43 protein-coding genes and 1 pseudogene (2 of these 44 running past the window's edge) are annotated in these 57,671 nt (G+C 73.8%); 22 read left to right on the top strand and 22 right to left on the bottom strand.

Annotated elements, in window-relative coordinates; translation table 11 throughout:
• Window positions 1-888, bottom strand: the 5' end (the start) of a protein-coding gene (locus tag D9753_RS34560; RefSeq protein WP_240468368.1) for a type 2 lanthipeptide synthetase LanM family protein. 2,262 nt of this gene lie to the left of the window's left edge; the window shows 888 of its 3,150 coding nt (coding positions 1-888); it begins with the start codon at window positions 886-888; its stop codon lies off the left edge, out of view.
• Window positions 889-1,237: 349 nt separating this feature from the next.
• Here D9753_RS34560 and D9753_RS34555 point away from each other — a divergent pair, with 349 nt between their 5' ends.
• The 10 genes from D9753_RS34555 (at window position 1,238) to D9753_RS34510 (ending at window position 15,692) form a co-directional block, all read left to right on the top strand.
• Window positions 1,238-1,861, top strand: coding sequence for a helix-turn-helix transcriptional regulator (locus D9753_RS34555; RefSeq protein WP_121790586.1), 624 nt, complete (start codon window positions 1,238-1,240; stop codon window positions 1,859-1,861).
• Window positions 1,858-2,499 (top strand): helix-turn-helix transcriptional regulator, encoded by a 642-nt coding sequence (locus D9753_RS34550; protein WP_205614336.1) that lies wholly within the window; start codon window positions 1,858-1,860, stop codon window positions 2,497-2,499. The genes D9753_RS34555 and D9753_RS34550 overlap by 4 nt, the downstream gene beginning before the upstream one ends.
• 166 nt (window positions 2,500-2,665) lie before the next feature.
• Window positions 2,666-5,857, top strand: coding sequence for a non-ribosomal peptide synthetase (locus D9753_RS34545; RefSeq protein ID WP_121790585.1), 3,192 nt, complete (start codon window positions 2,666-2,668; stop codon window positions 5,855-5,857).
• 30 nt (window positions 5,858-5,887) lie between these two features.
• Window positions 5,888-7,159 carry a diaminobutyrate--2-oxoglutarate transaminase gene (locus D9753_RS34540; RefSeq protein WP_121790584.1) on the top strand — a complete coding sequence of 424 codons (1,272 nt, stop codon included), beginning with the start codon at window positions 5,888-5,890 and terminating at the stop codon, window positions 7,157-7,159.
• A 28-nt stretch (window positions 7,160-7,187) separates the two neighbouring features.
• Entirely contained in the window at window positions 7,188-8,135 is a 948-nt protein-coding gene (locus D9753_RS34535) for an ornithine carbamoyltransferase (RefSeq protein WP_121790583.1), read from the top strand.
• A 52-nt stretch (window positions 8,136-8,187) separates the two neighbouring features.
• Complete coding sequence (locus tag D9753_RS34530; RefSeq protein WP_121790582.1) at window positions 8,188-10,518, top strand: lantibiotic dehydratase; 2,331 nt, start codon at window positions 8,188-8,190, stop codon at window positions 10,516-10,518.
• Window positions 10,515-12,041 (top strand): amino acid adenylation domain-containing protein, encoded by a 1,527-nt coding sequence (locus D9753_RS34525; protein ID WP_121790581.1) that lies wholly within the window; start codon window positions 10,515-10,517, stop codon window positions 12,039-12,041. The genes D9753_RS34530 and D9753_RS34525 overlap by 4 nt, the downstream gene beginning before the upstream one ends.
• Complete coding sequence (locus D9753_RS34520; RefSeq protein ID WP_121790580.1) at window positions 12,038-12,985, top strand: threonine ammonia-lyase; 948 nt, start codon at window positions 12,038-12,040, stop codon at window positions 12,983-12,985. Before D9753_RS34525 ends, D9753_RS34520 begins: the two co-directional genes overlap by 4 nt.
• A 137-nt stretch (window positions 12,986-13,122) precedes the next feature.
• Window positions 13,123-13,383, top strand: coding sequence for an acyl carrier protein (locus tag D9753_RS34515; protein WP_121790579.1), 261 nt, complete (start codon window positions 13,123-13,125; stop codon window positions 13,381-13,383).
• 11 nt (window positions 13,384-13,394) lie between these two features.
• A complete protein-coding gene (locus tag D9753_RS34510; RefSeq protein ID WP_121790578.1) occupies window positions 13,395-15,692 on the top strand; it encodes a lantibiotic dehydratase in 2,298 nt (765 codons plus the stop codon).
• A gap of 639 nt (window positions 15,693-16,331) precedes the next feature.
• Here the strand turns inward: D9753_RS34510 and D9753_RS38440 are convergent.
• The 5 genes and pseudogenes from D9753_RS38440 to D9753_RS34495 all read right to left on the bottom strand — a co-directional run bounded on the left by D9753_RS38440 (window position 16,332) and on the right by D9753_RS34495 (window position 30,962).
• Window positions 16,332-18,041: a thioesterase domain-containing protein gene (locus D9753_RS38440; protein WP_240468367.1), complete on the bottom strand. Its 1,710-nt coding sequence runs from the start codon at window positions 18,039-18,041 to the stop codon at window positions 16,332-16,334.
• 64 nt (window positions 18,042-18,105) lie between these two features.
• Window positions 18,106-18,342, bottom strand: a pseudogene (locus D9753_RS38820) (AMP-binding protein); the annotation flags it as partial.
• On the bottom strand, window positions 18,243-23,561 hold the full coding sequence (locus D9753_RS34505) for a non-ribosomal peptide synthetase (protein ID WP_240468366.1): 5,319 nt from the start codon (window positions 23,559-23,561) through the stop codon (window positions 18,243-18,245). The pseudogene D9753_RS38820 and the gene D9753_RS34505, both read right to left, overlap by 100 nt.
• A complete protein-coding gene (locus D9753_RS34500) occupies window positions 23,558-30,025 on the bottom strand; it encodes a non-ribosomal peptide synthetase (RefSeq protein WP_121790577.1) in 6,468 nt (2,155 codons plus the stop codon). The genes D9753_RS34505 and D9753_RS34500 overlap by 4 nt, the downstream gene beginning before the upstream one ends.
• A complete protein-coding gene (locus D9753_RS34495) occupies window positions 30,012-30,962 on the bottom strand; it encodes a TauD/TfdA family dioxygenase (protein WP_121790576.1) in 951 nt (316 codons plus the stop codon). The genes D9753_RS34500 and D9753_RS34495 overlap by 14 nt, the downstream gene beginning before the upstream one ends.
• Window positions 30,963-31,236: 274 nt before the next feature.
• Between D9753_RS34495 and D9753_RS34490 the strand changes: the two genes are divergently transcribed.
• The 4 genes from D9753_RS34490 to sbnB all read left to right on the top strand — a co-directional run bounded on the left by D9753_RS34490 (window position 31,237) and on the right by sbnB (window position 34,956).
• Complete coding sequence (locus tag D9753_RS34490) at window positions 31,237-31,455, top strand: MbtH family protein (RefSeq protein ID WP_121790575.1); 219 nt, start codon at window positions 31,237-31,239, stop codon at window positions 31,453-31,455.
• A gap of 33 nt (window positions 31,456-31,488) precedes the next feature.
• Window positions 31,489-32,772: an MFS transporter gene (locus tag D9753_RS34485; protein WP_121790574.1), complete on the top strand. Its 1,284-nt coding sequence runs from the start codon at window positions 31,489-31,491 to the stop codon at window positions 32,770-32,772.
• 157 nt (window positions 32,773-32,929) lie between these two features.
• Window positions 32,930-33,949 (top strand): 2,3-diaminopropionate biosynthesis protein SbnA, encoded by a 1,020-nt coding sequence (sbnA, locus tag D9753_RS34480; protein WP_121790573.1) that lies wholly within the window; start codon window positions 32,930-32,932, stop codon window positions 33,947-33,949.
• Window positions 33,943-34,956 carry a 2,3-diaminopropionate biosynthesis protein SbnB gene (gene sbnB, locus D9753_RS34475; protein ID WP_121790572.1) on the top strand — a complete coding sequence of 338 codons (1,014 nt, stop codon included), beginning with the start codon at window positions 33,943-33,945 and terminating at the stop codon, window positions 34,954-34,956. Before sbnA ends, sbnB begins: the two co-directional genes overlap by 7 nt.
• Before the next feature lie 380 nt (window positions 34,957-35,336).
• On the opposite strand, the gene D9753_RS34470 is transcribed toward sbnB, so the two are convergent.
• On the bottom strand, window positions 35,337-36,347 hold the full coding sequence (locus D9753_RS34470; protein ID WP_121790571.1) for an NADP-dependent oxidoreductase: 1,011 nt from the start codon (window positions 36,345-36,347) through the stop codon (window positions 35,337-35,339).
• Window positions 36,348-36,458: 111 nt separating this feature from the next.
• Here D9753_RS34470 and D9753_RS34465 point away from each other — a divergent pair, with 111 nt between their 5' ends.
• Together D9753_RS34465 and D9753_RS34460 are read left to right on the top strand one after the other, a co-directional pair.
• Window positions 36,459-37,043, top strand: coding sequence for a TetR/AcrR family transcriptional regulator (locus D9753_RS34465; RefSeq protein ID WP_121790570.1), 585 nt, complete (start codon window positions 36,459-36,461; stop codon window positions 37,041-37,043).
• Window positions 37,044-37,254: 211 nt separating this feature from the next.
• Window positions 37,255-38,580 carry a helix-turn-helix domain-containing protein gene (locus tag D9753_RS34460; protein ID WP_121790569.1) on the top strand — a complete coding sequence of 442 codons (1,326 nt, stop codon included), beginning with the start codon at window positions 37,255-37,257 and terminating at the stop codon, window positions 38,578-38,580.
• Between the two features lie 87 nt (window positions 38,581-38,667).
• On the opposite strand, the gene D9753_RS34455 is transcribed toward D9753_RS34460, so the two are convergent.
• The 13 genes from D9753_RS34455 to D9753_RS34395 all read right to left on the bottom strand — a co-directional run bounded on the left by D9753_RS34455 (window position 38,668) and on the right by D9753_RS34395 (window position 49,827).
• The gene (locus D9753_RS34455; protein ID WP_121790568.1) at window positions 38,668-38,847 is read right to left on the bottom strand and encodes a hypothetical protein; all 180 of its coding nucleotides are present in this window, start codon (window positions 38,845-38,847) and stop codon (window positions 38,668-38,670) included.
• Between the two features lie 334 nt (window positions 38,848-39,181).
• Window positions 39,182-40,375: an MFS transporter gene (locus D9753_RS34450; protein ID WP_121790567.1), complete on the bottom strand. Its 1,194-nt coding sequence runs from the start codon at window positions 40,373-40,375 to the stop codon at window positions 39,182-39,184.
• Window positions 40,375-41,361 (bottom strand): LLM class flavin-dependent oxidoreductase, encoded by a 987-nt coding sequence (locus D9753_RS34445; protein ID WP_121790566.1) that lies wholly within the window; start codon window positions 41,359-41,361, stop codon window positions 40,375-40,377. The genes D9753_RS34450 and D9753_RS34445 overlap by 1 nt, the downstream gene beginning before the upstream one ends.
• A gap of 46 nt (window positions 41,362-41,407) precedes the next feature.
• The gene (locus D9753_RS34440) at window positions 41,408-42,601 is read right to left on the bottom strand and encodes a 3-deoxy-7-phosphoheptulonate synthase (RefSeq protein ID WP_121790565.1); all 1,194 of its coding nucleotides are present in this window, start codon (window positions 42,599-42,601) and stop codon (window positions 41,408-41,410) included.
• Window positions 42,598-43,611, bottom strand: a complete 1,014-nt coding sequence (locus D9753_RS34435; RefSeq protein WP_205614335.1) for an FkbO/Hyg5 family chorismatase — start codon at window positions 43,609-43,611, stop codon at window positions 42,598-42,600. Before D9753_RS34435 ends, D9753_RS34440 begins: the two co-directional genes overlap by 4 nt.
• Entirely contained in the window at window positions 43,608-43,853 is a 246-nt protein-coding gene (locus tag D9753_RS34430) for a DUF6253 family protein (protein ID WP_121790564.1), read from the bottom strand. The genes D9753_RS34435 and D9753_RS34430 overlap by 4 nt, the downstream gene beginning before the upstream one ends.
• A complete protein-coding gene (locus D9753_RS34425) occupies window positions 43,850-44,659 on the bottom strand; it encodes a maleate cis-trans isomerase family protein (protein WP_121790563.1) in 810 nt (269 codons plus the stop codon). The genes D9753_RS34430 and D9753_RS34425 overlap by 4 nt, the downstream gene beginning before the upstream one ends.
• Window positions 44,660-44,706: 47 nt before the next feature.
• The gene (locus D9753_RS34420; protein ID WP_121790562.1) at window positions 44,707-45,393 is read right to left on the bottom strand and encodes a transglutaminase-like domain-containing protein; all 687 of its coding nucleotides are present in this window, start codon (window positions 45,391-45,393) and stop codon (window positions 44,707-44,709) included.
• Window positions 45,394-45,418: 25 nt separating this feature from the next.
• A complete protein-coding gene (locus D9753_RS34415) occupies window positions 45,419-46,564 on the bottom strand; it encodes an acyl-CoA dehydrogenase family protein (protein ID WP_121790561.1) in 1,146 nt (381 codons plus the stop codon).
• A gap of 82 nt (window positions 46,565-46,646) precedes the next feature.
• On the bottom strand, window positions 46,647-47,021 hold the full coding sequence (locus D9753_RS34410; protein WP_121790560.1) for an ectoine synthase: 375 nt from the start codon (window positions 47,019-47,021) through the stop codon (window positions 46,647-46,649).
• Between the two features lie 175 nt (window positions 47,022-47,196).
• Window positions 47,197-47,454, bottom strand: a complete 258-nt coding sequence (locus tag D9753_RS34405) for an acyl carrier protein (protein ID WP_121790559.1) — start codon at window positions 47,452-47,454, stop codon at window positions 47,197-47,199.
• Window positions 47,451-48,905, bottom strand: a complete 1,455-nt coding sequence (locus D9753_RS34400) for an AMP-binding protein (protein WP_240468365.1) — start codon at window positions 48,903-48,905, stop codon at window positions 47,451-47,453. The genes D9753_RS34405 and D9753_RS34400 overlap by 4 nt, the downstream gene beginning before the upstream one ends.
• Window positions 48,906-49,380: 475 nt before the next feature.
• The gene (locus tag D9753_RS34395; protein ID WP_121790557.1) at window positions 49,381-49,827 is read right to left on the bottom strand and encodes a MarR family winged helix-turn-helix transcriptional regulator; all 447 of its coding nucleotides are present in this window, start codon (window positions 49,825-49,827) and stop codon (window positions 49,381-49,383) included.
• Between the two features lie 134 nt (window positions 49,828-49,961).
• Between D9753_RS34395 and D9753_RS36815 the strand changes: the two genes are divergently transcribed.
• The 5 genes from D9753_RS36815 (at window position 49,962) to D9753_RS34375 (ending at window position 52,336) form a co-directional block, all read left to right on the top strand.
• Entirely contained in the window at window positions 49,962-50,216 is a 255-nt protein-coding gene (locus D9753_RS36815; protein WP_163010867.1) for a hypothetical protein, read from the top strand.
• 14 nt (window positions 50,217-50,230) lie between these two features.
• Window positions 50,231-50,719: a nucleoside deaminase gene (locus tag D9753_RS34390; RefSeq protein ID WP_121790556.1), complete on the top strand. Its 489-nt coding sequence runs from the start codon at window positions 50,231-50,233 to the stop codon at window positions 50,717-50,719.
• Window positions 50,716-51,378, top strand: a complete 663-nt coding sequence (locus D9753_RS34385) for a DsbA family oxidoreductase (protein ID WP_276209452.1) — start codon at window positions 50,716-50,718, stop codon at window positions 51,376-51,378. The genes D9753_RS34390 and D9753_RS34385 overlap by 4 nt, the downstream gene beginning before the upstream one ends.
• A gap of 162 nt (window positions 51,379-51,540) precedes the next feature.
• Window positions 51,541-51,861, top strand: a complete 321-nt coding sequence (locus D9753_RS34380; RefSeq protein WP_121790555.1) for a DMT family transporter — start codon at window positions 51,541-51,543, stop codon at window positions 51,859-51,861.
• A gap of 49 nt (window positions 51,862-51,910) precedes the next feature.
• A complete protein-coding gene (locus D9753_RS34375; RefSeq protein ID WP_121790554.1) occupies window positions 51,911-52,336 on the top strand; it encodes a DMT family transporter in 426 nt (141 codons plus the stop codon).
• 231 nt (window positions 52,337-52,567) lie between these two features.
• Here D9753_RS34375 and D9753_RS34370 read toward each other — a convergent pair whose 3' ends face one another.
• Together D9753_RS34370 and D9753_RS34365 are read right to left on the bottom strand one after the other, a co-directional pair.
• Window positions 52,568-53,983: a DEAD/DEAH box helicase gene (locus D9753_RS34370; protein ID WP_121790553.1), complete on the bottom strand. Its 1,416-nt coding sequence runs from the start codon at window positions 53,981-53,983 to the stop codon at window positions 52,568-52,570.
• Window positions 53,984-54,292: 309 nt separating this feature from the next.
• The gene (locus tag D9753_RS34365; RefSeq protein WP_240468364.1) at window positions 54,293-56,068 is read right to left on the bottom strand and encodes an immunity 49 family protein; all 1,776 of its coding nucleotides are present in this window, start codon (window positions 56,066-56,068) and stop codon (window positions 54,293-54,295) included.
• 333 nt (window positions 56,069-56,401) lie between these two features.
• Here D9753_RS34365 and tap point away from each other — a divergent pair, with 333 nt between their 5' ends.
• Window positions 56,402-57,671: the 5' portion of a telomere-associated protein Tap gene (gene tap, locus D9753_RS34360; RefSeq protein ID WP_121790552.1), read on the top strand. The gene runs 971 nt beyond the window's last position; the window shows 1,270 of its 2,241 coding nt (coding positions 1-1,270); it begins with the start codon at window positions 56,402-56,404; its stop codon lies beyond the right edge, outside the window.

Raw genomic sequence — 57,671 nt, 5'->3', positions numbered from 1 at the left:
CGGCTTGTAGACCGCGCTGCCGTCGGCGAACCGGAGCACCGCCACCGACCTGCCCTGCTGGTGCAGGTCTCCCAGCCCCAGCCGTACGGCGGTCAGTGGGCCGGGGTCCCGCCCGCCGAACAGTGCGTCGGCCAGCTTCCGCCGGTCGGCGGCGAGCCGTGTCAGCAGCTCGGCGCCGGACCGGGCGGTGTGCCGGCAGGTCCGGGCCAGCAGACGGGCGAGCACCGGGTATCCGGTGAAGAACCGGGCGAGTCCCGCCCTGGTGCCCGCCCGGGCGGCGAAGTCGGCGAACCGGTCCGCCGCGGTGGCGCCGGACAGGTCGCCCGCGTCCCGCGCGGCGGCGAGCTCGACGACCAGTGTCCGGGCGGCCGCCTTGGCCAGCCGCCGTGCCAGCCAGTGCGCGTACTCCCGGGCGAACACCGCCACCTCGCCGGGCTCGGCGCCGCCCGTCCCGGCTTGTTCGACCAGTTCGGCGACGGCCGCCGTCACCAGCGGGCGCAGCACCGGTTCGAACACCGCCGCCCCGTCCGCCGCGTCGGCGGGCACGGTCACCGCGCCCGCGCGGACGCCCTCGGGTGTCTCCGGAGCCGCGGTGACCGCCCCCTCCACGAACACCGCCCACTGCGGCTTGGCGAGCCGGCCGGCCAGCCGGGCCGGCGGTTCGGCGGCGAGCGCCGCCACCAGCCGGGCGTCGGCGCCCAGTCGGGCCGAGCGCACGGACTCGCAGGCCTGCTCGACCGCCGAGCGGGTGCGCGGCCCGGCGGCGGGGCCCGCCGCCGGCGCCGCCGGCGGGTACGGGGCCGACAGCCGTTCGCGCAGTGTCGCGGCCGGCGCCCACCAGGAGGGCGTCACCCCCGTGACGGGGGATGCGGTGTCGGTTGTGGTCACATCCGCCACTCTTCCAGCGGCGTCACCCGCCCGTACAGGGGAGGGGCACCCGTACATTTCGCGGCGGACTACCCAGTCGCCGTCACCGCCGCGCCCCCCTTTGCGCCGCCGGGCGGCGCGGCGGGGCCCCCGAGCGACCACGGCGGCGCCGCTTCCGCGTCACCGGGCTCCCGGCGGCCGGTGCCGCCCGGCGGTGCCCGGCCGTCTGTGGCCGGGCCGCCGGTGTGCGGCCCCGGGGCGGGGCCGGCGGGGTGCGGAAATGCGGGTGATCGCACCCCATGCGGTGCGGCGTACGGGTTGCCGAAACTCCTCGCCGAGAGGTTCGTCGCACGCTGACCGAGGAGTGCACATGGGCAACCCCCTACCGCTTTGCGTCGTGGCTCTGGACCCGCTGCTCGAAGCCGGCGCCGTCAGCGCCCTGTCCGGCAACCCGGACATCACGCTGGTCCAGCCGGAGGAGAAGGCGGACGTGGCCGTCGTGATCTTCGACCGAGTGGGCCGCCGGGAACTCGACCTGGTGAACGCGACCGGCACCGGCCCGCACAGGCCCGCCATCATCGTGATCGCCTCCGACCTGTCCCCGGCCGAGGCCGCGGACGCCATCAACGCCGGGGCCCGCGGCCTCCTGCGCCGGAACGAGGTCAACGCCGACCGGCTGGCGCGGACCGTGCTGACCGTGGCCGGCGGCGACTGCACCGTGCCCCCCGACCTGATCGACGGCCTCCTCGACCAGAGCACCGAGACCGACGCGCAGCCCGGCGCGCGGGGGCACGGACCTGACTGGGGCCTGGACGAGCGCGAACGCGCGGTCCTGCGGATGGTGGCCGACGGCCGGGAGACCGACGAGATCGCCAAGGAACTGTGCTACTCCGCGCGGACCGTGACCACCGTGGTCCGCGACATCACCCAGCGGTTCCGGCTGCGCAACCGCGCCCACGCGGTGGCCTACGCCCTGCGGACGGGTCTGCTGTGACCGCCCTCGTCCTCGAAGCGGCGCCGGAGGCCGGGCGGCGCGACGGCGCGCTGCGCGTGCACCTCGGCCCGGCGGGCGGGGCGGCCCGCGACACGGTGGCCGCCGGCCTGCGCCGGGCCGGCATCGAGCTGGCGGCCGTACACTCCGACGGGGCCGTCCGGGTGGCCGCCGGGCGGACGCCCGGTGCGGCGCTCGACGGCTGGCCGGAGCCCGGCGGCGGGCCCCTCCTGCTGGTCGCCGACATCTTCACCGCCGCGGGAGTGCGGCGGGCCGTCCGGGCCGGGGCGGTGGCCATGCTGCATTCCGCCGAGGCCACCCCGGAGCGTCTGCTCACCGCCGTCCACAGCGCCCGGTACGGGGAGGGCCGGATGCCCTACGGCGTCCTGGTCCGCCTCCTCGGCGAGGCGGGCGGCGACGACGCCGAGCGGCGGCACCCCACCCCCGGCTCGCCGCTGACGGCCCGGCAGACGACGGTGCTCACGCTGGTCGCCGAGGGGCACGGCAACGCGGCCATCGCCCGTGAACTCTCCTGCTCCCAGCACACCGTGAAGAACGTCATGTACGACCTGATGACCCGCCTCCAGGTCCGCAACCGGGCCCACGCGGTGGCGCACGGCGTCCGCACCGGGCTGATCTGACCCGGTCCCGGTGGCAGCCGCGACCAGAGACATTGACGCAGCAAAAGCCGCGACGCCTGCTGCCGTTCCTTCCCTACTGTGCCGCCGCACCAGAACGGCAAGCTCCGGGTGTGCCCCGACCACCCGAGGCGGGCGACGACCTACCCAACTCCTTGGAGGTGAGCCGGTGGACCGCGGTGACGGCCGGACGACATCCTTCTCGCAGCAACGGCTGTGGTTCCTCGACCAACTGCGACCCGGCACGGCGGACCATCTGCTTCCGCTGGCGCTGCGCCTGCGCGGCGACCTCGACGCCGAGGCCCTCGCCGGCGCCCTGGCCGACGTGGTCGACCGGCACGAGGTGCTGCGCACCCGGTACTCGGCCGCCGACGGCGAGCCGCGGGCATACGTGGTCCCGCGGGTGGAGGTTCCGCTGGACACGGTCGAGGCGCCCGCCGCCGGGGAGGCCGGCATCGCCGCGGTCCTCGGGCGCGCGGTGCACGGGCCGGTCGACCTGTCGACCGCGCCGCCGCTGCGGGCCACCCTGGCGCGGCTCGGGCCCGACGACCACCTGCTGGCCGTCGTGGTGCACCACATCGCCTTCGACTTCTCCTCCTGGAACATCTTCACCCGCGATCTGGCCGCGGCCTATCGCGCCAGGACCGCCGGTGTCTCCCAGGGGCTACCGGAGCTTCCCCTGCAGTACGCCGACCTCGCGGCCCGGCAGCGCGAGCGGTCGGCCGGCCCCCGGCTCGCCCGCAGCCTCGACCACTGGCGCACGCGGCTGGCGGGCCTGCCGCCACTGGACCTGCCGACCGACCGGCCCCGCCCCGCCGAGTTCGACGGCACCGCCGCCGTGACCCGGTGCACCCTCCCGGCCGACCTGGTGGCACAGGCCGACCGGCTGGCCCGGTCCCACCGCGCCACCCGGTTCATGGTGCTGCTCGCGGCATTCCAGGCCCAGCTTGGCCGGTACAGCGGACAGAGCGACTTCGCCGTCGGCACCCCGGTCGCGGGCCGCGGCCATGCCGCCGCCCGCGACCTCATCGGCCCCTTCGTCAACACCGTGGTCCTGCGCGCCGACCTGTCCGGCCGGCCGAGCTTCGGCGAGCTGGTGGACCGGGTCCGGGACGCGTCCCTGGCCGACCTCACACACGCCGACACACCGTTCGAACGCGTGGTCGGCGAGCTGGCCCCGCCCCGCGACCTCAGCCGCAACCCCCTCTTCCAGGTCTCCTTCCTGACCCTCGACTCCCAGGCCGAGCCGCCCGACCTGCCCGGCCTGGCGGTCGAACTGGTGCCCACCCCGGTCGCCGGGACACCGTTCGATCTGGCGCTCGACCTGCTCGGACGCCCGGACGGCAGCCTGGGGCTGCGCCTGCAGTACGCCACCGCGCTGTTCGCGCCCGCGACGGCCGCCCGCCTCACGGAGGACTACGTCCGGCTGCTGCGCGGCATGCTCGCCGCCCCGGACGAGCCGCTGGTCGGCGTCACCGCCGAACTCGAACTGCTGCCCGACGGCGAACGCCGCCGCCGGCTCGCGCTCGGCCTCGGCAGCGCCCGCGCCGTACCCCCGCGGACCGTCACCGACCTGTTCGAGCAGCAGGTGCGCCGCACCCCGGACGCCACCGCCGTCCGCTCCGGGGACGGCGAGCTGAGCTACGCCGGGCTCGACGAGCGGGCCGACGGGCTGGCGCACCGGCTGCGCGCCCTCGGCGTCGGCCGCGGCACCCGGGTGGGCGTCCTGCTGGAGCGCGGCACCGGGCTCCTCGTCGCCCTGCTCGCCGTCCTCAAGGCGGACGCCGCCTACGTCCCGCTCGACCCCCTGCATCCCGCGCGGCGGCTCGGCCACCTGATCGAGGACACCAGGGCCGCCGTGGTCGTCACCACCGGCGCGCTGGCCGAACGCGTGGCCGGCACGGAGGCGAGGACCCTGTTGCTCGACGGCGCCCTGCCGCCGGCCGGACCGGCGCACCGGCTCGACCGGACCACCGGCCCGGACGACCTCGCGTACGTCTTCCACACGTCCGGCTCGACCGGCACACCCAAGGGCGTGCAGATCCCGCACCGTGCCCTGACCAACTTCCTGCACGCGATGACGGCCCGGCTGGAGCTGGGGCCGCAGGCCACCGTCCTCGGTGTCACCACCGCCTCCTTCGACCCCTCGATGCTGGAGCTGTGCCTGCCGCTGCTGACCGGCGCCCGGCTGGTGCTGGCCGACAGCGAGCAGGCCCGCGACCCGGAGCGCCTGATCCGTCTGATCGGCGAGGCCCGACCGGACCTGATCCAGGCCACCCCGTCGATGCTGCGGATGCTGGTCGACACCGGCTGGACGCCCGATCCCGGCCTGACCGTGCTGTCCGGCGGCGAGAAGCTCCACACCGACCTGGCCGCGGCGCTCGCCGCCGGTGGCGCTCCGGTCCTGGACCTCTACGGGCCGACCGAGGCCACGATCTGGACCAGCGTCGCCCGGCACGGTGCCGACGGGCAGGTACGGCGGTGGAGCGCGCTGGAGAACACCACCGTCCGGGTGCTCGACGACCGGCTGGAGCCGGTGGCCGAGGGCGGCACCGGGCAGGTCTGCATCGGCGGCGAAGGCCTCGCCTGGGGCTACCGGGGGCGGCCTGCCCAGACCGCCGGCGTCTTCCTCCCCGACCCGCACGCCACCGCGCCCGGCGGCCGGCTCTATGCCACCGGCGACCTCGGCAGGCTCCGCCCGGACGGCTCGCTGGAGATCCTGGGCCGCAGCGACCACCAGGTGAAGATCCGCGGCCACCGGATCGAACCGGGCGAGATCGAGGCCGCGTTGCTCGCCCTCGACGGCATCCGCGCCGCCGTGGTGCACCCGACGCCGGACGCCGGCGGCGGCCAGCAGCTCACCGCGTACCTGGTCGCGGAGGACGCCGGGAACCCTCCCACGCCCGACGCCCTGCGCGCCGAGCTGCTCGACTCCCTGCCCCACCACCTGGTCCCGGCCGCGTTCGTCCTGCTGGACGCCATCCCGACCGCGGTCAGCGGGAAGGTCGACCGCCACGCGCTGCCGGTGCCGGCGCCGCAGGCGGCCGGCCCGGCCACCGCTCCGCGCACCGCCCGGGAACGGTCCGTGGCCGAGGTCTGGGAGGAGGTCCTGGGCGCCACCGGGATCGGCGCCCACGACGACTTCTTCCTGCTCGGCGGGCACTCGCTGCTCGCCACCCGGGTGTCCGTGCGACTGCGCGCCGCCCTCGGGGTGGACGTCCCCGTGCGGGCACTGTTCGACCACCCCACCGTCGCCGCCCTCGCCGCGGCCCTCGACGGCTACCCGCGGTCGGCCGCGGACGGCCCCCTGCCGCGGCTGACCGCCCGCCCGCGCGGCGACCGCACGACCGCCGGCCGCTGACCGAAACCGCCCTCTCGCCCAAGGACCGCCATGACCCTCGCCCCCGTGACCACCGACACCTCCGTCTTCGAGAAGATCGAGTCCGAGGTGCGCATGTACTGCCGCACCTTCCCCGCGGTGTTCGAGCGCGCCAAGGGCGCGCTGCTGCACACCGACGACGGCCGGACCTTCATCGACTTCTTCTGCGGCGCCGGCAGCCTGAACTACGGGCACAACCACGACGCCGTCAAGCGGCGGATCGTCGACTACCTCTCCGACGACGGCCTCATGCACGGCCTCGACCTGCACACCGTCGCCAAGCGCGACTTCCTCACCCGGTTCACCGAGGTCGTGCTGCGGCCCCGCGGCCTCGACTACAAGGTGCAGTTCACCGGCCCGACCGGGACCGACGCGGTGGAGGCCGCCCTCAAGCTGGCCCGCCGGGCGACCGGTCGCACCGGCCTGACGGCCTTCACCGGCGCCTACCACGGTATGTCGCGCGGTTCGCTGGAGATCACCGGCAGCCGCCGCGCCCGCCGCGCGGGCGCGGTCGCCGGCGGGGACACGACCTTCATCCCCTTCGAGGACGGCCCGCTGGGCCCGTTCGACTCGATCGGCCTGATCGAGCGGCTGTGGGCCGACCCGTCCTCCGGCACCGAACTGCCCGCGGCGGTCGTCGTCGAACCGGTGCAGATGGAGGGCGGCGTCCACCCGGCGAGCCGGGAGTGGCTGCGCCGGCTGCGCGAGGTCACCGAACGGTACGGGGTGCTGCTGATCCTGGACGAGATCCAGACCGGCTGCGGTCGTACCGGCACGTTCTTCGGCTTCGAGGAATCCGGGATCGTGCCGGACATCGTCACCGTCTCCAAGTCCCTCAGCGGCTACGGGCTGCCGCTCTCGCTCACCCTGTTCCGCCGTGAGCTGGACCTCTGGCAGCCCGGCGAGCACACCGGCACGTTCCGCGGCAACCAGCTCGCCTTCGTCGCGGCCACCGCGGCGTGCGAACTGTGGCAGCAGGACGACTTCCTGACCGGCCTTCGGCAGGGCGCGCAGCGCCTCACCCGGTTCCGGGCCGACGTGGGTGCGCTGGACCCCGACCTCGGCCTGCGCGGCCGGGGAATGGTGCTCGGCATCGACACCGCCCGGGCCGGCGGTGCCGACCGGGCCGAGCGCGTCCAGCGCCACGCCTTCGAGCACGGCCTGATCGTCGAGCGCTGCGGCCGGTACGACGAGGTCCTCAAGGTGATGCCCCCGCTGACCGTCACACCCGGCCTGCTCGACGAGGGGCTCGGCATCCTGCACGACGCCCTGCGCGCGAACTGACGGCCGGCCACCCGAGGAGGAACGTCCGATGCCTCGACCCGACCGCCACCACCTGATCTCCGTCGACGACCTGACCGACCGGGAGCTGCGCTGGCTCGTGCACCGCGGCGCCCAGTACGCCGCCGGCGAGTGCGACGGCGCCCGACCGCTCGCCGACGCCGTCGTCGGCGTGCTGTTCCGCAAGACGTCCACCCGCACCCGGACCGCGTTCTCGGCCGGCGCGCTCCGGCTGGGCGGCCGGCTGATCACCTACGGTCCCGGCGACCTCCAGGAGAACACCGGGGAGAGTTCCGAGGACACCGGCGAGGTGCTCTCCGGCATGCTCGACGTGCTGGTGGCGCGTACCGCCGGCAGCACCGAGGAGCTGCGCGCCTACGCCGCCCAGCGACGGATGGCCGTGGTGAACGCGATGAGCGCCGCCGAGCACCCCACCCAGGCCCTCACCGACCTCACCACGATGCTCGGCCGCTTCGGGCGGATCGAGGGGCTGCGGGTGCTGTACGCCGGCGAGGGCAACAACACCGCCTCGGCGCTCGCCCTGGCCCTCAGCCGGTTCCCCGGCACCGAGCTGCACCTGCGGACCCCGGCCGGCTACGGACTCGACCTCGATTTCCTCGACCGGGCCCGCGGCCACGCCAAGGAGTCCGGCGCGCTGGTCGAGGAACGGCACGACATGGCCGACCTGCCGGAGGCCGACATCGTCTACACCACGCGCTGGCAGACGACCGGCACGACCAAGTACGACCCGGACTGGCGGCGCGTCTTCGCCCCGTTCCAGGTGGACGCCGCCGTGCTGGCGGCCTGCCCCGGCGCCGTCTTCATGCACGACCTGCCCGCGCACCGCGGCGACGAGGTGACCGGCGAGGTCCTGGACGGCCCCGCGAGCATCGCGTTCGAACAGGCCGAGAACAAGTACCACAGCGCCCGCGCCGTCCTGGAGTGGTGCCTCGGCGGCATCCCGGCAGAGCCGGCCTGACGACCGGCCGGCCGCCGGCCCGGCGCACATTTCCCAGGGAGGTAGCACAGCAATGTCCGACACCATACGCATGCCCGGCGACGGGTGGCGCCTGTGGACGCACTTCGCACTCCGCGGACCCGGCTTCCCCGCCGCGGGGGTACTCCGGCTGGCCCCGGAGGGCCTGGCCTCGGCCGCGGACAAGTTCGCCCCCGGGGAGGTGCCGGCGGGGGCGGACTGGGAGGCGTTCGAGGAGGCCTTCGCCGCCGCCGCGGTGCGGACCGCGCGCGCCCTCCAGGAGATCGCCGCCTCGGCGCCGTTCCGGGCCGCGGTCGCCTGGCAGAACCGCGCGGTGCTCCGCACCGGCATCAAGCCGTTCCTCGACTGGACGCCGTCCGCGGAGAGCCGCACCAGCATGCCCCGCCAGCGCGAGGAGCTGGTCGCCCACTACTGGCAGCGGTTCTGCGTCAAGAACGACACCATCGGGTTCTTCGGCCCGGTCGGCTGGGGCACCTTCGACACCCACCGGCGCGGCGTCGAGGTGGACCCCGGCACCGGCTTGGTCGCCGAGTCCCGGGTCTACTTCTCAAGCTGGTCGATGGACGCCCTAGCGAAGGCCATCGACCGTGACCCGCGGGTGCGCTGGTGGACACCGCCGCGCCAGGTCCCGTTCGTCCGGGTGACCGACGGCACGGTGCGCCTGCCCGGCCGCCCCCCGCAGCCGGTCCCCGAACCCGCCCTCACCGTCCTGCGCCTGTGCGACGGGCGCCGGACCCCCGCCGAGATCACCGACCTGGCCGCCCGGGAGCTGGGCCGGGACCTGCCGGCCGGTGAGGTGACCGAGGCCCTGGAACGGCTGGTCTCCCACCGCCTGATCGGCTGGAAGCTCGACGTGCCCGCCGGGACCTACCCCGAGCGGGAACTGCGCACCCTCCTGGAACGCATCGGCGACCCGGCGGTACGGGAGCCCGCCCTGGCCAAGCTGGCGGTGCTGGAGACCGGCCGCGACCGGGTCGAGCGGGCCGGCACCGACCCCGAGGAGCTGACCGCCGCGCTCGCCGCCCTGGAGGCCGGCTTCGCCGAGATCACCGAGGTCTCGGCGGTCCGCGAGAAGGGGGCCCGGACCGCACCCAACCGCGCCCTCGTGTACTCCGACTGCCGCCGGTCCGCCACGGCGACCGTGGGCACCGCCGTCCTGGAGCAGCTCGCGCCGCTGGAGCTGTGCCTGACCGCCGCCCGCTGGATGACCGACCGGTACGCCGAGGCCGTCGGCGCGCGCATCCGCGAGGCCTACCTCCGGCTGCGGGAGCGGGACGAGCGGGTCGACCTCGGCTCGCTCTGGTTCGCCTGCCTGCCCGCCCCGCACCCGGAGTCCTTCACCGACATCGAGCGCATCCAGGCCGAGCTGCGCGAGCGCTGGGCGCGGATCATCGACGCCCCGGCCGGCGCCAGGCGGGTCTCGCTCTCCAGCGCCGCCATCGCCGACCAGGTTCGCGAGGCGTTCCCCGCGGGCGGGCGCGGCTGGTCGCTCAGCCGGTACGTCAGCCCCGACCTCATGATCATCGCCGAGGACCTGGGCGCCGTCGAACGCGGCGAGTTCCAGCTCGTCATCGGCGAGCTGCACGTCGCGATGAACACCATCGGCCAGTCGCTCTTCGTCCACCAGCACCCCGACCGCGCGCAACTCATCGACGAGACCACCCGCGACTTCCCCGGCCCACGGCTGCTCCCCATGCTGCCCAAGGAGCTTCCGCTGAAGTGGTCCGCCCGCAGCCGGCAGGCGTTGGAACGCCCGGAGGACCACTACGTCGCACTCAGCGACCACAGTGCCGATCCGCACCGCCCACGTACGGTCCGCTCCGGCGACGTGCGGGTGGAGGAGCGCGCGGGCCGGCTGTCGGCCGTGCTGCCCGACGGCTCGGTCTTCGACCTGCTCGACGTGTTCTGCCACGCGCTCACCAACCGTGTGATGGACCGCTTCACCCTGCGCCCGGACGGCGACCACTCGCCCCGGATCACCATCGACTCCACCGTCGTCGCCCGGGAGACCTGGCGGTTCGCCGGTTCCGCGCTGGCCTTCGCCGACGACAAGAGCGAGGCCCGGCGGTTCGTCCGGGCCCGGCAGTGGCGGGACACCCACGAACTGCCCCGCTTCGTCTTCGTCGTCTCCCCCACCGAACCACGCCCGTTCTTCGTCGACTTCGACAGCCCCGTCTACGTCAACATCCTCGCCAAGGCCGCCCGCCGCCTCGCCCGCAAGGACCCCGACGCCCGGCTCACCGTCACCGAGATGCTCCCCACCCCCGAACAGGCCTGGCTCACCGACGACCGGGGACGGCGCTACACCTCCGAACTACGCCTCGTCGCCGTCGACCGGAGCACCGCCCCCGGGGAGCCGGCATGACCGCCCCCGCACGGACGAGCTTCGTCGAGGACATCCGCGCGCATGCCGACCGCGCACCGCACTCCCCCGCCCTGCTGACCGCCGACGGCCCGACGTGCTACGGCGAACTCGCCGCCCGGATCGACCGGCTCGCCGCCCACCTCGCCGCCCACGGCGTGGGACCGGAGCGGGTCTGCGCGGTGGCCCTGCCCCCCGGCGCCGACGCCGTGGTCGCGACCGCCGCGGTCGTCCGGGCCGGCGGGGCGTTCCTCACCCTCGACACCGGCCTGCCCGACCGGCGGCTCGCCGCGCTCGCCGCCGGCGGCGGCGCGGCCCGCCTGCTCACCTCCGCCGCCCTCGCCGGCCGCCTCGGACCACTGCTCGACGCGCCCGCCGTCCTGCTGGACCGGCTCCCGGCCGACGGCCCGCCGCCGACCGCGTTCCCCGCCCCCCATCCGCGTTCGCTCGCCTACGTCAGCCACACCTCGGGCTCCACCGGCGCCCCCAATCCCGTCCTGATCGAGCACGGCGGCCTGGACAGGTACCTCCGCGCCGTCGTCCGCGACAACGCCCTCGGTCCCGGCACCGTCACCCTCCAGCTCGCCCCGCCCGGCTACGACGCGTCGATCCGGGACACCTTCGCGCCGCTCGCCGCCGGCGGGAGCGTCGTCCTGGTCGAACGGGCGCGGCTGCTCGGCGCCGAGGCCTTCGCCGACACCGTCGCCGAGTACGGCGTGGACAGCGTCCTCAGCACCACCCCCTCCTTCCTGAGCTTCCTCGCGCAGTCTCCCCGCGCGGCCGCACGACTGCGCACCCTGCGCCTGGTCTGCTCCAGCGGCGAGTCGCTGCGCCCCTTCCTCGCCGCCGGCGGTCGCGCTCTGATCGGCGGCCGGCTGGTCAACCAGTACGGGCCCAGCGAGTGCACCATGACCTCCACCCGATACGACGTGCCGGCCGTCCCCGACACCTCCGCCGACACCGTCGGCACCGCCGTCGACGGCACCGTCGTACGCCTGCTCGACCCGCGGGGGCGCGAAGTCCCGGACGGGTGGACCGGCGAGGTGCACATCGGCGGCGCGGGCGTCGCCCGCGGCTACGGCGGGCAGCCCGGCCTGACAGCCGACCGGTTCCCGCCCGATCCGTACGGACCGCCCGGCGCGCGGCTGTACCGGACCGGCGACCTGGCCCGGCGCGCCCCCGACGGCACCCTGGAGTACCTCGGCCGGGCCGACCGCCAGGTCAAGATCCGCGGCCATCGGGTGGACCCGGCCGAGATCGAGGGTGCCCTGCTCGCCCACCCCGAGGTCACCGGCGCCGTCGTGACCGCCGAGACCGACGACCGGGGCCGGACCTGGCTCGGCGCCCATGTCACCGGCCGGCTCGACGGCACCACCGACGCCCAGTTGCGCGCGCACCTGGCCCGTACCCTGCCGCCGCACATGATGCCCAGGCGGTTCACCCGGCTGGAGCGCCTGCCCGTCACGCACAGCGGCAAGGCCGACCGTCGGGCACTGCGCGCCCGCGCGCCGGAGCCCGTGTCATGACGGCCGCCGACACCCGGATCGGACCGGCCGCCGTGCCGGCCGCCGCCGACCGGATCGCCCCGCACGTCCGGCACACCCCGCTGCTGCGTCGCGACTGTCTGCCCGGACTGCTGCTCAAGGCCGAACACCTCCAGCACAGCGGGTCGTTCAAGCTCCGCGGCGCGGCCAACGCGATGCTCGCGCTCGGCGCCGACGAGGTCGTCGCCGGCTCCTCCGGCAACCACGGCATCGCGGTGGCCACGCTCGGCCGCACTCTCGGCGTCCGGGTCACCGTGGTGATGGCGGCCGGCGCGGCCGAGGCCAAGGAACGGGCCATCCGGGCGCTCGGCGGCCGGGTCGTCCGGGTGTCCGGCGGGGTGGCCGACCGCGACCGGTACGCCAAGGACCTCGCCGCCCGCACCAGGGCCGTGCTGGTGCCCTCCTCCGACCACGAACTCGTGGTGGCAGGCCAGGGCACCGTCGCTCTGGAGGTGTTCCGGGACGCCCCCGACCTCGACGCGATCTTCGTGCCGGTGGGCGGTGGCGGCCTGCTGGCCGGTGTCTGTCTCGCCGCCGCCCACCTCTCCAGCGCGGTCCGGATCATCGGCGTGGAACCCGACCGGACCCGCCGCTACGCCCGCTCGGTCGCCGCCGGCCGCCCGGTGGAACTGCCGCCCGGCGACTCGGTGGCGGACGGGCTGCGCGGTCAGCGGCCCGGCGAGGTGATCCTACCGATCGTCCGGCACCGGGTCGACGAGCTGATCGGTGTCGGTGACCGGGCCGTGCTCCGCGCGATGACCCTGCTGCACCGCGCCGGCATTCCGGCCGAGCCGAGCGGCGCCGCCGCCCTGGCCGGCGCTCTCCGGCTCGGGCTCCCCGGCCGCAGCGCCGTCGTCGTCTCCGGCGGCAACAGCGCCGTGGCCCTGGCCGCCGCCCGGTCCGCGCACGCCGGCACCGGCCGCTGACCGGCCGGTCGCTGACCGGCCGCCGGCGGACCGACCAGCCCCACGGCCCATCGCCCCATCGACCGGTCGACCCATCGACCGCGCCGCTCCGCCCCGCTCCCTCGTCCACACCCACACCACTCGAAGAAGGACAGGCCATGAACCTCATCGACACCGCCGAACTCACCGGGCTGATCACCGGCTACTACCGCGAGACGCTCGGCGACGACACCCTCGACTCCGCGAGCGACTTCTTCGAGGCGGGCGGCGACTCGCTCGCCGCCTTCCAGATCGTCGACCGTCTCCAGGAACTGCTCGACGCCGAGATCGCCGTCGCCCTGGTCTTCACCTACCCGTCCCCGGCCGAGCTGGCGGAGGTCGTCGTCGCCGACCTCTCCCTCGCTCGCGCGTCGGCCTAGGGGGCGCGGGGATGCACGAGGGATCCGTCTCTCTGAGCGGTCGCTGGCGGCTGTGGGACCAGGTCGCGGTGCGCGGCGCGGGGTTCCCGGCGGACGGGGTGCTCCGGCTCGCGCCGGAGGGCCTGGCCGCCGCCGCGGACAAGTTCGGGCCGAGGGACGCGCTGTCCGGCGCGGCCTGGAAGGCCTTCGAGGAGGAGTTCACACAGGCCGCCGTGCGGGCGGCCGCGAGCGCTCAGGAGATCGCCGCCTCCGGACCGTTCCGGGCAGCGGTCGCCTGGCAGAACCGGGGGGTGCTCGACTCGGCGATCCGGCCGTTCCTCAACTGGTCACCGGCGGCCGGGGGCCGGACGTTCAAGCAGCGTCAGCGCGAGGAACTCGTCGCGCACTACTGGCAGCGGTTCTGCGTCAAGAACGACACCATCGGCTTCTTCGGACCGGTCGGCTGGGGCACCTTGGCCCCCTCCCGGCCCGGCATGACCGTCGAGCCGGGCACGGGACTGACCGCGTCCTCGGAGGTCTTCTGGTCCAGTTGGTCGGTCGACGCCCTGGCCCGGGAGATCGACGCCGACCCGGCGGTGCACGCCTGGACGGCACCCCGCCGGGTGCCGTACGTACGGTTGGAGGAGAACGCCGTACGGACCCCCGCCAGGCCGCCGCACCCGGTGCCGCCGGAGACGCTCCGGGTGCTGCGCCTGTGCGACGGCACCCGTTCCGTCCCGGCCCTCCAGGAGGAGGTCGGCCCGGGAACGGACGTGGCCGCCCTGCTCGACGAACTGGTCCGACGGCGCTGGATCACCTGGCGGCTCGACGTACCCGCCGACATCCGGCCCGACCGCCGGCTGCGCACCTGCCTGGAGCGGATCGGCGAGCCGGCCCTGCGCGCCGCCGCCCTCGCCCGGCTGGACGAACTGCAGGGCGCGGTCGAGGCCGTCCGGGCGGCAGCCGAGGATCCCGAGCGCCTGGTCGCGGCTCTCACCGGCGTCGAGGAGATGTTCCGACAGGTGACCGACGCGGCCGCCAAACGCGAGAAGAGCACCACCACGGCCCCCGGCCGTGCCGTGGTCTACTCGGACAGCCGCCGCGCCGCCCGGGTGACGCTCGGCAGCCACGTGCTGGCCGCGCTCGCCCCGCTCGACCTGCTGATGTCCGCAACCGCCTGGCTCGCCTCCGCCCTGGCCGCCCGCGTGGCGGAGCGCGTCACCGAGGTGTACGAGCGGCTGCGCGCCGGCACCGGGCCCGGACGGCCGGTGGACCTCGCCGCCTTCTGGTTCGCCTGCATGCCGGTCCTCCACGGGGCCGCGGTCTGCGACGCCGCCGAACTCCAGGCGGAGTTCGAGCGCCGCTGGCAGCGGATCCTTCCGGCGTCGCAGGGGTTGCGCCGGGTCACGGTCGTCGGCGCGGACATCGCCGACCGGGTGGCGGAGGTCTTCGGGCCGGCCACCGCGCCGGGCTGGACCGCGGCGCGGTACGTCAGCCCGGATGTGATGATCGCCGCGGAGGACGCCGCCGCCGTGGAGCGCGGCGAGTTCCACCTCACCCTCGGCGAACTCCACCTGGCCGCCAACACGCTGGGGAACGAACTGTTCGTCAACCAGCATCCCGATCCCCGGGAACTCTTCGACCGGACCGACCGGGACCACCCGGCGCCACGGCTGATGCCGCTGCTGCCGAAGGAGCACAAGTCCCGGCTGTCCGCCCGGATCCGGCACGCGCTGGTACGGCCGGAGGACTACCAGGTCGCCCTCCTCGACAACACGGCGGACCCGTACCGCGACCGGACCGTGCCGAGCGCCGACGCCGTGGTGGAACACCGCGACGACCGGCTCTGCGTGGTACTGCCCGACGGCGCGGTGTTCCCGGTGATCGAGGTCTTCGCCCATGTGCTGACCACGCTGGTGACGGACCGGTTCCGGCTCCTGCCGGAGGCCGACCACTCCCCCCGGGTCACCATCGACCGGATGACGGTGGCCCGGGAGACCTGGCGGTTCGCCGGTTCCGCGCTGGCCTTCGCCGACGACAAGAGCGAGGCCCGGCGGTTCGTCCGGGCCCGGCAGTGGCGGGACACCCACGAACTGCCCCGCTTCGTCTTCGTCGTCTCCCCCACCGAACCACGCCCGTTCTTCGTCGACTTCGACAGCCCCGTCTACGTCAACATCCTCGCCAAGGCCGCCCGCCGCCTCGCCCGCAAGGACCCCGACGCCCGGCTCACCGTCACCGAGATGCTCCCCACCCCCGAACAGGCCTGGCTCACCGACGACCGGGGACGGCGCTACACCTCCGAACTACGCCTCGTCGCCGTCACCGACTGAACCTCCCGACCGACCCGCGCTCCCGAGCCAGGGTCCACCGCGCACCGCCGAACCGGGCCGGGCTCCGCATCAGGAGCCCGGCCCGCGCTCGCGTGCGGTGCCGGCCCGGCGGTCCGGTGGACGCGACGAGTCGTGCCGTGCGGGCGCGGACGGCAGGTGACCAGCGCCGCGACCCGGGCGCCGGCCGCGGCGAGGCACCGGGCCCGGCGAAGACAGCGCGGGCGTCGCGGACGAACGCCTCCGGCGGCTCCGGCGGCTCGGGCGCGAGGGGATGGCGTGGCGCTCCGGCTCGGTCCAGCGGGCGGCGCTGTGGTCCCGCTCGGCGAACCGTCGGACGACGACATCGGTGGGCGGGGCAGCGGCCACACCGGTCGGGACGGTACCGCGCTCCCTCAGGACCGGGACGCTCGCATCGTGGCCCGCCTCGCGGTGCGGGCCCTCGCCGTCCGCTCGGGCTCGGCTTCCCACCGGCCGGCCGCACCGGCCCGCCGACCGCGGCGCCCGCTCCGCACCGCCCATCCGCTGAGACGGGGCCACCCGCCAGGCACGGCAACGCCGGGGGCGGCCGGGTCCGCGGATGCCAAGAGGGCGGGGGCGCTCCGTGCGCCCCCGCCCTCCCGGTCGTCCCGCCCGCCGGTGTCAGCCGGTGCCCTGCTCGCTCCCGCCGCCGAGGATGCCGGTGACGGCCTCGGCGAGCCGGCCGAGGTGCGGCGGCTTCATCACACCGAAGTGGTCACCGGTGATCCGGTGCAGCGTGACGTCCCCGGTCAGCTCGCGCCAGCGGGCGAGGTAGTCGGGGAACGACTGCCCGGAGGCCACCTCGTGCTTGCCGTCCGCCAGTTCGTCACTGGCGATCAGGTGCAGCCGGCCCGGGTACGGACGGTGCCGGTAGGTCAGGCACAGCTCCATGACCTCCCGCCACATCTTCGCGGAGGGCAGCCAGACCTCACCGGCGCCGTGCTCCGGCAGCACGATCCCCACCTCGGGGTCGACGTCGTCCACCAGGTGTTCGAGCAGCGCCAGGGCCTCCGTCCGGAGCACCGAGGTGTCCTGCCCGGGCGGCGCGGCGGCCAGCTCCTCCAGTTTCGCCACGCAGCTCTCGATCAGCCGGAACTCCTGCCACAGTTCGTGCCGCTCGTGGTTGTCCAGCCCGGGGTCGAGCAGGATGAAGGTGACCTCCTCGCCCTCGGCGGTGAGCCGGTGCGCCAGCTCGCTGGCGATGCCGCTGCCGCCGCACCAGCCGAACAGCCGGTACGGGCCGTGCGGTGCCTCGGCCCGCAGCTCGGCCAGGTAGCGCTCCGCCATCCGCTCCGTCGAGGGGACGGGGCCGTGCTCGGCCTGCAGGCCGGGCCAGGCGAAGGCCGCGACCGGCTGGTCGGGGTGGAGGTACTTCACCAGTGGGCGGTACCAGTGGGCACTGCCGCCGCCGGGGTGCACGCAGAACAGCGGCGGCCGGGTGCCCTCGCGCCGCAGCCAGACCAGCGACTCGGCCGCCGGTGCGCCGGCCTCGGCGGCCCCGGCGAGCCCGGCGAGCCCGGCCACGGTGGGGTGCTCCAGGAACGAACGGACGGTCAGCTCGATGCCGTGCCGCTCGCGCAGCAGGGCGGTGATCCGCAGCACGGCCAGCGAGTGCCCGCCGAGGACGTGGAAGTCGTCGTCGACACCGACCCGCTCCACACCGAGCACCTCGGCCCAGACCTCGGCCACGGCCCGCTCGGCGGGCGTGCGCGGGGCGGTGAAGGCCGATGTCACGGCCGGCCCGGCGGGCTCGGGCAGCGCGGCGCGGTCGATCTTCCCGTTGGCGGTGAGCGGAAGGGCGGGCAGCTCCACCCAGGCACCGGGCACCAGGTGGTCGGGCACCCGCCGCCGGAGCTGCTCGCGCAGCGCCGCGACGTCCAGCGGACCGTGCCCGGGTTCGAGGACGACATAGCCGGCCAGCCGCTTGTGGCCGTCCGGCCCGGGGTGCACGCCGGCCGCCGCCGCCCGGACGGACGGGAGGCCGCCGAGCGCGGCCTCGACCTCGGCGAGCTCGACCCGGTGGCCGCGGATCTTGACCTGGCCGTCGCGCCGGCCGATGAAGGACAGCGTCCCGTCGGGGGCGCGGCGGATGATGTCCCCGGTGCGGTACAGGCGCGCCCCGGGGACGGTCCCGGAGGGATCCGGCACGAAGCGGTCCGCGGTCAGATCGGGGCGGCCCAGGTAGCCGCGGGCGAGTCCGGGGCCGCCGACCAGGAGTTCGCCGGGCACCCCGAACGGCACCGGGCCGAGGTCCTCGTCGACCACCAGCACCCGGGTGTCGGTGATCGGCGTGCCGATCGGCACGCCGCGGTCGGCGTCGGCCTCGGTCACCCCCGCGCAGCGCGGTGCTGAAGGTGGTGCACTCCGTGGGGCCGTAGCCGTTGGTCAGCGCCACGCCGTGCGCCAGGGCGGTGCGCACGTGCGCGGGCGAGAGCGCGTCGCCGCCGGCGAGCACCTGCCGTACGTCGGCCAGGAGCTCCGGGCGGGTCTCCACCATGTGCTGGAACAGGCCGGCGGTGAGCCAGAGCATCGTCACTCCGTGCCGGTGGACCACCTCGGCCAGTTCGTCGGCCGTGGTCGCCCCGGGCGGGCAGACGGCGAGCCGGGCGCCGTTGGCCAGCGCGCCCCCCACACCTCCAGCGTGGACGCGTCGAAGGCGAGCGGCGCGTGCAGCAGCAGCACCTGGTCCGGGTCGAGGTCGGCGTAGTTCGGGTCGTGCACCAGCCGGACGATCCCTCGGTGCGTGACCTGGACGCCTTTGGGCCGGCCGGTGGAGCCCGAGGTGTAGGTGACGTACGCCAGGTTGTCGGGGTGCGTGCCCGCCTCGACGGGGGTCTCGGGCAGCCCGTCCAGGACGGCCGATCCGGCGTCCAGGGGGATGCCGCGGATGCCGGCGAACCCGGCCAGGCGGGTGGTGTCCTGCGGGCGGCAGAGGACCACCTCGGCCCGGACGTCGTCGAGGACGTAGCCGATGCGCGCGTCCGGGTAGGCGGGGTCGAGGGGCACGTAGTAGCCGCCGGCCTTGAGGACGGCGAGCATGGCCAGCACCGCCTCGATGCCGCGGTCCAGGCAGAGCGCGACCGGCTTCTCCGGGCCGACGCCGAGCCCGCGCAGCAGGTGGGCTAGCTGGTTGGAACGGGCGTCGAGTTCCCGGTAGGTCAGGCGCCGCTGCCCGTCCTCCAGTGCGGTCGCCTCGGGGCGGCCGCGGGCGGCGATCAGCTCGGGCACGCAGACCTCGGGCAGCGGCCGGGTGACGGCGGGGGTTCCGCCCGCCTGCTCCAGGCCGGGCGCGCGGAAGCTGCGCGGGTCCGCGTCGGCGTCGTCGGCCATCGCGGTGAGGACGCCGAGGAAGGCCTCGCCGATCGCCGCGAGCCGCTGCCGGTCGGCCCAGCCGGGCCGGCAGGTCATCCGCAGTTCGCCGGGGAAGGTCCACACGTCGAAGGTGAACTCGTTCGGGCTGTGGTCGTCGACCGTGCCGATGTCCGCGCGCTGCTCGTCGAGCACGTGGAAGTCCAGGTAGGCGAAGACCACCTCGACGAGCGGTTCGCCGTCGCCCCATGCGCGCTGCATCGCGGGCAGCGGGTAGCGCCTGTGCGGCCACAGGGCCAGTTCCTCGGCGAACACCGACCGCACCAGCTCGCGCCAGCTCGGCGCCCGCAGGTCGACGGCGAACGGCACCGTGTTGAGGTACATGCCGCGCACCCGGTCGCCGCCCGGCAGTTCGGGGCGGCCGTTGGTGACGGCGCCGGCGAAGAACCGGTGCTGGCCGCTGATCAGGCCGAGTACCTTCAGGTGGGCGGTGTACAGGACGCTCTTGAGCGAGGTCTGCGTGTCGGCGGCGAGCCGGCGCAGCCGCGGCTCCAGGTCCGCCCAGGGCAGCCGCACCTCGGGGGCCGGCACGTCCGCCCCGGCCGAGGCGCAGTCGGCGGGCAGCCGGAGCCGCTCGTGGCCGGTGATCCGCTCCCGCCAGAACTCCCGGTCCGCCGGTGAGGCCAGGGCTCGCTTCTCCAGGTGGACGAAGTCGGCGTAGCGGACCCGCGGCGGGGCCGCGGACGGGGTCGCGGTGCCCCGGGACAGCTCGCGGTAGGCCGCTCGCAGTTCGCCGATGACCGAGTGGTGGCTCCAGCCGTCCAGGATGGCGTGGCACTCGACGTGCGTCAGCAGCCACTCCCGGTCGCCGGTCAGGTGGGCGTGGTAGCGCAGCAGCGGGGCGCGGCCGACGTCGAACGGGGTGCGCTGGGCCTCGGCGCGGAAGTCCCGCACCCGCGTCTGCTGCTCCTCGGGCGGCAGGCCGCGCAGGTCGGTGACGCCGAGTTCCACCTCCAGGCCGTCCGCGGGGTGCACGAACTGGAGCGGTTCGGAGTACCCGGAGAGGTCGAAGGAGGTGCGCAGGATCTCGTGCCGTTCGATCAGCAGGCGTACCGCGCCGGTGAGGGCCTCGGCGGAGAACGGGCCGTCGTCCACGATCTGGAAGGTGCTGACGTTCTGGTAGGTGTTGCGCTCGGGGTCGGCGAGCATCTCGTAGACCATGCCCACCTGGACCTGGCCCATGGGGTAGGCGTCCACCAGCCCCTCGGGGAGCCGGTCCCGGTCGCCCGGGGCCAGCAGCTCGAACGGGCGGACCAGGGCGGTCTCCTGCGGCTCGGCCGCCGGCCGGGCGGCGGCCACCGGGGCCAGTTCGGCGACGGTCTGCCGGGCCAGGACGTCCTGCACGGAGACGGCCAGCCCCTGGTCGCGCAGTGCCCCGACGGCCCGGATGGCGCGCATGGAGTCGCCGCCGAGCTGGAAGAAGCCGTCGTGCACCCCGACCTTGTCGACGCCGAGGGCCGTGGCGAAGGTGTCCGCGAGGGTCCGCTCGATCGCCGTGCGCGGGGCGACGAACGCGCCGACCAGGTCGGAGCGTGCCCGGTCGGGCGCGGGCAGCGCCTTGCGGTCGGTCTTGCCGCTGGGTGTCAGGGGCAGCGTCTCCAGCCGGGTCCAGTGCACGGGCCGCATGTGCTCGGGCAGCCGCCCGCGCAGGTGCTCGCGGGCCGCCTCGACGTCGGCCGTGGGCGGCACCAGGTACCCCACGAGCTGGTCGTCGTGCACGGCGACGGCCGCGGCCGCGACGCCGGGGGCCTGAGCCAGCACCGCCTCGATCTCGCCGAGTTCGACCCGTTGGCCGCGGAGCTTCACCTGGTGGTCGAGCCGGCCGAGGTACTCGATCGCGCCGTCGGCGCGGTACCGGGCCAGGTCGCCGGTGCGGTACAGCCGCCCGCCGGGCTCGGTGGCGAAGGGGTCGGGCACGAAGCGGTCGGCGGTGAGCAGCGGCTGGTTCAGGTAGCCGCGGGCGAGCTGGACGCCGCCGAGCAGGAGTTCGCCGGGCACGCCGATCGGCACCGGCCGCTGGGAGGCGTCCAGGATGTAGGTGCGGGTGTTGGCGATCGGGCGGCCGATGGTGACGGGCAGGCCCGGCTCGCACCGGGTCGCGGTGACGTCCACCGCGGCCTCGGTCGGCCCGTACAGGTTGTGCAGCTCGCAGCCGATCCGCTCGTGCACGGCGGTGACCAGGTCGGCGGGCAGCGCCTCGCCGCTGCACATCATGCGGCGCAGCGAGGGCAGGGCGGGCAGCGGCTCGGCGAGGAAGGCCCGCAGCATCGACGGCACGAAGTGGACGGTGGTGATCGCCTCGGTGCCGATCAGCCCGGCCAGGTAGGCCGGGTCGCGGTGGCCGCCGGGGCGGGCGAGCACCAGTGTCGCGCCGGTGATCAGCGGCCAGAAGAACTCCCACACCGAGACGTCGAAGCTGTAGGGCGTCTTCTGCAGCACCCGGTCGTCGGCGTCGAGCCCGTAGGCCTCCTGCATCCAGTGCAGCCGGTTGACGATGGCCCGGTGCTCGATCAGCACGCCCTTGGGGCGGCCGGTGGAGCCCGATGTGTAGATCAGGTACGCCGGGTGTTCGGGGGCCGCCGCTACGAGCGGGTCGTCGGGCCGGCCGCGGGGGATCTCGCCGGTGATGTCGACCAGGTGCGGTGTGCGGTCGCGCACCAGGGGGGCGAGCCCGGGGTCGGTGATCACGGCGCGGGCGCCGGAGTCCGCCAGCATGAAGGCGAGCCGGTCGGCCGGGTAGTCCGGGTCGAGCGGCAGGTAGGCGCCGCCGGCCCTGAGCACCGCCAGCAGCGCCACCACGAGGTCGGTGCCCCTGTGCAGGCAGACGCCGACCACGGACTCGGGTCCGACGCCGAGGGTCCGCAGGTGGTGGGCGAGCAGGTCGGCCCGTTCGGCCAGCTCCCGGTAGCTGAGACCGACGCCCTCGTATCGGACCGCTTCGGCGTCGGGGGTGCGGGCTGCTTGGGTCTCGAACAGCTTCGGGAGGGTGCCGGCCGGGTAGCGCCGGCCGGTCGCGTTCCAGCCGATGAGCTGGCGGTCGCGCTCCGCCGCGGGCAGGATCTCCAGCTCGTCCACCGGGGTGTCGGGCGAGGCGGCCGCACTCTCCAGCAGGCGGGCGAACTGGGCGGCGAACCGCTCGGCCGTCGCCCGGTCGAACAACGCCGAGGCGTAGTTGACGCCGCCGGCCAGCGAGCCGTCCGGCTGCTCGGCGAGGCCCACGGTGAGGTCGAACTTCGCGGTGCTCTCACCGACCGGCAGCCGCTCGGCCGTCAGGGCGCCCATCGCCGCCGGCTCCGGCGAGCCGGCCGCGTCCTGCCACAGCAGCATGGAGGAGAACAGCGGTGTGCGGGACGGGTCCCGCTCCGGTGCCAGCGCCTCGACCAACCGCTCGAAGGGCGTCTCCTGGTGGGCGTAGGCGTCGAGCGCGCTCTCGCGGACCTGCCGCAGCAGGTCCGCGAACGACGGCGCCCCGGACAGGTCGACCCGCAGCACCAGCGTGTTGAGGAAGAGGCCGACCATGTCCTGGAGCTGCGCCCGGTCCCGGCCGGCCACCGGGAAGCCCACGGCCACGTCGCGCTGCCCGCTCCAGCGGCCGAGCAGGACGGCTTGCGCGGCCAGCAGGGCCATGAACGGGGTGGCGCCGTGCTGCCGGGCGAGCGCCGTCAGCCGGCGGGCGGTGCCGGTCGGCACGGCGAGCGGCGCCAGCCGGCCCGCCGAGTCACGCACGGCGGGGCGGGGCCGGTCGGTGGGCAGCTCCAGGGGTGGCAGCCCGGCCAGCCGCTCGCACCAGTGGTCGAGTTGGCGGCTCAGCGCCGCACCGGAGAGCCGTTCGCGCTGCCACAGCGCGAAGTCGGCGTACTGCACCGGCGGTTTTGGTGAGCGGGTCGCCCGCCCGGCGACCGCGTCCTCGTAGTGCTCCGCGAGCTCGCGGACCAGGATGTCCTCGGACCGTCCGTCGCAGGCGATGTGGTGGACGGTCAGCAGGACGACGTGTTCCTCCGGTGACAGCCGGGCCAGCACGGCGGAGAACACCGGGCCCTCGGCGAGGTCGACCGGCCGGCGCGCGCCGGTGGCCAGGGCGGCGATCCGGGCATCCGCGGTCGCCCGGTCGAGTGTGCCGAGGTCCTCCTCGTCGAGGGGGACGCTCCCCGGCCCGTCGACGACCTGCACGGGTTCGCCGTCGACGACCGGGTAGCGGGTGCGCAGCACCTCGTGCCGGTGGAGGATTCCGTCCAGCGCGGTGCGCAGCGCGGCCCGGTCGAGGGGGCCGCGCAGCCGCAGCGCCGCGGTCATCAGGTACTCGGTGCCGCCGGGCTGGAGCCGGTCGAGGATCCACAGGCGGCGCTGGGCGAAGGAGAGCGGGAGCGGGCCGCCGCGCGGCGCGCGGGCGATGCCCTGCGCCGGGGCGGGGGCCACCCGCCCGGCGAGGCGCCGGCGAAGCAGCTCCTGCCGCATTTGCGCACGGTCCCTGGTGTCGGTCATCGGAGGCCTTCCTCGGCGAGCAGACCCGCCACTTCGTGGTCGGTGAGCGCGGTGATCTCGGCCTCCACGGCCTCGGACACCGCCTCGGAGAGCCGGGCCACGGTGGTGGCCTCGAACAGCAGGCGCAGCGGCAGCTCGACGGCGAACGTCTCGCGGAGCCGGGCCAGCACCCGGGTGGCCAGCAGCGAGTGCCCGCCCAGGGCGAAGAAGTCGTCCTGGACGCCGATCCGCTCCACGCCCAGAACCTCGGACCAGATCGCGGCGACGGCCTCCTCGGCGGGGTCGCGCGGGGCCACGTGGTCGCGGGCGCCGCCGGCCAGGGCGGTCGAGGCGTCCGGCAGGGCCTTGCGGTCGATCTTCTTGCTGGCCGTCAGCGGGAACGCGTCGAGCGGCACCCACGCCGAGGGGATCATGTACTCGGGCAGGAGGGCGCGAAGGTGTCCGCGCAGTTCGGCCACGTCGGGCATGGGGCTGCCGGGACGCGCCACCAGGTAGGCGGCGAGCCGGCGTTCGCCGGGGGCCGTCTGCGGGGCGGTGACCACCGCCTCCTGGAGGGCGGGGTGCCGGGCGAGGGCCGCCTCGATCTCGCCGAGTTCGATGCGCAGGCCGCGGACCTTGACCTGGTGGTCGATCCGGCCGAGGAACTCGATGGTGCCGTCCGGCCGGTGGCGGGCCAGGTCGCCGGTGCGGTACAGGCGCCGGCCGGGCTCGGCGGCGAAGGGGTCGGGGACGAACCGCTCGGCGGTGAGGTCCGGCCGGCGGTGGTAGCCGCGGGCCAGCCGGACGCCGCCGAGGTACAGCTCGCCGGGCACGCCGACCGGGACGGGCCGCAGGTCCGCGTCCAGGATGTGGGCCCGGGTGCCGGGTACGGGCCGGCCGAGCGGCAGGGCGCCGTCCGCGTCCCCCTCCGCGGGTGCCTGCGGGACGGGGTGCAGCAGGCAGGTGACGGTGGCCTCGGTCGGCCCGTAGTTGCACAGGAAGCGGGCGGGCAGGCCGGTCTCCGCCCAGCGCCGCGCGTCCAGGCCGGTGACCACGTCGCTGCCGACGTTCATCAGCTTCAGCGAGTGCAGCAGGTGCAGGTCGGGCGACTCCAGGACGGCCCGGTAGTAGGAGGGGGTGATCTCCAGGACGGTGACGCCGTGCTCGGCGAGCCGGGCGGGCAGTTCGGCCGGGGTCCAGAACACCGGGTCGGCGACCACGACGGTGGCGCCGGCCACCAGGGTCGCCGCGATCTGGTCCATCGCCACGTCGAAGGTGAGTGCGGACAGCAGTGCCACCCGTTCGCCGGGGACGATCCCGTACGCGTCGGCGATCACCCGGCAGTGGTGGGCGTACGAGCGGTGCTCGATCATGACGCCCTTGGGGCGGCCGGTCGAGCCGGAGGTGTAGATGACGTAGGCGAGGTTCTCCGGCCGGGGCGGGACGGGTTCCGGGCCGCCGGGTGCGGTGCCGGGTTCGTCCCGGGCGTCGGCGTAGGCGTCGGCGTCGGCGTCGGCCAGGACGATCCGGTGGGCGCCGGTCAGCCGGCCGGTGAACGCGCGGGTGGTGACGACGAGTTCCGGGCCGGCGTCGGTGAGCATGAGGTCCAGCCGCTCCGCGGGGTGCTGCGGGTCGAACGGCACGTACACGCCGCCGGCCTTCAGCACGGCGAGCAGCACCACCACCGCCTCCACGCCGCGTTCCAGGCAGGAGCCGACGACTGTCTCGGCGGTGACGCCGAGGGAGCGCAGGCGGGCGGCGAACCGGTCGGCGCGCGCGTCGAGTTCTGCGTAGCTGACCTGCTGGTCGCCGAAGATCACGGCGATGGCGTCCGGGGCCCGCCGGACCTGCCGGGCGAAGAGTTCCGGCACGCACAGCCCGTGTTCCTCGACCGGGTCCAGCAGGGCGGTCCGCCCGGACTGCGGGTCGGCCCAGGCGGTGAGGGCGCGGTGCCGCTCGTCCTCGGTGAGCATGTCCAGTTCGCTGATCCGCGCGCCGGGTGCGGCCGTGACGCTGCCGATCAGGGTCAGGTAGTGGCCCGCCAACCGCTCGACGGTCTCCCGGTCGAAGAGCGCGGTCGCGTACTCGAACCAGCAGTACATGCGCCCGCCGCGCTCCTTGACGGTCACGGTGAGGTCGAACTTGGCGATCTCCAGTCCGGCGCGGACCGGCTCCACGGCGACCGCGCCGAGCCGGTCGGGGACGCCTGCCAGGTGCTGGTGCTCGAACATGATCTGGAACAGCGGGTTGCGGGACAGGTCCCGCTCCGGCCGCAGCGCGTCGACGAGGTGCTCGAACGGCACGTCCTGGTGGGCGAAGGCGTCGAGCACCGTGCCGCGGACCTGTTGCAGCAGCTCCGTGAAGGCCGGGTTGCCGCCGAGGTCGCTGCGGATCACGAGGTTGTTGGTGAAGAACCCGACCATGTCCTCCGTCTCCTGGCGGGTGCGCCCGGCGACCGGGGTCCCCACCGCGAGGTCGTCGCGGCCGGTCCAGCGCCGCAGCAGCACCTGGAACGCGGCGAGCATCACCATGAACGGGGTCGCGCCGTGCCGGCCGGCCAGTTCGGTGACGGCCCGGCCGATCTCCGGCGCCACCTCGACGACGACGTTGCCGCCGCGGGCGTCGCGGACCGCCGAGCGGACCCGGTCGGTGGGCAGCTCGACGGGGGTGAGGCCGTCCAGGCGGTCGCGCCAGTAGGCGAGCTGGTGGTCCAGCCGGCCGGCCCGCTGCTGCTCGCGCTGCCACACCGCGAAGTCCGCGTAGTGGACCGGCTGCGGGGCGTGCGGCGACGGCTCGCCCGCGGCGAAGGCCCGGTAGGAGAGGTCCAGGTCGCGCAGGTAGACGTTGGTCGACCAGGCGTCGAAGGCGATGTGGTGCAGGGTCAGGACGAGGAGGTGGTCCTCGGGGGCGGTGCGGATCAGGGTGGCCCGCAGCGGATGGCCGTCCGCGAGGTCGAACGGCCGGCGGGCCAGCTCCTCGACCAGGCCCCGGGCCCGGGTCTCGGCGTCGGGGGCGCCCGCCAGGTCGGTCAGGGTGAAGGCCACCGGGCCGGCCGGGTCGACGACCTGGACGGGCTCGCCGCCCTCGGAGCGGTACCTGGTCCGCAGTACCTCGTGCCGTTCGGACAGCGCGTCCAGCGCGTGGCGCAGCGCCACGGTGTCGAGCGGTCCGGCCAGCCGCAGCGCCAGCGGTACGACGTACTCGTGGGTACCGGGCTCCAACTGGTCGAGGAACCACATCCGCTGCTGGCCGAAGGAGAGCGGCAGCGGGCGGTCCCGGCCCGCGGGCCGGACGGCGTCCGGATCGGTGTCCGGGGCGGGTTCCGAGCCGGCGCCGGCCTCGGTGACCCGGGCGGCCAGCGCGGCGACGGTCCGCGCGTGGAACAGCTCGCCGACGGTCAGTTCGACACCGAAGGCGCGCCGCAGCCGCAGCACGAGCTTGATCGCGAGCAGGGAGTAGCCGCCGAGCAGGAAGAAGTCGTCCTCCACGCCCACCTGTTCGACGCCGAGGACGTCGGCCATCAGCTCGGCGACGGTCCGCTCGGCGTCGGTGCGCGGGGCCTCCGGAACGGCCGCGGCGGGCCGCTCGGGTCCGGCGGCGTCCGGCAGCCGGCGGCGGTCCACCTTTCCGTTCGGTGTCAGCGGCAGCTCGGCGAGCTGGACGAAGGCGGACGGCAGCATCGCCTCCGGCAGCGTGGCAGCCAGGTGGACGCGCAGCGCCTCCGGATCGATCCGCTCGCCCGCGACGGGCACCGCGTACGCGGTCAGCCGCGCGTCGCCGGCGTCGGACCGGTGCGCGGCCACCACGGCGGCGGCCACCGACGGGTGGGCCGCCAGCAGGACCTCGATCTCGCCGGGCTCGATCCGCACTCCGCCGATCTTGACCTGGTCGTCGACGCGTCCGACGTACTCCAGCGCGCCGTCCGCGCGGCGCCGCACCAGGTCTCCGGTGCGGTAGCGGCGCGCGCCGGGCACGGTCGCGTCCGGGTCGGGGACGAACCGGTCCGCGGTGAGGTCGCCCCGGCCGGCGTACCCGCGGGCGAGCCCGATGCCGCCGACGTACAGCTCACCGGTCACCCCGACGGGCACCTGCCGGTCCTCGGCGTCCACCACGTAGGTGCGTACGTTGGGCAGCGGCAGGCCGATCGGTACCAGGTCGCCGGGCTCGTCCTCGTCGAAGCGCCAGGCGGTGGCGTCCACGGCGCACTCGGTGGGGCCGTAGGTGTTGACCACCTCGGCGTCGAGCGTGCGGCGCAGTCGGGCGGACAGTTCGGCGGGCAGCGGCTCGCCCGCCGAGCAGACGAGGCGCAGCGAGGCGCAGTCGGCCAGGGCCGGCTCGTCCAGCAGCAGGCGCAGCATCGAGGGCACGCCCTGCAGCACGGTGACCCGGTGGTCCGCCACGGCGCGGACCATCACCGCCGGGTCGCGGTGGGCGTCCCGCGGGCCTGTCACCACTGTGGCGCCGCACATCAGCGGGGAGAGGAACTCCCACAGGGCGGCGTCGAAACCGATGGTGGTCTTCTGCAGCACCCGGTCGCCGGGGCCCAGGCCGAAGCGCTCCACCGGCCAGAGCACGCGGTTGCGGATCGCGGCTTCCGGTACGACGACGCCCTTGGGCGAGCCCGTCGAACCGGAGGTGTACATCACGTACGTGGCCTCCGTACCGACCGCGCCCACCGGTTCGAGGGCCGGCGCCCCCTCGTACTCCTCCGGCCGGACGGCGTCGAGGACGAGGGTGTTCGGATGGGCCGGCAGCCGCCCGTGAAGCGCCTCCTCGGTGACCAGCAGGGCCACTTCCGCGTCGGCGACCAGGTGGGCCAGCCGCTCCGTCGGGTGTTCCGGGGCCAGCGGCACGTACACCCCGCCCGCGGTGAGCACCGCGAGGACGGTGGCGACCAGGTCGGTGCCGCGGTGCAGCGCGACGCCCACCGGGCTCTCCGGGCCGACGCCGCGCGAACGCAGCAGCCCGGCGAGACGCCGCACCCGGTCGGCGAGGTCGGCGTAGCCGGTCTCCCGCGCGCCGGACACCACGGCCACCGCGTCCGGGGTGGCCAGGGCCTGGGCGAAGAACAGTTCGGCGAGCGACTGCCGCGGGCGCTGCGTCTCGGTGCGGTTCCAGCGCGCGAAGGCCGCCCGCTCCGCGTCGGGGACGGTCTCCAGCGCGTGCACGGCGGTGTCCGGGTGCTCGGCGATGCTCGTGAGCAGCCGCAGCAGGCTCGCCGCCATCCGCTCGACCCGCGCGCGGTCGAACAGCGCGGTGGGGAAGATCAGTTGGGCCGCCATCGAGCCGTCAGGGAGTTCGGAAAGGTGCAGCGACAGGTCGAAGGCGGAGTGTTCGGTGGCCGACTCGACCTTCGCGACGTCGAGTCCGGGCAGCCGCAGCGGGCGGCGCTCGGCGTTGTGCAGCGCGAAGCCGACCTGGAAGACCGGGTTGCGGGAAGGGTCCCGCTCGGGCGCGAGGTCGGCGACCACCCAGCCGAACGGCACGTCCTGGTGTTCGTAGGCGTCCAGGGTGGTCTCCCGGACGAGCGCCAGGAGGTCGAGGAACGAGCGCCGGCCGGACAGGTCGGTCCGCAGCACCACGGTGTTGAGGAACATGCCGATCAGCGGCTCCAGCTCGACCTCGTTGCGGTCCGAGACCGACACGCCGACCGCCACGTCGGTCCGGCCGGACCAGCGCGCGAGCAGCAACTGGAACGCGGCCAGGTGCACCATGAACGGGGTCGCACCCGCGTCCCGGCCGAGCACGGCCAGCCGCTGGGCCAGCCCCGCCGGCACCGTGAACGGGACGCTGTCCCCGGCCGGGTCCCAGTGCGCCGGGCGCCGGCGGTCGGCGGGCAGCTCCAGTGGTTCCAGGCCCGCCAGCCGCTCCCGCCAGTAGCCACGCCGCTGCCCGGCCCGCCCGGGGGTGGCCGCCCAGGTGTCGCGCTGCCACTGCGCGAAGTCCGCGTACTGCACCGGTACCGGTTCGAGCGGCGACGGCCGGCCGGCCGCGAACGCGGTGCAGAGTTCGTGCAGCTCCCGGGCGAGGACGCCCCAGGACCAGCCGTCGAAGGCGATGTGGTGGACCGTCACCAGCAGGACGGCCTCGTCCTCGGCGAACCGGACCAGGGTCAGTCGCCAGGGTGCCTGCTCGCGGAGGTCGATCGGCGTGCGCAGCTCGGCCGCGTGCAGCTCGCGCAGGTGCGGCTCGCGGTCCGCGGGCGCCGCGCCGGTCAGGTCCACCCGGGCGAGCCGGACGGGACCGGGCTCGTCCACGAACTGCGCACCGGCGCCTCCCGCGGTGCCGTAGCGGGTCCGCAGAATCTCGTGCCGCGCCGAGATCTCGGTGAACGCCGCCTCCAGCACCTGCGTGTCGAGCGGGCCGCGGATCCGGAACGCCTCGCACATCAGGTACTCGGTGGAGGCGCCGGAACGGAGCTGGTCCAGGAACCAAAGCTGTTCCTGGGCGAACGAGAGCGGGTGGCCGCTGTCACCGGTGGTCATCGGACACCTCCACGGACGAGGCGGAACTCACGGCTGCCGAGTGGGTCTCGGCCATCGCCACGGCGATCCGGCGCGGCCCGGTGAACGGTTCACGGGCGTGCGCCGACAGCATGTTGTCCACGATCAGCACGTCGTCCCGCTGCCAGTCGAAGCGCCGCTGCTCGGCGCGGTAGCAGGCCCGCAGGTGCGCGACGACCTCGTCAGGGATCGGCCGGCCGTCGCCGTAGTAGGTGTTGGTCGGCAGCCGCGCGTCGTCGTACATCTCCCGCAGGGCGCCGCACACCTCCTCGGCCAGCGTGGTCACGTGGAAGAAGGTGAGGTGGTTGAACCAGACCGTCTCCCCGGTCACCGGGTGGCGGTGCACCGCCCGGCGGCGCGCGCGGGTCCGCAGGCCGTCCGCGGTCCACTCGGTCTCGACGCCGTTGCGGGCGCAGTACGCCTCGACCTCGCCGCGGTCGCCGGTGTTGAAGGCCTGCTGCCACGGCACGCCGAAGCCGTCGGAGAAGTTGCGCACCACCATCCAGCCCCGGGCGGCGAACTCCTCCCGGACGGCCGGGTCGATCGCCTCGTACACCCGGCGGGTGTCGGCGAGGGGCGTGGCGCCCAGGGTGTCCGGCGGCTGCACGCAGTGGAAGAACAGGTACAGCGGCCAGTCCGCCTGGTAGGAGTTCTCGTTGTGGAGGAAGATCTCCTCGCTCGGCGGATAGTCGGTCGAGGTGTACACCTGCCCCTTGATGGTGCTGCGCGGCGAGGACCGCTCCGCGTAGGGCAGCGGCGCGCCGGACACCGCCCGCACCGCGGCCTCGAAGCCGTCCACGCCGCCGACGTCGAAGCCGCGCAGCAGCACCGCGCCGTGTTCGAGCAGCCGGCCGCGGACGAGCGGTCGGGCGGCCGACAGGTACTCGGACAGGGGCGTACCGGGGGATTCGGCAGGCATCGTCAGCGGGAGGGCGGAGCTTGCGTCGCGCTCCCGGGCGCGCTGTCGGCCGGCGCGATCCGGATGGAGGGGTTCGCAGTCATGCGCCTCAGCGTCGCCGCCGGGCCGCCGCCGCTCCGAGAGAACAACCGGCAGTCACGTCGGCAGCGTTGGCGTCGCGGTGACTGCGCCTCCTTCTCTGCAGCCGGACCGGGCGGTTGCGGCAGGCTCTCTGGCGCCGCCACCGGTCACGTGACGTTCGTGACGCGGCAGTTCACCCGAGGGAGGGCCCGCCGTGGCCGAGGAAGACATCGACGAGCGTACGTACCGCGTCGTCCTCAACGACGAGGAGCAGTACTCCGTCTGGCTCGCCGACCGCGAACTGCCGCTCGGCTGGCACGCCGAGGGCACCGAGGGCACCCGGGCCGAATGCCTGGCCCACATCGGCACCGTCTGGACCGACATGCGACCGCTCAGCCTGCGCCGGCAGATGGAGCGGGCGGCGCGCGACTAGCGTCCGGCCCGGGCCGGACGAGGAGTGTGACAGATGACGAGCCCCGACACGCGGGCCCAGGCGGACGCGCGTCCGCCGGATCCGCCGGACGCGGCCACCGCCACCGCGGTGGTCCCGCTGCATCGCAACCGCGACTTCCTGCTGCTGTGGGGCGGCTCAGCGGTCTCCCTGCTCGGCTCGACGGCGACCACGATCGCCTACCCGCTGCTGGTCCTGGCCATCACCGGCTCGCCGTTCGCCGCCGGGCTGGCCGGATTCGTGGCGTTGCTGCCCGCACTGCTCCTCCCGCTGCCGGCCGGTGCCCTGGTGGACCGCTGGCCGCGCCGGCGGTTGATGATCTGGTGCGACGCGCTGCGCGCGCTCGGCGCGGCGACCATCGCGGTCGCGTCCGCCCTCGACGTCCTGGGTCTGCCGCTGGTGCTGGCCGTGGGCTTCGCCGAGGGGGCGCTCACGGTGTTCCACGGGCTCGCCGCGCACGCGGCCGTCCCGAACGTCGTACCGCCGGTCCAGCTCTCGCTGGCCCTGTCCCGCAACGAGGCGCGGGGGCGGGCCGCCGTGATGCTCGGGACACCGCTCGGCGGTGCGCTGTTCGGTCTCGGCCGCGCCGTCCCGTTCCTGGCCGACGCGCTGACCTACCTGGTCTCGCTGACCGGACTGCTGTTCATCCGGAAGGAGTTCGAGGCCGAGCGGTCCGACCGCACCGGCGGCATGGGCGAGCAGGTCCGCGAGGGCCTGAGGTGGCTGTGGCGACAGCCCTTCCTGCGCACCAGCACCCTGCTGGTCGCCGGCAGCAACCTGATGTTCCGGGCGCTGTTCCTGGTCGCCGTCGTGCTGGCGACCGACGTCGGCACGTCCTCTACGGGGGTGGGCCTGATGGTCGGCTTCGCGGGGGCCGGGGGCGTCCTCGGCTCGCTGGCGGCACCGTGGTTCGCCCGCCGGGTCGGACTGGGCGCCCTGGTGATCGGGGCGAACTGGGCATGGGCGGTGCTGATGGCCGTGATCGCCCTCAGCCGCGACCCGTTCACGCTCGCCGCCGCCTACGCCGCGATGTGGTTCGTCGGACCGCTGTGGAACGTGGCGCTCGGCAGCTACCAACTGAGCATCACCCCGGACCGGTTGCGCGGCCGGGTGCTCGCGGCGATGAGCACGCTGTCCAACGGGGCGCTGCCGATCGGCTCGCTGCTCGGCGGTCTGCTGCTCGACTCGGCCGGCGCGCGGACCGCCGCGCTGGCCCTGGCGGGATGGATGGTGCTGATCGCCGGCGCCGCCTCGGTCGCCCGCTCCGTACGCGCCACCCCCGGCCCACCGGCGCGGTGACCCGCCGGGCCCCCGGCCCGGCCCCGGCTCCGGCCCCCCGCCGCACCCGGCCGGGCGGCGGTCGCCGCACACACCCTCGATTCAGTGCTGACAGGAGGAACCAGCGTGTTCCGCACCATGCTCGGGCCGTGCCCCGACCCGACGGGGCGAGGCCACCATGCCGGAACCTGACGACGGACCGGCCGGCGTTCTCGGCACGATCGGCGGCACCCCGCTGGTCGAACTCGCCAAGCTCGCTCCGGGGCGGCACTTCACCACCTACGCCAAGCTGGAGGCCTTCAACCCCGGCGGCAGCATGAAGGACCGTTCGGCCCTGGAGATGCTCCGCGAGCTGATTCGGAACGGCACCCTCGTGCCCGGCCGCTCGGTGGTCGTCGAGTCGAGCTCCGGCAACCTCGGCATCGGGCTCGCCCAGATCTGCGCCTACTACGGGCTCCGGTTCATCTGCGTGGTGGACCCCCGCACCAACCGGCAGAACATCGCCGTCATGCGGGCCCTCGGCGCGGAGGTCGAGGTGGTGAGCGAGTGCGACCCGGTGACCGGTGAGTACCTGCCCGTCCGGATACGCCGCATCCGCGCGCTGATCGCCCGCACCCCCGGCGCCTACTGGCCCAACCAGTACGCCAACCCGCTGAACCCCCAGGCACACCGGCAGACGATGCGCGAGATCCTGGAGGCTTCGCCGGGCGGGATCGACTACCTGTTCTGCGCGACGAGTTCGTGCGGCACACTGCGCGGCTGCGCGGAGTACGTCCGCGACCGGGGGCTGCCGGTGACCGTGGTCGCGGTGGACGCCATAGGGAGCGCCATCTTCGGCGGCGTCCCGACGTCCCGGCTGATCCCGGGGCACGGCGCGGCCGTACGGCCGGCGCTCTACCGCGACGGGCTCGCCGACGAGGTCGTCCACGTGACGGACCTCGACTGTGTGGTCGGCTGCCGACGGCTCGCCGCCCGGGAGGCGGTCCTCGCGGGCGGCTCCTCCGGGGCCCTGGTGGCGGCGGTCGACCAGATGGCCGACCGCATCCCGGCGGGCGCGCGCTGTGCGGTCGTCCTGCCCGACCGCGGGGAGCGGTACCTCGACACGATCTATGACGACGAATGGGTCGCCCGCCACTTCGGCGACGTGTCCCACCTGTGGAAGGAGAAGAAGTCGGCGATGAAGGTGGCATCATGCTGATCCTGGGATCCGGGGACGTCCACCGGGTCCTCGACGGCGCCGAGACCGAGGTCGTCGCGGCGGTACGCCGCGCGTACCGGTTGCACGACCGGGGCCGGACGGCCCTGCCGCACTCGGTCTTCCTCCGCTTTCCCGACGACCCGCGCAACCGGATCATCGGACTGCCCGCCTACCTCGGCGAGGACGAGCCGGTGGCGGGCATCAAATGGATCGCCTCCTTCCCCGGCAACACCGCGTGCGGCCTGGAGCGCGCCTCCGCCGCCGTGATCCTCAACTCCATGGTCACCGGGCAGCCGGAGGCCCTGCTGGAGGGCTCGGTGATCTCGGCGCGCCGTACCGCGGCGAGCGCCGCCCTGGCAGCGGCGGCGCTGGGCTCGTCCGTCCCCGAGACCGGTGTCTCCCTGATCGGCTGCGGCGTGATCGGCTTCGAGATCCTGGCCTACCTCCGGGCCGTCCTGCCCGACCTCGCCGCAGTCACCGTGTTCGACCTCGACCGCTCCCGGGCGGAGACCTTCGCCGACCGCTGCCGGGCCCGCTGGCCCGCGCTGAAGACCGAGGTCGCCCAGAGCGCCGAGGAGACGCTCGCCGCCCACCGGCTGGTCTGCCTGGCGACCACCGCCGCCGCCCCGCACCTGACCACCGACGCCTGCCGGCCCGGCACCCTGGTCCTGCACGTGTCGCTGCGCGACCTGACCCCGGAAAGCATCCTGTCCGTCGTCAACGTGGTCGACGACGCGGACCACGTGTGCCGCGAGTCGACCTCCCTGCACCTGGCGGAACAGCTCTGCGGCAACCGGGACTTCATCGACACCTCGATCGGTTCCGTTCTGAACCCCGAAGAGCCCTTCCGACGTCGCGAGGACCGCGTCACCGTCTTCTCCCCGTTCGGCCTGGGCACCCTCGACCTCGCCCTCGCCGACCTCGTCCGCCGCCGGGCCGAACCCCTGGGGCTGGGCACCTGGGCACCGGACTTCCTGCCGGAACCCGCCGGCGCCGCGTTCGGCTGACCGGCGACGGCCGGGCCGTCCGCCCGGCGCCGGCCGTCGTCGTCCCGTCGGGGGCGGTGCCGGGCAGCGGGCAGGAGAAGGCCGTCCACCTCAACTTGGTGATGGAGTCCGGCGAGGACGGGACTTCTACTGGTCGGCGCCTGTCGCATCTTCACGAGGACCTGCTGACGACGGATCCGAGTGGGCGGGACGGCGGCGCGGACTTGTGGCAGTAGCTCCCTGGGCCGGGACGCGGACGACCACCCGTACGGTGCACGGCTCACCGGAGTCAAGGGGCGAGTGGTCCGTACAGGCCGTGGCCGGTGCGGGTTCGCGGCCGGCATGCTCGGTGGGTGCGGACACGGACGCCGGCCGACCGCTGGAGCGTCTCGATCCGCTCTCTACGCGACCGTGAGCACGATCTTGCCCTGGACGTGCCCTCGGGCGGCGCGTTCGTGCGCTGCTCGGGCGTCCGCGAGGGCGAACGTGCTGTCGATCGCGGCGCGGACCGTGCCCGCCTCGAGCAGGCGCCCCAGTTCGGCGAGTTGCGCGCCGTTCGAGCGGACCTGGGCGCTCGAGACTGTGACGCCGAGCTTCGCCGTCTCTTCTTCGTCGAAGTCCCCGGGCAGCACGGGGAACTGGGCGCCGCCGCGCTTGAGCGTGCGCAAGAAGCGCTTGCTGTCGGGACCGCCGACGGTGTCGAGAACGAGGTCGACGTCGTGCACGAGTTCCTCGGGACGACTCTTGGTGTAGTCGATGAACCGGTCGGCGCCGAGTTCGCTCAGGAACGCTTCGTGCGCGCCGGACGCCACCGCGATGACATGTGCGCCCCTCCATTTCGCGAGCTGCAGCCCGAAGTGGCCCACGCCGCCCGCGGCGCCGTTGACGAGCACCGTCGTGCCGGCGCCGAGTGCCGTCGGGCGATGCCGTTCCTTCTGGAAGGGCGAGGGGTGATCGTGTCCGGTCTCGATCAGGAACTGCCACGCCGTCAGCCCGGCCATGGGCGCCGCAGCGGCGTGCACGTGATCGATGCCGGCCGGCTTGCGTGCGAGGTGTGACGCGGGCGCCGCCACGTACTCTGCGTACGCCCTGCCGTCGAAGCCGGGAAAGCGCAGCAGGCCGAAGACCTCGTCACCGACGGAGAAGCCCTCCGCGCCCCCGGCGACGGCCTCGACGACGCCCGAGACGTCCGTGCCCGGAATCACCGGCAGGCCGACCGTCGATTCCGTCTCCCCGGGCATCCTGGTCAGCCCGCCGCGCAGGTACCGGTCCGGCGGATTGACGCCGGCCGCGTGCACGCTGACCAGCACCTCGCCCGGCCCCGGCTCCGGAACCGGCACCTCTTCGCAGCGCAGTACCTCTGGACCGCCGTACTCATGGAGTCGGACCGCTCTCATCGTGTGTGTCGGCATCGTTCTCTCCTGCCCGCGCCACGGGATACGCTTATCCGGATCAGCGATCCACATAAATGGATCAGTGATCCGAATATATGGACCACTGATCCGGAAAGTCAAGAGGGACAGATGCGGGCCGACGCCAGGAAGAACCGCGACCACCTGCTGGCAGTAGCCGGCACCGCCCTCGCCGAGCAAGGCGTCGACGTGTCCCTGCGCGACATCGCGCGCAGGGCCGAGGTCGGGCTCGCGACGCTGCTGCGGCACTTCCCGACGCGCGAGGCGCTTCTCGAAGCCCTGCTCCACGCGAGCTTCGACGAGCTGACGGCAAGGGCGAGCGAGCTGGAGACGTCGGGTGCGCCCGAGGACGCCCTCGTTTCGTGGCTGCGCGACTGTGTCGCGTGGACCACCGAGTACCGGGGCGTGACCGTGCTGATGGCAGCCGCCATCGAGGACACCGAATCCGCTCTCCACGCTTCCTGCGTGACCCTGCGCGCGGCCGGCGCGCGGCTCCTCATCCGCGCCCAGGCCGCCGGCCTGGCTCGCAGCGAGATCGACGGCGCCGATCTGTTCGCGCTGGTGGCCATGCTCGCTTGGCTCGGTGATCAGCCCTCACTGGCGCCACGCGCCGACCGCCTCTTCGAGGTTGTCGCCGGCGCGATTTTGACGAATCCGGCAGGCACCGCTACCGGAACGCCGCCCCCGAACCCGTAGCCGGCCTCGCCGCGCACGCGGACCAGCGCACTCGACCGCCCGGCCAGCCGGAGATGACCGTGGATCAGCAGGCCTGGCGGGCGTCGGACTCCGTTGCCCGGCAGCGCACCGGCGGCGGATCCGCGACCTTGGAACCATCCCAGCGCCTGTGACGTGCAGATGTGTGGAGTGCCTGGGAGCCGTCCCGGGACGGGGAGGACACGGGAGAACAGTGTCGGCACCACCGGACGACGTCCAGGAATTCGCGGCGCGGCTCACGCGCCTGAAGGAACGCACGGATCGCAGCTACGGCCAACTGGCCCGGCGCCTCAACATGAACACCTCCACGCTGCACCGTTACTGCGCCGGTGACACGGTCCCCGTCGACTTCGCCCCCGTCGAACGCCTCGCCGCGTTGTGCGGGGCGTCACCGCAGGAGCGGCTGGAACTGCACCGGCTGTGGCTCCTGGCGGTGGCGTCACGACAGCGGGCTCGTACGGCGGGCGCGGGTGCGGGTGCCGCTTCGGGTGGGGGCGTCCCCGTCGCGGCTGTCGCTTCGGGCGGGGGCATCGGTTCGGGCGCCGTCGCGGGGGCCGGTTCCTCCGCGGCCGAGGAACCGGCCCCGGCCGCAGCACCTCCCCGTCGCCCCTGGTACCGCCGCAGACGGGTCATCGTCGCCGCAGCCGCGGCGTCCATGCTCGTCGCCACCCTCGGCAGCCTCGTCCACCTGCCGTCCGACCGCCCCACGGCGCGTGGCACCGCGCACCGCCCGACACCTTCCCGTACGAGGACGACGGCGGCGGCGGCCCACGGCCCGGCAACCGCCTCCGCGAGCCCCATGCCCTCGGCGATCCTCACCGAGAAGCCCTCGGCCACGCCCACCAAAACCCCCGCCCGTTCATCGCAGGGCAGCCCGTCGAAGCCGCCCGCCGCCGGTGTCCCCCTCACCTGGACCGCCGACTCCCAGATCTGGGAGATCGGATGCAGTCACGACTACGTCATCGCCAAGCCGCCCCAGGAGGTGCCGCCGCCCCCGGCACCGCAGGACGCCGGGGCCTGGGCGGCGACGCAGAACGCGGTGCACGGACGCAACACGCTGGTCGAGATCTCGGTGCAGGGCAAGACGTCCACGGCCGTCGTCCTGGAAGCGCTCCGCGTACGCGTCGTCGGACGCACGGCGGCCCCGCCGGAGGGCAACGTCTACGCCATGGACCAGGGCTGCGGCGCAGACATGAGCCCGCGCTACTTCGGCGTCGACCTCGACAAGGACCGGCCCATCGCCCGCCCGGTCCCCGGCAGCGACATGGGCGCACCGATCCCGGCCATGCGCCTGCCGTACCGCGTCTCCGCCACGGACCCGGAAGTCCTCCTGGTCACCGCGGAGACCGCGACCTGCGACTGCCGCTGGTACCTCGAACTGGAGTGGTCCTCACAGGGCCGTACCGGCACGGTCCGCATCGACGACCACGGCCGCCCGTTCCGCACGACCGGCATCAAGGGCCTGCCGCACTACTCGTACGCGACCTGGAAGCACGAGTGGGCGCCCCGGGCCCACTGACGTGTCCAGGGCGACCACGCCCGTCGTGGCCGACTCCGGCGCCGCGCGGGTCGCGCCGCCCCGCGGCCAGGGGCTGCGGCGCGTCCGCTACCGGCCTCGCCCTTCGAAGTCCCGTCGTACGGCGGCGCCTTCGTCCTCCGTCAGTCCCGCGCCGTCGGGCAGCGTCAGGACGGCCCCGCAGCGCCCGCACATGTCGGCGTCCCCGGCCGGGGTTCCGCAAGCCTTGCAGTACCGGTTGACCGGCTGGTCCGAATCCTGCTGCCCCATGACGCCTCCCGAGTGGTGAGCAGTGCCGGCAGTCGCGTACCCGGGGTGAGCGATCCGATGCCCGGCGGCCCCGCGCCCGCCACGCTCGCGCCTCCAGCCGGCGGTCGGCCTCGGGGGCACTGCGGCAGCAACGACGACAGGGCCCCCGAGCTGTCAGGAGGCCCTGCCCTCATGCGCCTACGGGCGGAAGATCACCCGGCCAGGAGTTCTGGTCGGCTTGCACGTGCCCGGAACGGTCGCGGGGTGGTCCCTCGGCTGAGAGCACGCACACCACCACCCTGCTCCAGGCACCGAGCACCCCCCTGCTCCGACACCGCGCACCCACGTCCGGCCCTCAGCGGGTGCGGCTGATGGCCAGGCCCGCCGCGCCGGCCGCCGCGGCCACCGCCAGGCCCAGCACGGTCGCGCCGAAACCGACGCTGGTGGCGTCGGCGAGGTATCCCGTGGCCACCGGCAGCACTCCGGCGAACAGATAGCCCCAGGCGCTCAGCGCCGCGTTCGACTCGGCCAGGCGGGCCGCCGGCACGCGGGCGTTGAGCAGCGAGAAGCCGCCGAGCTGGGCCATGCCCTGCCCGGTGCCGGCGCACACGGCGGCGGCGATCAGGGTGGTGACCGACGCGGCGCGCACGGCCAGGACCACCAGCACCATGCCGACGGCGGTGGCCGCGGTCGCGGTGGTCAGCAGCCGGCGGGTGGGCCAGCGACTGACGGCGAACTGCACCGCGGTGGAGGCGCCGAACATCACGAAGGCCGAGCCGCCCGCCACGATCCGGTTGCCGGTGCCCAGCAGCGTGGCCAGCAGGGTGGGGCCGAGGGCGAGCAGGAACGAGGTGCCGGTCATGCCCGGCATGTAGGCGGCCAGGCCGACCAGCAGGTCACGCCGGCTACCCCGGGGCACGGAGGGCGGGCGCAGCCAGGTGCCGGCGCCGGCTCTGCGGACGTTGGGCAGGGAGCGGACGACGGGCAGCACGGACAGCAGCAGTACCGCTTCGATGACGAAGACCGTGTGGGTGGGCGCGGGCAGGAGTTGGGCGCAGCAGCCGGACAGCAGCGGGCCGGCGGCCAGGCCGGCGCCCATGGCGACCGAGCCGGCGAGCGAGGCCTGCCGACGGCGGTCGGGTCCGCCGACGTCCGCCACGGCCGCCATGCCGGCGGCGACGGTGCCGCCCACCGCGAGGCCGGTGAGCAGCCGGGCGACGAGGAGGGCGGTGACGCTCTCGGCGGACGCGTAGAGCAGGCAGGCGAGCAGGGCCGACAGCACGGCCGGGAACAGGACGGTGCGCCGCCCGTAGCGGTCGGAGACGGCGCCCGCCACGGGCAGGGCGAGGAGCAGGCCGCCGATGTAGAGGGCGAAGACGACGGTCAGGGTGCCGGTGCCGAAGCCGATGCGGTCCTGCCAGATCACGAACAGCGGGGTGGGCACGTTGGAGAGCATGAAGACGGCGGTCAGCGGCCAGGCGGCGCGCCAGAGGTCGCTCTGGCGCGCCGGCCGTCGGGTGGCTGCCGCGATCGGGCCGGCCGCTCCCATCACGCGAGGCCGCGCAGCAGCGGCAGGAGTTCCTCGGCCGTGCGTTCCAGGGCTGCGCGGTAGCGGGGCTCGTGCAGGTCGGCGGTGGGAAGGCGCAGCACCAGGTGGCGGGCGCCGGCGTCGATGTAGCCGCCGAGCCATTCGGCGACCTGCTCCGCGGTGCCGCCGAAGATGCCCTGGGTGGTGCGCATGGTGGGCAGGTCCAGGCGGTAGTAGGCCCGGAAGTAGGCCTGGAGGGTGTCTTCGGCCTTCTCGAGGCTGTCGTCGACGGCGACGGACAGGTAGACGGCGGCGGTGACGTCGTCCTCGGGGCGGCCGGCGGCCTCGCGGGCCTCCTGGACGCGCAGCCAGCCCTTGGCGTAGGCGCCGGAGGTGGTGCTGGTGGGCATCCAGCCGTCGTACTGGCGGCCGGTGCGTTCCAGCATCTTCTCGCCGCCGTGGGCGATCCACACCGGCGGGCCGGAGGGCTGTTCGGTCACGGGCAGCAGTGCCACGTCCTGGAGGCTGTGGTAGCGGCCTTCGTAGGAGACGGGTTCTCCTTGGGCGTGCCACAGTGCCTGGCAGATCTCCAGGGTCTCGCGCATGCGGCCGACCCGTTCGGTGAACGGGATGCCGTAGGCCTGGAACTCGGCTTCGGCGGCGGGTGAGTTGAAGCCGGAGCCGATGCCGGTGATCAGGCGTCCGCCGCAGATGCGGTCCAGGCAAGCGAGTTCGTGGGCGAGGTGCACCGGCGGGCGCAGCGGCAGCAGGACGGCGGTGCCCAGTTCGACGCGTTCGGTGGTGGTCGCCGCGGCGGTCAGCGCGAGCAGCGGGTTCATGCGGGAGCGGGCCAGCGGGGACTCGCCGGCCCAGATCGAGTCGTAGCCCAGCTCCTCGATCCGCTGGGCGAGTTGTCCGAGGTGGCGGGGGTAGTCGCCGCGTTCGACGACGGATTCGCGTCCGGGCAGGACGACGCCGACGCGCAGGGCGGCGGGTGACTGGGGCATGGGGTTCCTCTGTATGGGGGGTGTGTCTGCGGGGGCGGGTGTGGCCTCAGCCGAAGACGGCGTCGACCAGTTCGCGGGCCTGGCGCGGGTTGAGCCGCGGGTCGCAGAGGGTCTCGTAGCGTTCGGGGACCAGGTGTTCGCCGGTGACGGGGCCGCCGACGCATTCGGTGATGTCGGCGGCGGCGGTCTCCAGGTGCAGGCCGCCGACGTGCAGTCCTTCGTCCTCCAGGGCTCGGCGGACGGTGGCCGCCTCGCAGATGGCGTCGGCGAGGTGGCGGGTCTTGAGGCCGGAGGCGGTGCGGACCGTGTTGCCGTGCAGCGGGTCGCTGAGCCAGATCACGGGGTGGCCGGCGCGGCGTACGGCGCGGGCGACGGCGGGGGTGGCCGTCTCGGCGGCGCGTACGCCCATGCGCAGGATCAGGGTGAGGCGGCCGGGCAGCCGGTGCGGGTCGAGGGCCTCGCACAGCCGCACCACGTCCTCGGGTGCGGCGGAGGGACCGATCTTGCAGCCGACGGGGTTGGCCATCGCGGCGAGCAGTTCGACGTGGCCCAGACCCGGTTGGCGGGTGCGTTCGCCGATCCAGGGGAAGTGGGTGGAGGCCAGGTAGGGTGCGCCGGTCTCCTCGTCACGGCGGACCAGGGAGCTCTCGTAGTCCATGACGAGTGCTTCGTGACTGGCCCAGGGGCCCAGTGGGCCGGTGCGGCGCAGGTCGAGTTCGTGCAGGACTCGGGCGCTGGCCCGGTAGGCGGTGAGCATGCGGTGCGGGTCGTGGCGGCGGGCGTCGGGCGTCGGCTCGGGCGCGTTGACGAGGTGCCCGCGGAAGACGGGCAGGTCCTGCCCTTCGTGCCGCTCGGTGGGACTGCTGCGCGGTTTGGCGAACTGTCCGCCCATACGGCCCACCCGCACCACCGGCCGGCCGGTGTGCAGGGTGAGCCGGTCGGCCAGTTCGTCCAGGACCTCGGCCTTGGGTGCCGTGTGCTCGGGGGTGCATTCGCGCAGGTCCTCGGCGCAGTCGCCGGTCTGCAGCAGCCGGGCGTGACCGAGGGCGACCTCGGCGAGCTGGTGGCGCAGGACCCTGACGTCGGATGCGGTGGTGAGCGCGGGGGTGGTGCGCAGTTCGCCGAGGATGTCGCTGAGGTCGGGATGGGCGCCCCAGTCGGGCTGCTGCTCGGCGGGCAGCAGTTCCCACACCGCGGGCGTGCTGTCCTCGTGCAGGGTGAGCGGCGAGGGCTCGCTCATCGGGCCCACTCCTGGCCGGGGACGAGTCCTTCGATCTCGACGAGGAGGTCGTCACGGCACACGGCGACGTTGAGGAAGGTGGGTTCGGCGTCGGGGCCGAGGGCTTCGCGGCAGCGGGCGCGGACGACGGGCAGGTCGCGTTCGTGGCGGACGTAGACCTTGACCAGCCGCAGGTCCTTGAGCTCGTGGCCGCCGTCGAGTCCTGCCGCGCTCAGGTTGGGGCCGCCGATGAGTTCGGCGATGTTGTCCAGGACGACGTCGGTCTGGGCGGCGACGTCGCCCCGGTGGACGGTCTCGTGGCCGAGGATGCTGGCCGTGCCGGAGACGTAGAGGGTGCCGCCGGGGTCGAGCAGGGTGGCGCGGGCGAAGCTGGGCGGCTTCGGGCCGTACTGCTCGGGGTAGTGGTAGGCGGGCGTCTGGCGCTGGTTCTCCACGTGCCGGGGGGTGGAGGTGCGGGCGGCGAGCAGGACGAAGGCGATGCCCTCGCCGCGGGTGCCGATGCCGGTGGCGGCGGGCATGTGCGCGGTGCCTTCGCCGTGGTGGGCGGCGAACGCCTCGGCGCGGCCGGCCACGAAGTCCTGGTATATCTCCAGTCCTTCGGCGTTGGGGCCGAGGATGTCTCCGACGAAGTTCCACATCCGGAAGATGTGGGGGTAACCGAGCTCGGTGACGAGGGAGAACGCCGCCTCGTAGGTGGTGCGGACGGTGGGCGCGTACACGGGGCGCGCGGTGATGGTGCCGCTGACGAAGAGGTGTTCGCCGTCGTGGGCGAAGTGCAGTCCGTCGCGGGTGCCGGAGACGGGCCGGGTGGTGGTGGTCCACACCTCTCGGAAGGCGTCGAAACCGGGCGAGGTCATGGGGACGGAGAGTTCGGGGTGTCCGTCGGCGTCGGCGGCGAGGCCGAAGCGGTCACCGAAGGCGACGGTGCCCAGGACGTGCCGTCCCAGGGCCGGCTGCGGGGTACCGGCCAGGGGGGCGAAGTAGGCCTGTAAGGAGGGATGCTGATTCACAGGTGTGCCTTTCGTGGGTGGGAGGGCGTGTCCGTGCGGCGCACGGGGGTGTCGTCCTCCAGGGGGTGGGCGTAGCGGCGGAAGCCGGGGACGTGCTCGGCCCGGCGCAGCGCTCCCCGGTACAGGACCATGCCGTGGACGGTGGTGCCGTCGTCGCGCCAGCACACGAGGGGAAGCCGGTGGGCGTCTCCCTCGTCGGTGACGAAGAGGGAGACGTAGCCGTCGGCCGGCAGCAGGCTCATGCCCGGCCGCCGGGAGGCTCGGCGGTGAACAGGCGGCCGTATCCGGTGATGGAGCGGGCGGCGTCGGCTGCCCCGGCCAGGTGCAGGGCGTGCCAGAACAGGACCTGGTTGGCGGTCAGGACCGCGAAGCCGAGTTCCTGTTCGAGGGCGTCGATGACGCCGACGGCGCGGATGCCGTTGCCGGCCACCAGGACGGCGTCGGGGCGGTGTTCGGCGACGGTGGAGCGGATCCACTGCGACAGTGCCTCGGGCGTGATCAGCTTCTGGTTGCTGGGCAGCCCGCAGGGGCCGTGGTGGACGACCTCGAAGCCCTGCTCGGTGAAGTAGTCGGCGCCGAGTGTGGAGAGGCGGTCGTCGAACCACGGGGGGTTGACGAGGGCGATGCGGCGGGTGTCGAGGGCGGTGAAGCCGGCGACGGCCGCGGCGGTGGTGCCGGTGAGCGGCAGGCCGCGGGTGTACTGGGCGAGCCGGTCGAACAGCTTCTTCTCGCCGTCGGCTCCCAGGACGTAGGCGGAGCTGGTGAAGCCGAGTGCGATCGCGTCGAGGGGGGATGCGGCGAGCAGTTCGACGGCGTGGTCGATGTGCGGGGGCTCCACGAAGGCGCGGACCGGGTCGTGAGGGATCTTGGGATCCATCTCGCCGCCGGCGCGCATGGCGCCGAAGTGGACGCGCGAGCCGTGGACGAACACGTCGTCGGGGGCGATCGCCTGGAACTCCGATTCGGGGCCGACGTCCGCGTGCGGGACCACCACGCCGATGCGGGCCCGTGCCTCCCAGCCGTCCTTCTGCGCTCGGATGCTGCTCATCTGGCTGTCTCCTTCGTGTGACTCGGGTGGGCCGGTCGTCGCCGGGGTCAGGTGGTGGCCTCGGCGGCCAGGGACCCGCCGCGGACGGTGCCGGTGCCCTCGGCGTCGAGGAAGTCGGGGTGCTTGCGGCGCATGTTCGTCATGACGAACTCGTAGGGGACGTCGTCGAAGCCGCCGTGGTCGGTGATGAACTCCATGTTCCGTCGGCCCTCGTCGTCGAAGGGGTGGTGCAGGCTGTCGGTGGTGCCGTCGAAGTCCAGCGGCTTCATCCCGTACAGCCGGCACAGGATCTTGTTGAAGACGGGGGTGGCCTTGACCCAGGCGCCGTCCAGGTGGACGGAGTTGAGGCCGTGGAAGAAGATGTCGCCGCCGATGTGGGCGCGCAGCCGGTCGGAGGCGAGGTGGTTGCGCACGTCGCCGTAGTGGACGCGGGCGGGGATGCCCACGGCGCGGCAGGCCGCCGCGTACAGGGCGGACTTGTGCAGGCAGAAGCCCTTGCGGGTGGCGGCGGTGTGGCTGGCCTTGAGGCCCTGGGGGGACAGGTCGGCGCCGTAGACCTCGTAGAAGACCTCGTCGCGGACGGCGTAGTAGAGCTCGACGGCCAGCCGGCGCTTGTCGGCGGCGCGGTCGGTGACCGCCTCGTCGATGAAGCCCTGGACGGCGTCGGTGTCGTAGTCGAGGAAGTCGGTGGGCGCGGTGAGCCGCCGCAGGTCCTCGGGACTGAGTGCGTTCATGGTGACTCTTTCGTCGGTGTTCGGCTCACAGGCCCAGGAGGGAGGCGATGCGGTTGCGCTGGATCTCGCTGGTGCCGGAGTAGATCGTTCCGGCGACGGCGTTGCGGACGTCCCTCTCCAGGCCGGTGGCGGTGAGGTAGCCCTGGCCGCCGAAGATCTGGACGGCGTCGAGGGCGGTCTGCTTGTTGGCCTCGCTGACCACGGTCTTGGTCGCGGCGATGTCGATCGCGGCATCCTGGCCGGCCTCCACCTTGGCGCCGGTGTCGGTCAGCCACTTTCGGGCGCTCTCCACGGCGATCTTCATGTCGGCGATCTTGTGGGAGACGCCCTGGAAGGAGCCGATGGGTTCGCCGAACTGGCGGCGGGACTTGGCGTAGGCGAGGACGCGTTCGAAGCGGTGCTCCATCTCGCCGAGCGTGAGGGAGAAGGAGAAGAGGATCTCCCGTTTCATCACGTGGTCGAGGATCAGGAAGCCGGCGCCCTCCTGGCCGATGCGGCGGGTGGCGGGCACGCGCAGCCCGTCGAAGGTGACCGCGCTGAGCGGGGAGGTGCGCAGTCCCATCTTGGACAGCGGTTCGCCGACGGTCAGGCCGGGGGTGTCCCGTTCGACCAGGAAGACGCTCAGGGCGAACGGGCCGGGCCTGCCGGTGCGGACGTAGAGGAGGAAGAGGTCGGCGATGGGGGCGTTGGTGATGAACATCTTGCCGCCGTCGATGACGTAGTCGTCGCCGTCGCGGGTGGCGGTGGTGGAGATGTTCAGGGCGTCGGAGCCGTTGTCGGGTTCGGTGATGGCGTGCGCGGTGATCAGCTCGCCGTTGATGATGGCGGGCAGGAAGCGGGACTTCAGTTCCTGCGAGCCGAACGCCTGGAGCGGGACGCCGACGCTGACGATCTGGGTGGAGGCGGAGAAGCCGAGACCGGCGTCGCGGCAGGTGTGTCCGAGGCCCTGGAGCGCGCGCATCGTGTCCGTCAGGGTGCCGCCGTGGCCGCCGTACTGCGTCTCGAAGGGCACGGCGAGCAGCCCCGAGCGCTGGATGGCCTTCCACTTCTCCCAGGGGAACTGTGCGCGGGCGTCCCACTCCTCGACGTCCAGATTGAGTTCCTCGGCCCAGGCGGTGGCGAGGGTGTAGGGGTCCGGTGCGGTGCCGGCGGTCCGCGGTGCGGGGGTCATGTGTGTGCTGCCTTCCGGTACGTCGCTGGTCGGGGCCGGGGCCCGTGCCGCGGTGGGTGGGACGGGCCCCGGTGCGCGTAACTCAGTACTGGGAGAAGCCGTCGGCGGACAGCGTGTGCTTCTCGTCGCCGCGCAGGGCCGGGCTGAAGACGGAGATCAGTCTCAGATCCTCGTAGTCGGAGGCTATGAGGTAGTGCGCGTCGTTCTCGTTGAGGGCGTATATGGTGCCCTCGGTGATCTTGTGGCGCTCGCCGGAGGCGGTGACGACCTCGCCGGAACCGCCGGTGCAGTAGCAGGCCTCGAGGTGGCGGCGGTACTGCAGGGCGCTGGAGGTGCCCTTGCGGACCAGGGTCTCGCAGACGGTGAAGCCCATGCCGTCGGCCTCGGTGAGCAGGCGGTAGCTGGTGCCGTTGCCCCACTGGACGGGGGCGAGGTCACTGGTGCTGCGCACGATCATGGTGATCTCCTTGTGTGATAGCGTTCTTCGGAAGATCTGCGGGTGTCGTCCGAATGCCGGGGTGCGATGCGCTGCGTCCGGTTCGCTGCGGAGCGGCGAATCCGTTGTGCTCCCGGGCCGCGGTCTTCTGCCGGTCTTCGGGTTCTCCGTGGCTCTTCGCGCGACGGATTCGGGCTCAGGCGGCCGTCTTCGTCGCGTCCTCGACGAACGCCGAGATGGAGCCGATGCTGCGGAAGTTGTCCGGGTTCAGCGGGATGTCGTCGATCGGGATGGCGTAGGCCCGCGACAGGTGCGAGACGACGCGGACGACGCCCAGGCTGTCGACGACGCCGTTGTCGATGAGGTCGTAGTCAGGGGTCAGGTCGGCACTGTCCTCGCCGTCGAGGAACTCGGTGACGACGTAGCCCCGGATCTCGTCCATCAGGGAGGTCATGCGGGATTTCCCTTCTGTCGTGCTGCCTTGATGAGGTTGCGGTCGGGCTTTCCGGTGGACGTGCGCGGCAGCGGGGTGTCGCCCACGTGCACGGAGGAGGGGATGGCGTGGCGGGGCAGGCGCGCGGCGCTGTGCGAGCGCAGCCGCAGCGAGGTCAGCGAGGTGCCGGGCCGGCGGGTCACCTGGGCGTGCAGCCGGTAGCCGGCCTCGGTGTCGGGTATCGCCACGACGGCGGCCTCGGCGACCTCGGGGTGGGCCGCCAGCACGTTCTCGACCTCCTGGACGTTGGTGCGCACGCCGCGGACCTTGACCTGGAAGTCGGTGCGGCCCTGGAGCCAGAACAGACCGTCGGGGTCGCGGGTGACGAGGTCGCCGGTGCGGTAGAAGACTTCGCCGCCGCCGTCGGGAGCGGGCACGAACACGCCCTCGTTGCGGGAGCGTTGCAGATATCCGCGCGTCTGGAACGGTGTCGTCACGAGAAGTTCACCGTTGCCGGGGCCGGTGAGGATCCCCCCCTCGGCGTCGATCAGCAGGGCCCGCACTCCGGGCAGCGGCCGGCCGATGGGGGTCCGCTCGCCGGCGTGGGCCGGGTCGGCGTCATGGATGAAGCTGTCGTTGGTCTCGGTGCAGCCGAAGACGTTGTGGAAGCCGGCGGCGGGGAAGGCCGTGCCGAGCTGCTCCAGCAGCGTCCGGGGCATCGCGTCGCCGGTGAAGATCACCGTGCGGATGTGCGGGTGGACGGCGCCGTCCTGGGTGAGCAGCCGGTGCAGCATGGGCACGCCCTGGACGAAGGTCACCTCGTGGCGGGCGAGCAGGTCCTGCAGGTGGCGGGCGTCGGTGCTCAGTTCCGTCTCGACGAGGACGGCGCGGGCGCCCAGGTGCAGCGCGGTCCACACGTCGAGCAGGGAGAGGTCGAAGTTCAGGGGGGCGTAGCTGAGCAGGGTGTCCCGCTCGGTGAGGCGGAACCGTTCGGCCGCCCAGCGGGCGAAGCGGACGAAGCCCCCGGCCGGGATGGGCACGATCTTCGGAGTGCCGGTGGAGCCGGAGGTGGTGAGCATCAGGGGTGCGGTGTCCGGGTCCGCGGCGTCGAAGCCCTCGGCGGCCTGCGGGTCGGCGGCGAGGGGGGCGATGTCGAGCACCGCCTGGTCGTCGACGGTGAGCAGGGCCGAGCAGCGAGCCTGCGCGGCGATGGCCGCCCGGGCGTCGGCGCCCAGTTCGGGTGACGGCGCCAGGACCGCGTGGCCGGCGTTGAAGGCGCCGATGAGCAGGGCGATCGTGGCGGGCGTCTTGCGGGCCGGTATGCACAGCGGCTGCCGCCGGTCGAGTCCGCTCGCCTCCAGGGCGCTGGAGAGTTCTTCGGCGAGGGCGGCCAGCCGGCGGTAGGTCACCTGCTGGTCGCCGTGGATCAGGGCGACCTGATCGGGTCGGAGCCGGGCGTGCGCGGCCAGCACGTCCAGAAAGCTTGGTAGCGGCACAATTCCCCCTATTCATGTACATGACTACGGGATCATGCGGAAGGGGGATGATGGCGCATGAGTCGCGCCGAGACATCGCGGAGCCCGGCATGTAGCTGCTCGGCCGGCCCCGCATCACTCCCCCGTGATCGAGCCGCGACCAACCGTACCGGCGGTGCATGCAGAGTCAAGCATCTATCTAGCTCCCTGCCCGTGATGCACATCACTCGGTGGAGGCGGCTCGGCGGGGCCCCGCTTGCTTGATGAACTATGGGTTTCGAGTTCCTTTCAGGCCTTCCGCGCATGCGTCGCGGGGCTTAAGGAAGGGGGCGGCGCACGGCGGCGGCCGTTCACCCACGCCCGCCCCGGCCGCCGCCCGCACACACAGAAGGAGCCGCCCCTTTCCGGGGGGGGGGCGGCTCCTTCGGCCCGCCCCCCGGAGGGGCGGGGCGGGCATACGGGTCCGCGGCGCTCAGAGACCGCTGCGCAGCGACTGGACCGTACCGGCCAGTTCGGGGTCGGCGCCGGCGGTGTTCAGCGCCGCGCTGAGGACCTCGGCGTAGGTGCCGCGCGCGTCGGCGTAGCGCTGCCTGCCCTCGTCGGTGATAACGGCGTAGACACCGCGTTTGTCGTCGGGACACAGGTCACGGAAGGCGAAGCCGGCCGAGAAGAGCCGGCCCACCAGCCGGGTCACCGAGCTCTGCCCGAGCCCGACCTTCTCGGCCAGCTCCTGCATGCGCAGCTCGCTGTCCTTCGCTTGGACGAGACACTCCAGGGCGCGGAATTCGGAAAGTCCTATTCCGTGCTTGCGCTGCAGGGCCTGGGTGAGCTGGCGCTCCACATGTGCGTGCAGGGTGAGGACTCTCCCCCACATGGCCTGGTCCGACGAGGCGGCCGACGCATAGGAGATCGTGGTCATGAAGCAGCTCCCTCTCAGGCGGCGCGTTGACAACAAGATACATGTTCATGCAAGCTTTCACCGCCCACCCGACTCTTGCATCGGATCTGTTGAAGTTCAAAAAGATGCACGTACAAACAAGTATTGGGGGCTTCATGCCCGATACCACCGTGCCCGCCGTCGGCCGCTCCCCTCGCGGGAGCCGCGCCCGGCCGCCGGGCCCGTCGCTGCCGGGGACCGTCCCGGTGGCCGTCGGCGGGGACGCCGGCCTGTCGGCCCGCGCGGCGGGCGTCGCCGTGCGCGGCGCGGCCGCCGAGCGGAACAAGCGGAAGGGGATCAGCGTCTTCCGGCCGATCTCCTCCGCCTCGGTCATCGGCGGCGCCGTGCGGCCCCGCCCGGACACGGTCTGAGTCGGGGAGCGACGATGTCCCATCACGAGATCTCACAGAGCGAGCTGACCGAGTACGCCCGCGAGGCGGTCCGCATCAGCCGCGAGCACGTCGCCAGGGGCGGCATCCCGTTCTCCGGGGTGGTGGTCAACGACGGCCGCGTCCTGGGCACCGGCTTCAACCGGGTGCGCGAGGACAACGACCCCACCGCGCACGCCGAGGTCGTGGCGCTGCGGGAGGCCGCCGCCCGGTACGGGCTGCACGCCACCGCCGGGGCCACGCTGTTCGCCTCCGGCGAGCCCTGCGCCCTGTGCTACATGGCCTCGCTGTACTTCAACGTCAGCCACATCGTCCACGTGGTGGACCGCAAGACGGCCGCGCGCTACGGCTTCGACTACTCGGGGTCCTACTCGATCTTCGCCCAGGACCCGGCCCTGTGGCCGGTCGAGGTCACCTCGCTGCCGGTCCCGGAGGGGACGGAACCGTTCGAAGAATTCCTCGCCCTGAACCGGAGGCGGATGTGAACGACAACGACACGCGCACCAGCACGGTCCCCATCAAGGTCTGGTCGGACTACGTCTGTCCGTTCTGCATGCTCGCCGAGGGCCCGCTGCACGAGGCCACCCGGGACCTGGATGTCGAGATCGAGTGGATGCCGTTCGAACTGCGGCCCCACCCCACCCCGACCCTGCGGCCGGAGGACGAGTACCTGCCGGCCGTCTGGGCCCGCTCGGTCTACCCGATGGCCCGCCGGATGGGCGTGGACATCACCCTGCCCACCGTCTCGCCGCAGCCCTACACCCGGCTGGCGTTCGAGGGTTACCAGTACGCCGCCGAGCACGGCCGTGCCGCCGAGTACACCCCACGCATGCTGCGGGCGTTCTTCCAGGAGAACCGGGACATCGGCCGGGTGGACGTCCTCACCGACATCGCCCGCGAACTGGGCTTGGACGGGGACGAGTTCGCCCAGGCACTGATCGACGGCACCTACACCGCCGCCCACCAGGAGGCGCTGCGCAGCGCCGCCGCCTACCGCGTCTCCGTCGCGCCCACCCTCGTCATCGGCGAACGCCACCGCATCGAGGGCGTCCCCTCCCCCGCCCAGATCCGCAAGGCCGTGCTCGACATCCAGGCCGAGCAGGCCGTCGCCCGCGGCGCCGCCTGCGGCATCGACGGATGCTGAGCACACCGCACCGCCCCACCTCCTCGCCCACCGGCCGGCGCGTGCCCTGATCTTCCGGCCCACCCCCGCTTCCCCGTGCCCGCGACCGCTCACCCGGTACGGCGCACCCCACGGCGCGCCGTCCCCGCCGCGCCGGCCTCCATACGAACGAAGGGACCCGCCATGCAGTGGCTCTACCTCGCCATCGCCGACATCTTCGAGATCGCCGTCGCCATCGCGGCCGGCAAGGCCGAGGGCTTCAAGAACCGCAAGTGGACCATCGCGACCCTGGTCAGCGGTGCCATCGGAACGTACTTCCTCAGCAAGGCGCTGCTGACCTTCAACGTCGGTGTCGGCTACGCCATCTGGACCTCCGTCGCCGGTATCGGCATCACGCTGCTGGGCGCGCTGCTCTTCGGCCAGCGTCTGACCTGGCGCAAGGCGCTGGGCATCCTCGCCATCATCGTCGGCGTCGTCGGCCTCCAGCTCAGTGGTGCCGCCTGAGCCTCACGCCGCCGCCCGCCCCCTCCACTTCCCGAAAGGACCCACGCACATGTCCGACACCAGCCCCTCCTCCGCCAACTCCTGGCTGATGCTCCTCCTCGCCGGCGGCTTCGAGGTCGGCTACGCCCTCTCCGTCGGAGGCAGCCACGGCTTCACCCGCCTGACGTGGTCGCTGGTCGCCGTCGTGTTCTTCCTCCTGACGCTGTGGGCGCTGAGCGCCGCGCTGCGCACCATCGACGTCGCTCTCGGCTACGCCGTCTGGGCCGGCATCGGCTCGGCGGGCGCGGCGCTGCTCGGCCCGGTCTTCTTCGACGAGACCCTCACCGCCACCCAGGCCCTGTGGCTGGGCCTGATCATCGTCGGCGTGGTCTGGCTCAAGCTCGCCGACCGGCCGCAGGCCGGTGCCGAGTCCGCCGCCGCGCCGCAGGGCGCCCAGGAGGTCCCCGCCGGCCGGCACGAGACCCAGGGCGCCTGACGCCCACCCCGCACAGCCCGCACCGGCGCCGCCGGCCCGCGGCCCGCAGAGCCCGGGCCGGGGGTTGCCGGCGCCGGCGGCCGTCCCCGCCCGCCCGCGCACGCCGGTATCAGACGCTCACGGGTGCGGAAACCCCAACGACGCGAACGACCAGCTCGGGTCCGCGCCACCTCGGAAGGGCCCGGGACTGCGGATCGCCGAGGCCGAGTGGAAGGGGCTTGTCGGCCTCGCTCAGCCGCCGCGACGCGTCGCCGCCGCCCTGCGGGCCTCGGCGAGCTTGCGGGCCTGGTCGGCCTTCCGGGACTTGCCGCCCGTGCCGCGGGAGGCGTCCTTGCTGGTGCCCAGGCCGCGGAAGGGAGCATTGACGTTCTTGGGACGGGGTGCGGCGGGCCCGCCGTCGAGAGGGGTGCCGGAGGGGACCTTGGCCCCGGTGATGCGGCTCAGCTCCGCCTCGCCCGAACGCACCTTGGAGACGGTCGGCTCGATGCCGGCCTCGGCCATCAGCCGGCTCATCTCGCGGCGCTGACCCGACAGCACCAAGGTGACGACACTGCCGGACTCACCCGCCCGGGCGGTGCGGCCCGCTCGGTGCAAGTAGTCCTTGGGGTCGGTGGGCGGGTCGACGTTGACCACCAGATCGAGATCGTCGACGTGCAGTCCACGGGCCGCGACGTTGGTGGCCACCAGGACGGTGATCTGGCCGCTCTTGAACTGCCCGAGGGTCCGGGTGCGTTGGGGCTGGGACTTGCCGCTGTGCAGGGCGGCGGCGTGCACTCCGCTGGCCCGCAGATGCCGGGTGAGCTGGTCGACCGCGTGCTTGGTGTCCAGGAACAGCAGGACGCGGCCGTCGCGGGCGGCGATCTCGGTGGTGACGGCGTACCGGTCCGGGCCGTGGACGACCAGGACATGGTGGTCCATCGTCGCGACGGCGCCCGCGGACGGGTCGACCGAGTGGACGACGGGGTCATGGAGGTAGCGGCCGACCAGGTCGTCGACATCGCGGTCCAGGGTGGCCGAGAACAGCATCCGCTGGCCGTCGGGGTGGACCTGGTCGAGCGCCTCGGTGACCTGCGGCAGGAAACCCATGTCGCACATCTGGTCGGCCTCGTCGAGGACGGTGATCCGGACCCGTCCCAGACGGCAGGCCTTGCGCTGGACGAGGTCGTGCAGACGGCCGGGAGTGGCGACGACGACCTCGGCTCCGTCCCGGAGCGCAGCGGTCTGCCGGCCGATGGACACGCCGCCGACGACGGTGGCCATCCGCAGCCGGAGCGCGTCGGCGTACGGCGCGAGCGCCTCGGTGACCTGCTGGGCCAGCTCCCGGGTAGGTACCAGGACCAGTGCGAGGGGCTGCTTGGGTTCCGCGCGCCGCCCGGCCGTCCGTGCGAGCAGCGGCAGGCCGAAGGCGAGCGTCTTGCCTGATCCGGTGCGCCCACGCCCCAGGACGTCGCGTCCCGCGAGGGCGTCGGGCAGCGTGGCCGCCTGGATCGGGAAGGGCTCGCGCACCCCGAGTTCGGTGAGCGTCCGCAGCACCTCGGCCGGCAGGTCCAGGTCGGCGAAGGAAGCGACCGAGGGCGCCGTCGGGGCGGTGGCCACCGGCTGGGCACGGTCGTCGTGCGAGGTGCCGGGGCGGTTGGGGTGGTTCATGAAGAGCCTTCCGCGTGGAGACGTACCCAGGAAGGCCCGGCGGGAATGAGCAGCCGACGAACAAGGGGAACCGAACGGGCAGGAACGCCAGCCGCCACGAGCACGCAAAAACGCAAGGCTAACACGGCGTGAGGGCCGGCGTCGTGGTGCGGAGCGCTCGGAAGTGCCCCGTCCCCTTCGGTGACGCGCCACGGACCGAGAGCCGCTCCGACCTGGCCGGCCGAGGCCTCTTCCGCTGCCCGCGGGCGGGCGAGCAGCGCAGGGCACGTGACGGGCGGGGTCCGTCCGGCACGGCGTACGGGCGGGAGGCTAGAGGCGTTCGGCGGCCTGGAGGAGCCTCTGGGGCAGGTAGGGGGACTCGACCCGGATGGTCCAGCCCCGGCGGCGGGCGTGGCAGGCCAGTGCGACAACGTTGAGGTCTATGGCCGCGTCGGGGTCCCCGGCCCGGTCGCCGACCCGGTAGTAGTCGCGGTGGGCTTCGAGGGCGTCGGCCAACGCCAGGTTGAAGCTCTCCTCGTCGCCCTCCACGAGCTGCGACAGCAGGACCGCCGGCCGCGGGAAGAAGCCCCAGTCCCTGGCCTTCTCCGCCTCGGCCAGCGCCCGCTCCGCCGCCGCCTCCAGGTCCACGCCCCTCAGGTAGGCGTGGAGGGCCTCCCGGTAGGCGGTGAAGGCCGAGCCGCCCTTGCCGGCCACCACCGTGGGGCCGGTGAGGACCAGGGGCGCGAGGTCCTCGCGTACGCCGGTGATCAGGGCGAAAGCGGTGGCGTTCTCCCAGGCGGCGGGGCTCGCTCCGCTGTCCCGGACGGCCGGGTAGCGGTGTTTCCGTCCGTCGATGGTCACCTCGGTCTCGGTGCCCGGCTCGGCGAGGGCGACGCGGAACAGGGCCGCCCCCATCCGGGAGGCCAGCCGCAGGTTCTCGAGCTGGGCGTCGGTGACGTCGGCGGAGTTCCCGGCGCGCCACTTGAAGAGGAGTTCCTGGTGGCGGATGGCGCTCCCGAGGCGCCGTACGGCGAGGGGCTCCCCGTTCTCCGGGGTGAAGGCCTCCCGGGTGTACTCGTCGAACTGGGCCTCGGTGTCCGGGTGCACGGTGTATTCGAACACCGGTCGGTCCACCACCAGCGGGCCGGCGGCCAGCGCTGCGACGGCGTCGGGACGCCGGTTCCGGCCGAAGCCCTCGACCCTCGGGCCGCGGGTCTCGAAACCCGTGACCAGGGCGTGCGGGAGGTAGGGGGTGCGAAGGGCCGGCATCCAGCCCAGCGTCCGGTACGCGAGCGCGGCCAGGCCGAGCGGCAGCAGCGGAAGGAGAGTTCGCGCGCGGGCGCCGGGGCCGTGCAGGGCGGTGTGCGGGAGCAGGAGGGCGGCCAGGCCCGCGTCGAAGGCTTCCCGGTCCTCGGCGGCCACGGCGCGCAGCGTGTTCAGTGCCACGCTGTCCGGCCGGTCGAGGAGGCTCTCGCCGGTCTCCTCGGCGCGGCTGCGGAGGCGGGCCAGCGCGGCGTCGAGGGCCGCCAGCTTCGCCTGCGCACTGGGCGGGTACGGGTCCTCGTCGTTCCCGGTGTCGCCGAGGACCTGGGCCATGAACCCGGTGGCGAGTTCGCCGGCCGGGGTGCCCTCGGCCTTCTCGGTGAACTTCTCCCGGGCGAAGTGGAAGGCCTCACCGTGCAAGGTGGACTTGTCGGTGAGGATGGCGAGGCAGAACGCGTCGATCCATTCGGCGGGGGTGACGCTCTCCTGCGGGCCGTCGGCGCCGTCCTCGTCACGGGGGTCGTAGCCGATGCCGAAGTTCACGTAGTCGAGGAAGACTTGGAAGGTGCAGTGCGGGTAGTACGCCGCGTAGGCGACTGCGCCGGCGGCGGCCTCGGTGGCGTCCTTGAGGACGGCCTTGGCCTCCGGGGTGTCGAGGCTGGGCGTCTCGGCGGAGAGGGTACCCAGGTAGTCGAGGAACTCGTCGGCGATGGCCTGCCACTCGTAGGTGGCCATCCGGCCGGCCTTCGACATGGACCGGACCTGTCGCCCGATCCGGTTCGCGAAGTCCTCGCGCGCCGCCGAGATGACTGCCTCGGCTACCTGGTGACGTTCTATCCGCACTGCACTGCTCCTCGATGCCGGTCCCTGTGCGGACAGCCTAGGCGCGGGGTCTGACAGGCCGTGCGCGGACGGGCGTCGTCGGGGACGGGAGACCCGAAGGCGCCTACGGCTGCACGACCCGCAGCTCACCGATCCCCGCCTCGGTGGCAGCGGCCGGGACTTCCGGGCCCACCTTCCGGGACTCCGACGCCGCCCTGCGAAGCCTTCTGACGCCCCCCGCAAGCCTGTCACGCCAATGTCGGACACGATACGTACGTGAAACGTACGTCGGCTGCCCGTGATCAGTACGGCATGGGTACGGTTCGGGGCATAGGGTGGGGGCGGAGGTGCTTCATGTCCGAGTTGTTCGATGCGGTGGACGCGCTGGTCGCGTCCCGGTCCACGCTGCCGCCGCCGGCGGAGCGCAAGCGGCTGCGCCAGGCTCATGCGCTCACCCTGGACGAAGTGGCCGCCGCTCTGGGCGTGCGGCGCGCGACCGTGGGCGACTGGGAGTCCGGCAGGACGGAGCCGAGGCCGCCGCAACGGGAGGCGTACGCGCGTCTGATGAAGCAACTCGCGCAGCTCTACCCTGTCCCCGGAGACACCGGTGCGCCGCGGGAGGACACCGCCGCCGCGCCGGACACGGTTTCGGCGCCCGAGGCACCGCCTGCACCCATGGGCCGAGGGACCGCCCTCGCGGACAAGAGCACAGCCGACAACGCCCCACCCGCTCCCCCCGCCACTGTTCCCGCACCGGCCGCCGCGCCCCGTCCGGCACCTGCTGCCCGGCCGTCGCAGACCTCGCGCCGCCCGGACGGGAAGAAGGCCGCCGGGAAGGACACTCCCGCGCACGGCGGCGCGTACGCGCACGGCCCGCTGCTCGTGCTCGACGCCGACGACGAGAGGCAGGTGACCGGCTACGGCGTCGGCGGCCTCATCCTGGACGTGCCCGCCAAGTCCCTTCCAGCCCTGGTCGAGTGGACCCTCGGGGAGGCTCAGCTCGGGGCGGAGAGGCTGCACGGCTCCGGGAAGGACGCCGACCCGCTGCTGGTGCTCACCCGGGCGGCGTGCGAGCGGTACGGCCTGCCCGTGGAGTTGTCCGAGGCCGAGCGGCACGCCGGGCGGCTCGGGGACGGGCACAAGGTCGTCAAGCAGCTCCAGCGTGCCGACTGGCAGCTCACCAAACGCGGGTTCGGGCCCTGGGCGCGGATCTACCGCCCCGCCCAGGGCGGCCGGAGACGGTGCGTACAGGTGTGCATCCCCTCCTGGCACGCTCTCGACGACCGTGCCTGGGGCCACGCCGCACAGCTCGGGCCCGCCCAGCTCGCCCGGGTACTGGGCGTGTACGCCATGCGGGTGATGACACCGGTCGGCACCACGGCCGTCACCGGTCTCGAGTTGATGACCGCGCTGAACCCGCCGACCCGCGCGAGTGAGCCGGACGCCGACGGCCGGCGGCACGCCGAGCACCGGCCCGGGTCGCTGGGCACGCAGCCGATGGACCCGGCGCCGTGCGAGGCGACCGACGGCCACCCGGTCCTGGCCGAGCTGCCCCGCTTCCACGTGCGCGGCCACGGCGAGAAGCTGTTCGAGGAGGCCTACGACTGGGCGCGGGATCTGACCG

Source organism: Streptomyces dangxiongensis (assembly GCF_003675325.1).
GTDB lineage: Bacteria > Actinomycetota > Actinomycetes > Streptomycetales > Streptomycetaceae > Streptomyces > Streptomyces dangxiongensis.
Note: the sequence above shows the minus strand (reverse complement) of the source record. Positions and strands in the feature narration are given on the sequence as shown.

Bases quoted from the DNA above. Each gene is read 5' to 3' on its own strand.
- D9753_RS34415 (WP_121790561.1), bottom strand. From the start codon at position 46,564: ATGACCCCCGCACCGCGGACCGCCGGCACCGCACCGGACCCCTACACC.
- D9753_RS34515 (WP_121790579.1), top strand. From the start codon at position 13,123: ATGAACCTCATCGACACCGCCGAACTCACCGGGCTGATCACCGGCTAC.
- sbnA (WP_121790573.1), top strand. From the start codon at position 32,930: ATGCCGGAACCTGACGACGGACCGGCCGGCGTTCTCGGCACGATCGGC.
- D9753_RS34420 (WP_121790562.1), bottom strand. From the start codon at position 45,393: ATGAACGCACTCAGTCCCGAGGACCTGCGGCGGCTCACCGCGCCCACC.
- D9753_RS34430 (WP_121790564.1), bottom strand. From the start codon at position 43,853: ATGAGCCTGCTGCCGGCCGACGGCTACGTCTCCCTCTTCGTCACCGAC.
- D9753_RS34470 (WP_121790571.1), bottom strand. From the start codon at position 36,347: ATGCCGACACACACGATGAGAGCGGTCCGACTCCATGAGTACGGCGGT.
- D9753_RS34375 (WP_121790554.1), top strand. From the start codon at position 51,911: ATGTCCGACACCAGCCCCTCCTCCGCCAACTCCTGGCTGATGCTCCTC.
- D9753_RS34555 (WP_121790586.1), top strand. From the start codon at position 1,238: ATGGGCAACCCCCTACCGCTTTGCGTCGTGGCTCTGGACCCGCTGCTC.
- D9753_RS36815 (WP_163010867.1), top strand. From the start codon at position 49,962: ATGCCCGATACCACCGTGCCCGCCGTCGGCCGCTCCCCTCGCGGGAGC.
- D9753_RS34425 (WP_121790563.1), bottom strand. From the start codon at position 44,659: ATGAGCAGCATCCGAGCGCAGAAGGACGGCTGGGAGGCACGGGCCCGC.
- D9753_RS34370 (WP_121790553.1), bottom strand. From the start codon at position 53,983: ATGAACCACCCCAACCGCCCCGGCACCTCGCACGACGACCGTGCCCAG.
- D9753_RS34465 (WP_121790570.1), top strand. From the start codon at position 36,459: ATGCGGGCCGACGCCAGGAAGAACCGCGACCACCTGCTGGCAGTAGCC.
- D9753_RS34530 (WP_121790582.1), top strand. From the start codon at position 8,188: ATGTCCGACACCATACGCATGCCCGGCGACGGGTGGCGCCTGTGGACG.
- D9753_RS34525 (WP_121790581.1), top strand. From the start codon at position 10,515: ATGACCGCCCCCGCACGGACGAGCTTCGTCGAGGACATCCGCGCGCAT.
- D9753_RS34395 (WP_121790557.1), bottom strand. From the start codon at position 49,827: ATGACCACGATCTCCTATGCGTCGGCCGCCTCGTCGGACCAGGCCATG.
- D9753_RS34510 (WP_121790578.1), top strand. From the start codon at position 13,395: ATGCACGAGGGATCCGTCTCTCTGAGCGGTCGCTGGCGGCTGTGGGAC.
- D9753_RS34450 (WP_121790567.1), bottom strand. From the start codon at position 40,375: ATGGGAGCGGCCGGCCCGATCGCGGCAGCCACCCGACGGCCGGCGCGC.
- D9753_RS34405 (WP_121790559.1), bottom strand. From the start codon at position 47,454: ATGACCTCCCTGATGGACGAGATCCGGGGCTACGTCGTCACCGAGTTC.
- D9753_RS34540 (WP_121790584.1), top strand. From the start codon at position 5,888: ATGACCCTCGCCCCCGTGACCACCGACACCTCCGTCTTCGAGAAGATC.
- D9753_RS34440 (WP_121790565.1), bottom strand. From the start codon at position 42,601: ATGAGCGAGCCCTCGCCGCTCACCCTGCACGAGGACAGCACGCCCGCG.
- D9753_RS34485 (WP_121790574.1), top strand. From the start codon at position 31,489: ATGACGAGCCCCGACACGCGGGCCCAGGCGGACGCGCGTCCGCCGGAT.
- sbnB (WP_121790572.1), top strand. From the start codon at position 33,943: ATGCTGATCCTGGGATCCGGGGACGTCCACCGGGTCCTCGACGGCGCC.
- D9753_RS34535 (WP_121790583.1), top strand. From the start codon at position 7,188: ATGCCTCGACCCGACCGCCACCACCTGATCTCCGTCGACGACCTGACC.
- D9753_RS34520 (WP_121790580.1), top strand. From the start codon at position 12,038: ATGACGGCCGCCGACACCCGGATCGGACCGGCCGCCGTGCCGGCCGCC.
- D9753_RS34455 (WP_121790568.1), bottom strand. From the start codon at position 38,847: ATGGGGCAGCAGGATTCGGACCAGCCGGTCAACCGGTACTGCAAGGCT.
- D9753_RS34495 (WP_121790576.1), bottom strand. From the start codon at position 30,962: ATGCCTGCCGAATCCCCCGGTACGCCCCTGTCCGAGTACCTGTCGGCC.
- D9753_RS34500 (WP_121790577.1), bottom strand. From the start codon at position 30,025: ATGACCACCGGTGACAGCGGCCACCCGCTCTCGTTCGCCCAGGAACAG.
- D9753_RS34410 (WP_121790560.1), bottom strand. From the start codon at position 47,021: ATGATCGTGCGCAGCACCAGTGACCTCGCCCCCGTCCAGTGGGGCAAC.
- D9753_RS34380 (WP_121790555.1), top strand. From the start codon at position 51,541: ATGCAGTGGCTCTACCTCGCCATCGCCGACATCTTCGAGATCGCCGTC.
- D9753_RS34445 (WP_121790566.1), bottom strand. From the start codon at position 41,361: ATGCCCCAGTCACCCGCCGCCCTGCGCGTCGGCGTCGTCCTGCCCGGA.
- D9753_RS34390 (WP_121790556.1), top strand. From the start codon at position 50,231: ATGTCCCATCACGAGATCTCACAGAGCGAGCTGACCGAGTACGCCCGC.
- D9753_RS34505 (WP_240468366.1), bottom strand. From the start codon at position 23,561: ATGACCGACACCAGGGACCGTGCGCAAATGCGGCAGGAGCTGCTTCGC.